Source organism: Bacteroides sp. Phil13, assembly GCF_001940965.1.
GTDB classification, from domain to species: Bacteria; Bacteroidota; Bacteroidia; order Bacteroidales; family Bacteroidaceae; genus Bacteroides; species Bacteroides intestinalis.
The window spans coordinates 57,672-102,462 of sequence record NZ_MSHA01000054.1 but is presented as its reverse complement, the minus strand read 5'-3'; the positions used below and the strand labels follow the sequence as shown (position 1 = coordinate 102,462).

At 44.7% G+C, this 44,791-nt stretch carries 38 protein-coding genes and 1 pseudogene; 18 read left to right on the top strand and 21 right to left on the bottom strand.

Going from position 1 to position 44,791, the window contains the following annotated elements:
• Window positions 1-39 precede the first annotated feature (39 nt).
• The 4 genes from BWI44_RS10730 to BWI44_RS10715 form a co-directional block, all read right to left on the bottom strand.
• Window positions 40-480: an N-acetylmuramoyl-L-alanine amidase gene (locus tag BWI44_RS10730; RefSeq protein ID WP_115502193.1), complete on the bottom strand. Its 441-nt coding sequence runs from the start codon at window positions 478-480 to the stop codon at window positions 40-42.
• Window positions 481-579: 99 nt separating this feature from the next.
• Window positions 580-1,068 (bottom strand): HU family DNA-binding protein, encoded by a 489-nt coding sequence (locus BWI44_RS10725; protein WP_115502194.1) that lies wholly within the window; start codon window positions 1,066-1,068, stop codon window positions 580-582.
• A gap of 173 nt (window positions 1,069-1,241) precedes the next feature.
• Entirely contained in the window at window positions 1,242-2,156 is a 915-nt protein-coding gene (locus tag BWI44_RS10720) for a DUF4373 domain-containing protein (protein WP_195209545.1), read from the bottom strand.
• Between the two features lie 41 nt (window positions 2,157-2,197).
• The gene (locus BWI44_RS10715) at window positions 2,198-2,512 is read right to left on the bottom strand and encodes a hypothetical protein (RefSeq protein WP_138292158.1); all 315 of its coding nucleotides are present in this window, start codon (window positions 2,510-2,512) and stop codon (window positions 2,198-2,200) included.
• A 499-nt stretch (window positions 2,513-3,011) separates the two neighbouring features.
• On the opposite strand from BWI44_RS10715, the gene BWI44_RS10710 reads away from it, so the two are divergent.
• Both BWI44_RS10710 and BWI44_RS10705 read left to right on the top strand, forming a co-directional pair.
• The gene (locus tag BWI44_RS10710; protein WP_115502197.1) at window positions 3,012-3,323 is read left to right on the top strand and encodes a nucleotidyltransferase domain-containing protein; all 312 of its coding nucleotides are present in this window, start codon (window positions 3,012-3,014) and stop codon (window positions 3,321-3,323) included.
• Window positions 3,320-3,742: a HEPN domain-containing protein gene (locus BWI44_RS10705; RefSeq protein ID WP_115502198.1), complete on the top strand. Its 423-nt coding sequence runs from the start codon at window positions 3,320-3,322 to the stop codon at window positions 3,740-3,742. Before BWI44_RS10710 ends, BWI44_RS10705 begins: the two co-directional genes overlap by 4 nt.
• Before the next feature lie 45 nt (window positions 3,743-3,787).
• Here the strand turns inward: BWI44_RS10705 and BWI44_RS10700 are convergent, their stop codons facing one another.
• The 9 genes from BWI44_RS10700 to BWI44_RS10660 form a co-directional block, all read right to left on the bottom strand.
• Window positions 3,788-5,029 carry a histidine-type phosphatase gene (locus BWI44_RS10700; RefSeq protein WP_195209546.1) on the bottom strand — a complete coding sequence of 414 codons (1,242 nt, stop codon included), beginning with the start codon at window positions 5,027-5,029 and terminating at the stop codon, window positions 3,788-3,790.
• A 29-nt stretch (window positions 5,030-5,058) separates the two neighbouring features.
• A complete protein-coding gene (locus BWI44_RS10695) occupies window positions 5,059-6,468 on the bottom strand; it encodes a glycoside hydrolase family 28 protein (protein ID WP_195209547.1) in 1,410 nt (469 codons plus the stop codon).
• 26 nt (window positions 6,469-6,494) lie between these two features.
• Window positions 6,495-8,732, bottom strand: a complete 2,238-nt coding sequence (locus tag BWI44_RS10690; RefSeq protein WP_195209624.1) for a GH92 family glycosyl hydrolase — start codon at window positions 8,730-8,732, stop codon at window positions 6,495-6,497.
• An 88-nt stretch (window positions 8,733-8,820) separates the two neighbouring features.
• Window positions 8,821-9,927 (bottom strand): acyltransferase family protein, encoded by a 1,107-nt coding sequence (locus BWI44_RS10685; RefSeq protein ID WP_394368924.1) that lies wholly within the window; start codon window positions 9,925-9,927, stop codon window positions 8,821-8,823.
• 24 nt (window positions 9,928-9,951) lie between these two features.
• Window positions 9,952-12,114 carry an alpha-N-acetylglucosaminidase gene (locus tag BWI44_RS10680; RefSeq protein ID WP_195209549.1) on the bottom strand — a complete coding sequence of 721 codons (2,163 nt, stop codon included), beginning with the start codon at window positions 12,112-12,114 and terminating at the stop codon, window positions 9,952-9,954.
• A 100-nt stretch (window positions 12,115-12,214) separates the two neighbouring features.
• The gene (locus BWI44_RS10675; RefSeq protein ID WP_286813312.1) at window positions 12,215-16,390 is read right to left on the bottom strand and encodes a two-component regulator propeller domain-containing protein; all 4,176 of its coding nucleotides are present in this window, start codon (window positions 16,388-16,390) and stop codon (window positions 12,215-12,217) included.
• 33 nt (window positions 16,391-16,423) lie between these two features.
• Complete coding sequence (locus BWI44_RS10670; protein ID WP_195209551.1) at window positions 16,424-18,487, bottom strand: acetate--CoA ligase family protein; 2,064 nt, start codon at window positions 18,485-18,487, stop codon at window positions 16,424-16,426.
• 213 nt (window positions 18,488-18,700) lie between these two features.
• Entirely contained in the window at window positions 18,701-19,771 is a 1,071-nt protein-coding gene (locus BWI44_RS10665; protein ID WP_286813310.1) for a TIGR04133 family radical SAM/SPASM protein, read from the bottom strand.
• The gene (locus tag BWI44_RS10660; RefSeq protein WP_229036214.1) at window positions 19,764-20,219 is read right to left on the bottom strand and encodes a radical SAM-associated putative lipoprotein; all 456 of its coding nucleotides are present in this window, start codon (window positions 20,217-20,219) and stop codon (window positions 19,764-19,766) included. Before BWI44_RS10660 ends, BWI44_RS10665 begins: the two co-directional genes overlap by 8 nt.
• Before the next feature lie 181 nt (window positions 20,220-20,400).
• On the opposite strand from BWI44_RS10660, the gene BWI44_RS10655 reads away from it, so the two are divergent.
• Together BWI44_RS10655 and BWI44_RS10650 are read left to right on the top strand one after the other, a co-directional pair.
• Window positions 20,401-22,011, top strand: a complete 1,611-nt coding sequence (locus tag BWI44_RS10655; RefSeq protein ID WP_286813307.1) for an AAA family ATPase — start codon at window positions 20,401-20,403, stop codon at window positions 22,009-22,011.
• On the top strand, window positions 21,983-23,443 hold the full coding sequence (locus tag BWI44_RS10650; RefSeq protein ID WP_286813304.1) for a vWA domain-containing protein: 1,461 nt from the start codon (window positions 21,983-21,985) through the stop codon (window positions 23,441-23,443). The genes BWI44_RS10655 and BWI44_RS10650 overlap by 29 nt, the downstream gene beginning before the upstream one ends.
• 9 nt (window positions 23,444-23,452) lie before the next feature.
• Here BWI44_RS10650 and BWI44_RS10645 read toward each other — a convergent pair whose 3' ends face one another.
• Together BWI44_RS10645 and BWI44_RS10640 are read right to left on the bottom strand one after the other, a co-directional pair.
• Complete coding sequence (locus tag BWI44_RS10645; RefSeq protein ID WP_286813302.1) at window positions 23,453-24,589, bottom strand: AAA family ATPase; 1,137 nt, start codon at window positions 24,587-24,589, stop codon at window positions 23,453-23,455.
• A 99-nt stretch (window positions 24,590-24,688) separates the two neighbouring features.
• Window positions 24,689-25,381, bottom strand: a complete 693-nt coding sequence (locus BWI44_RS10640; RefSeq protein WP_286813300.1) for an HAD family hydrolase — start codon at window positions 25,379-25,381, stop codon at window positions 24,689-24,691.
• 493 nt (window positions 25,382-25,874) lie between these two features.
• On the opposite strand from BWI44_RS10640, the gene BWI44_RS10635 reads away from it, so the two are divergent.
• Together BWI44_RS10635 and BWI44_RS10630 are read left to right on the top strand one after the other, a co-directional pair.
• The gene (locus BWI44_RS10635; protein WP_138292173.1) at window positions 25,875-26,807 is read left to right on the top strand and encodes an acyltransferase family protein; all 933 of its coding nucleotides are present in this window, start codon (window positions 25,875-25,877) and stop codon (window positions 26,805-26,807) included.
• A gap of 104 nt (window positions 26,808-26,911) precedes the next feature.
• Entirely contained in the window at window positions 26,912-27,082 is a 171-nt protein-coding gene (locus BWI44_RS10630; RefSeq protein ID WP_171032153.1) for a hypothetical protein, read from the top strand.
• Between the two features lie 208 nt (window positions 27,083-27,290).
• Here the strand turns inward: BWI44_RS10630 and BWI44_RS10625 are convergent.
• Window positions 27,291-27,536, bottom strand: a pseudogene (locus BWI44_RS10625) (DUF6125 family protein); the annotation flags it as partial.
• Window positions 27,537-27,695: 159 nt separating this feature from the next.
• On the opposite strand from BWI44_RS10625, the gene BWI44_RS10620 reads away from it, so the two are divergent.
• The 5 genes from BWI44_RS10620 (at window position 27,696) to BWI44_RS10600 (ending at window position 34,452) form a co-directional block, all read left to right on the top strand.
• The gene (locus tag BWI44_RS10620; RefSeq protein WP_195209556.1) at window positions 27,696-28,826 is read left to right on the top strand and encodes a DUF4934 domain-containing protein; all 1,131 of its coding nucleotides are present in this window, start codon (window positions 27,696-27,698) and stop codon (window positions 28,824-28,826) included.
• Window positions 28,827-28,945: 119 nt separating this feature from the next.
• On the top strand, window positions 28,946-30,985 hold the full coding sequence (gene metG, locus BWI44_RS10615) for a methionine--tRNA ligase (protein WP_195209557.1): 2,040 nt from the start codon (window positions 28,946-28,948) through the stop codon (window positions 30,983-30,985).
• A gap of 3 nt (window positions 30,986-30,988) precedes the next feature.
• Window positions 30,989-32,434, top strand: coding sequence for an O-glycosylation flippase (gene wzx / locus BWI44_RS10610; RefSeq protein WP_138292179.1), 1,446 nt, complete (start codon window positions 30,989-30,991; stop codon window positions 32,432-32,434).
• Window positions 32,434-33,447 carry a glycosyltransferase family 2 protein gene (locus tag BWI44_RS10605; protein ID WP_195209558.1) on the top strand — a complete coding sequence of 338 codons (1,014 nt, stop codon included), beginning with the start codon at window positions 32,434-32,436 and terminating at the stop codon, window positions 33,445-33,447. Before wzx ends, BWI44_RS10605 begins: the two co-directional genes overlap by 1 nt.
• A gap of 12 nt (window positions 33,448-33,459) precedes the next feature.
• Window positions 33,460-34,452: a glycosyltransferase gene (locus tag BWI44_RS10600; RefSeq protein ID WP_286813291.1), complete on the top strand. Its 993-nt coding sequence runs from the start codon at window positions 33,460-33,462 to the stop codon at window positions 34,450-34,452.
• Here BWI44_RS10600 and BWI44_RS10595 read toward each other — a convergent pair.
• From BWI44_RS10595 to BWI44_RS10580, 4 genes are all read right to left on the bottom strand, one after another.
• A complete protein-coding gene (locus BWI44_RS10595) occupies window positions 34,427-34,930 on the bottom strand; it encodes a 3-deoxy-D-glycero-D-galacto-nonulopyranosonate 9-phosphatase (RefSeq protein WP_138292182.1) in 504 nt (167 codons plus the stop codon). The two genes, BWI44_RS10600 and BWI44_RS10595, sit on opposite strands and share 26 nt — an antisense overlap.
• A 13-nt stretch (window positions 34,931-34,943) precedes the next feature.
• Complete coding sequence (locus BWI44_RS10590) at window positions 34,944-35,981, bottom strand: N-acetylneuraminate synthase family protein (RefSeq protein WP_007661707.1); 1,038 nt, start codon at window positions 35,979-35,981, stop codon at window positions 34,944-34,946.
• 82 nt (window positions 35,982-36,063) lie between these two features.
• Window positions 36,064-36,816, bottom strand: a complete 753-nt coding sequence (locus BWI44_RS10585; protein ID WP_007661705.1) for a cytidylyltransferase domain-containing protein — start codon at window positions 36,814-36,816, stop codon at window positions 36,064-36,066.
• Window positions 36,813-37,664, bottom strand: coding sequence for a hypothetical protein (locus BWI44_RS10580; RefSeq protein ID WP_044532069.1), 852 nt, complete (start codon window positions 37,662-37,664; stop codon window positions 36,813-36,815). Before BWI44_RS10580 ends, BWI44_RS10585 begins: the two co-directional genes overlap by 4 nt.
• A gap of 129 nt (window positions 37,665-37,793) precedes the next feature.
• On the opposite strand from BWI44_RS10580, the gene BWI44_RS10575 reads away from it, so the two are divergent.
• Genes BWI44_RS10575 through BWI44_RS10565 form a run of 3 tightly spaced genes read left to right on the top strand, consistent with a single transcriptional unit; the run spans window position 37,794 to window position 41,069 of the window.
• Complete coding sequence (locus BWI44_RS10575) at window positions 37,794-39,068, top strand: glycosyltransferase (protein ID WP_286813277.1); 1,275 nt, start codon at window positions 37,794-37,796, stop codon at window positions 39,066-39,068.
• Entirely contained in the window at window positions 39,065-40,330 is a 1,266-nt protein-coding gene (locus BWI44_RS10570) for a glycosyltransferase family 4 protein (RefSeq protein ID WP_007661696.1), read from the top strand. The genes BWI44_RS10575 and BWI44_RS10570 overlap by 4 nt, the downstream gene beginning before the upstream one ends.
• Entirely contained in the window at window positions 40,323-41,069 is a 747-nt protein-coding gene (locus BWI44_RS10565; protein ID WP_195209560.1) for a glycosyltransferase family 2 protein, read from the top strand. Before BWI44_RS10570 ends, BWI44_RS10565 begins: the two co-directional genes overlap by 8 nt.
• A 170-nt stretch (window positions 41,070-41,239) precedes the next feature.
• On the opposite strand, the gene BWI44_RS10560 is transcribed toward BWI44_RS10565, so the two are convergent.
• A complete protein-coding gene (locus BWI44_RS10560) occupies window positions 41,240-41,941 on the bottom strand; it encodes an SIR2 family NAD-dependent protein deacylase (RefSeq protein WP_286813268.1) in 702 nt (233 codons plus the stop codon).
• Window positions 41,942-42,133: 192 nt separating this feature from the next.
• On the opposite strand from BWI44_RS10560, the gene bamJ (BWI44_RS10555) reads away from it, so the two are divergent.
• The 4 genes from bamJ (BWI44_RS10555) (at window position 42,134) to BWI44_RS10540 (ending at window position 44,597) form a co-directional block, all read left to right on the top strand.
• The gene (gene bamJ, locus BWI44_RS10555; RefSeq protein ID WP_007661691.1) at window positions 42,134-42,730 is read left to right on the top strand and encodes a BamJ family beta-barrel-assembly machinery protein; all 597 of its coding nucleotides are present in this window, start codon (window positions 42,134-42,136) and stop codon (window positions 42,728-42,730) included.
• Between the two features lie 21 nt (window positions 42,731-42,751).
• Window positions 42,752-43,618 carry a BamJ family beta-barrel-assembly machinery protein gene (gene bamJ, locus BWI44_RS10550; RefSeq protein WP_007661689.1) on the top strand — a complete coding sequence of 289 codons (867 nt, stop codon included), beginning with the start codon at window positions 42,752-42,754 and terminating at the stop codon, window positions 43,616-43,618.
• Window positions 43,619-43,810: 192 nt separating this feature from the next.
• Window positions 43,811-44,275 (top strand): Lrp/AsnC family transcriptional regulator, encoded by a 465-nt coding sequence (locus BWI44_RS10545; protein WP_007211685.1) that lies wholly within the window; start codon window positions 43,811-43,813, stop codon window positions 44,273-44,275.
• A 10-nt stretch (window positions 44,276-44,285) separates the two neighbouring features.
• Complete coding sequence (locus tag BWI44_RS10540) at window positions 44,286-44,597, top strand: DUF4491 family protein (RefSeq protein WP_007661686.1); 312 nt, start codon at window positions 44,286-44,288, stop codon at window positions 44,595-44,597.
• Window positions 44,598-44,791 lie beyond the last annotated feature (194 nt).

Here is a 44,791-nt window from a genome sequence, read left to right as displayed (position 1 = left end):
CGTGTTCTTTTTTGGATGATTTCAGGCTCTGAATAATAATCAGAGTTCCTTTCCTACCTCGAAGCACGGGCATACTTTCACCCACTCTTCCGGTTCTATCACCCCGTTCCCGTTCAGGTCCGGACTAAGGTCGCGGTGCCCACAGACATAGCTGTTCCGGAAGCGCTTCAACAACTGGTGCACCAGCAGGCGGAGCGCACTTTTTTGTTCCGGTGTACGGGTATCTGCAGGATGTCCGTTACAATCCAGTCCACCCTCATAGCAGATACCTATCGAATGGGCGTTGTGCCCTTTGGCATGTGCCCCTATCTGTTCCAGGGGGCGGGTGGGGACGACGGTGCCATCCCTGCGGATGTAGTAGTGATAACCGATGCCATGGAAGCCACGGCGGCGATGTTCTGATTCCAGATTCTCTGTGGTAAGGGCATGATCCGCCCGGGTGGCGCTACAATGCACCACAATTAAGTTGATACTTCTCATGTGTTGAATGAATAGTTTAGTTAATTAAGAATGAATGGTTTTGCCGTTAAAAATGAATAGTTTAGTCAGTTTCCGGTTTAAGTTTTTGGTTGAAACAGTTTAGCCCAACGGATCGTCTTCTATGCCTCCGTCTCCACCGCCGCTGTTGCCACCGCCACTGTTACCGGAATCAGTTGTTTCGGGTTTGTAAAGTACACACTTCACACCGGTCACCAATGAACGGGTAGCCACGGTACGGTCCGAATTGCGGGTAGAAGCCGGACTGAAGTGTACCTGCAGCGAGGCCTGCGCGGCGGATACTTCTTCTTTGGTCTTTGCTCCCTTTCCCCTCGATTTCATGGCAAGCCTGAATGTTCCCAGGCCGTCCAGCATCACCACTTCGGATGATTGCAAGTGTCTGGTCATTACGGTGACAAGGTTGTCGATGGAATTCTTCACATCACCTTTGGAGAGGGAAGAATATTCTGCTATCTCCTGGGCAATTTTCTCTGTATTTACGCTACCTACGTATACGGTGCGCGGATGATAAAGTTTATCACCATCTTTAGTTTTCATGGTAGACTGAATAGTCTTGTAAAGTACTGGCATAATAAATTAGTTTTTAAATGTGAATATTTTATTGTTTTGTGTATTAAGCTTAACCACACTGCAAATATACGGCTCTTTTTGTTGCTAAACGAACGAAAAACAGAAAAGCGTTCAAGAAAAACATTTTATTATTAAAACAAGACTCTAATTTATTGTTTTCGAATTGTTTATTTTCACTTCTGGCAGAGGCTCAACAAATAGCGTCCCGGCAGGCGGATCTTTCCATGGCAGTTGCGCAGCTCATAAAAGCCATTCCATACAGGATGCCCGATGATACCGAAATTACTCTTGCAGACAATGGCATATTGTTCGGCGGGTGGAATGGGATAAAGTCCAAGATTGTATATGAGGCCGTCGAAGTTGCGATTCATCCCGTCCCGGGGTGACTGTAGAAGGGCTATCTCTTCGAGGGTCCATTCTTTTCGTTTGCTGCCGACTTCGGTGGTTTTCGTATCATTGACCGCCACTCCTTTTTTCGGAGAGACTTCCTCCTTCTCTTCCTCCATATTCTGTGCTATGCTATGCTGTGCTATGCTATGTGTACCAAAGTGCATATTTTTGCTATTTTTGGGAGAAAATGTTGCATTTATGGGGATAACTGCAGCATTTTCGTCCTTTGGGCATTCCTTTTCTTCCGCATCTTTAAGAACCGGCGTGCTGTTTTCTTTCTCTTCCGGTGTCGACGGGGTGAGCTCGTTTGATGACAACAAGCAATAGCGCGTATCTATCAGTGAGGTGTTCCGACGCTTGGTTGCAAAGAGGAACTGACGCTGGATATCTGCTGAAGTCAGCAAGCCGTACTCTTGAAAGAGTGCAGAGTCGAAAAGACCATATTCTACAGCAAGGGCAATAACACGCCGCACGTAGTCGGAGTCCTCCTGGTAGAGGTTGTCTGCCAGGTCGTCATAGAAGAGGTCGCCCGCCATTACGTAGTATCCTTCGTTGGAGTAGATACTGCAAAAGGCCTGTACAAGTACGGTTACGGCGGCATCTCCTTCTTTCTTCATAATTCGGCGTACAATGCGGTCGTGTATAAAATCGGTACTTATGGGGAAGTAGTCAAGTCCCCGTTTTTTTATTCTGGACATGTTTTTTAGTGGTTAATGGTTAGTAATAGATTGTTGATAATTCAATCGCTCATCGCCTCCCTGAGCCTTTTTTGTTTGCGTGCTATGCTTTCACTCACTACTTGCTTGGCGTGGCGGATAAGCTTTATCCGTTGTTCGCGGTCTTCGACCCGGGTGAGTACCAGGTAGCATTTAGGCTTGTCCATGATCTGTGGATGATCATGTTTCTTACGTGCCATACGATTGCTTTCTCCGCGGCATTTCTTGCAATAGTAGTCCGGATACCGACTGTTTTTGTTAATATAAAAGGCATTGAGGGGAAGCACTTGGAGACATTTTCTGCAAATGCGGGTTGGTTTTAAAGATAATTGGTTCATGATTCTGACTTTAATGGATTGATATATGATGGATGCTTGTGTCTTATGTATGTATGGCTTGCATTCCATAAATGTAATACTTGTATTCTGCGTGTGAAACACTTGTGTTTCATAGGATTGATATCTGCTGTTGTTCACAACTTTAGTGTATCTTTATAAGGGAGGAGCTCTGTATTCTGAAGTAAGATCTTGTTTTTCCATGATTTTCACACTTTTAATTTCCAAACAGAAAACAATTTATTTATTTTTCCACTCGCAAATATATTATATTTTAATATAGAAAACGAATAGTTTTAGATATTAATTTTCAGAAAATACATAAGTGTATGTCAATGAGGGATTAACACATTCTTATTTATTTACAATAGTAAATCCGGAAAGAAAAAGAAAACTATCTGTTGATCGAAAGCAGTGCTTTCTTCCATCCGGAACATTGCTGTTATAAAAACAATTATTATCTTTGTACTGTTACTAAAAGCAGAAAGGAGTTTAGCAAAAGATGAAACGTCCCGATATCCTCCACCACATCGCAGAAGCCATGCGGAATATTGCCCCTACAGCCCAGACCATTGTCTATGGCTCGGAGGCTCGTGGGGACGCACGTCCCGATTCAGACATTGACCTACTTATTTTACTTGATGATCAGGAAGAACTTACTCCCGAAAGAGAACTTGAACTTCGTCGCCCTCTCTCTGAATTGGAAGCCCAAACCGGGGTAGCTATTAATGCACTTGTCGTTCTTCGTCGTGTATGGGAACAACTTATCAGCCCATTTACCATAAATGTAACTCGGGAAGGTATAGCATTATGAAACAGCAACTTGATCCCGAAACACGTGCCGCAATGGTTGATTACCGTTTGGAACGTGCACACAGCACCCTTGGAGAAGCAGATTTGCTATATAGCGGCGGATATTTCAATGCCGCTGTTAATCGCTTATATTATGCTTGTTACTATGCTACTACCGCACTTCTGTTAAGTTATCAAATAGAAGCTAGTACTCACAATGGCGTGAAAACACAACTTTCTATGCACTTTGTTCGTAACAATCGCCTCAATTTAGAACACAGTACTACTTTCGGTTTACTTTTTGACAAAAGACACAGCAGTGACTACAGCGATTTTGCCTATTGCGATGCCCCATTAGTAGATTTACTACGTCCTCGAGCTGAAGCTTTCATCCTTGCTGTTGAAACTTTGACAAGAGAAAAAAAAGACAAACCCGGCTAATAGATATTTCCTATTTATAAAAAACAATTCCCCCACGGCTCATTTTTAATTTGTTCCGGTCCGTTTTTCCAAGAAGTCTTTCACCACATTCCATGAATAATAAGGACCAAATTCACTCTTTATCGGTAAAGTTACTTCATTCTCATTCAGCAACAGCTTCACCAGTATATCATTCTTCTTATCGCGATAGAAAATAATCTGCAGATTGGCTCCCATAGGAGAGACCCGATAATCTTGCCAGGCAAGATGGAATTTTTCCATATCCGCCTCCTGATTGCTACATCCTTCTATTTGCATCAAAGCAAGCAAACGGATGAGGTGGGTATCATGCCCGAAACGGAGATCTGCCGCAGGAGTACCTTTCTTTATAGCAACATCCGCACTTTCCAGAATATTGCGCAACAAAGGCACAGCACAGCGAGGCATCAGACCGCCATTGAGCGGAGCAGCAGCATTACACACGTACATACGAGCATTCACCGTCTTCCAAATACCCACCAACTCCTCGTATTCAAAGATATCATAGAAAGACAAATCCAACTCTACATTCTGCATATCGGCAGCAATCCAATAGAGGCTGCGCATCATGGCATCCGGATCAGCTATCGCATCAGGTTTCACAAACAGGGAAGCCATCAGGCGTCCGGGACGAACATTCTTCTTTTCAAATTCCCTGAACCCACGTCTCCATGAAGCTTTCTCTGAAGAAAACTTCTCACCTTCGGGAGAGGTGTAAGCTATATAATCCATATACCGATGGTAAGCCCTACGCTCCACATGCAAGGCAGGATTCAGTTCTTTCAAGCGTTCCGTAAAATAGCTCATACTCATAGCACAACGCAGAGAAGTGGACGAACGGGCGTCTACGAAAGCATCTTCCCGGAATACTTGCGGAAAATTGTGATACATGCGTTCAGCTATCTCACGATGTTGACGTTCGCCAAGGGGAGTAATACTTCCACTACATCCGCGGGCATCTTCCCAAACCTTGTGCAGACGCTGACGGACATCCATGCCAAGAGGAGTAAGCCCAGAACATTGATAAAGGGAATCAAAAACACAGATGACTTCCGTATAACGTTCATCCGCTGTCATCCAACGGGAGCCATGACGACCGTAGTGACTGATATAGAAAGGCTCGTATCCTGCCGGAGCAGGGGTATGGACAGATGGAGGGGCAGGATAAGCATAATAAATACTTCCTGCCTGCTCCGGCGTCAATACGGACTGGGAACGGGCGGTGAAAGTACACAGTAAATACAATATAAAAATTATGCATTGTCTCATCTTCGTGACGAATTTAAGTTATCACTCTTTTATTCCTTTATTTTCAGATTACGAACATCCTTCTGTCCAATGCCTTCAGCTGCCTGATCGGGACGTATATCTCCCCAGGTAACAGTACAATCATCTATCAGGATATCAGATGCCGTATCGATATAGAAGCCATACGTCTTATCATGGATGAATCCTTCGCCTACGCACGGACGTTTATCATAAATGCCGCCCTCATAGGCAGTACGTTTCTGCAACAGCAGGTCCACGTCTTCAAAGTAGATATGGTTCACCTTGTCTTGTGTATCCCCGCCTACAAAAATACCGTTCTCGCTGGTACACTTGATATTTGTGAAATAAATACGGCTCACTTCTCCGCAACGTCCTTCGGTAGCTCCCTTCGGAAAGCGCCAACCGGCATCCTTATGATTACCTACGGCACGCGGATAAGAAGTCACGTAAATGGGTTCCGCTTTCCCCCACCAGACATCCGAGTAGAACATGCAATCCACAATCATATTAGAGAAAATTACGTTAGTAACCGTTCCTTCATCCCGGTTCTGAATACCGATGCCGCGATTGCTATTCTTAATGATACAGTTATTGAACAGTACGTTATTAATCTTATCCATATTCTCTGAACCGATCTTGATGGCACAGGAACGGGAGACCATGGTACAATTGGTCACCACAATGTCTTCGCACGAACCGTATTCCTCAAACTCGCGGCGGTTCTTCAGGCAGATACAGTCATCACCTGATTCTATATGGCAATTGGCAATGCGCACATTCTTGGAATGGTCTACATCGATGCCGTCGCCATTGCGTATCTTCAGATTGTTCAGAATAGAGATGCCATCAATGGAGGCATCGTTGCAACCAATGAGATGAACCGTCCAATAGGCACTATTGCGGATGGTTACATCACGAATCACTGTCTTCTCTATATTGATAAGCGTCAGCACATGCGGACGGGGATCAAAGTCGGTCACCGGTTTCAGCTCGTAAGAATCTTCCAGTTCCTTGCCCATAAAGGAGACACCGTTTCCGTCTATAGTTCCTGTTCCGGTGATAGATACCTCTTTCAGATCTTGACCATAAATCCACATCATACCTTCACCACGGTTATCGCGGAAAGCGCTCAATGAATAGGCAGCCTCATCGGGATTGGCAAGCAGACAGGAATTAGGTTCCAAGTGTAGTTCTACAAACGAGGCAAGATGGAAAGGACTGCACATGAAAATACGCCCCGCCGGAACAAGGACCGTTCCACCACCCGACTTGGAACACTGGTCGATAGCGGCTTGTATAGCTGCGGCGTCATCGGTCACGCCGTCACCTTTGGCTCCGTAGTCCATAATATTGTAGACAGTTCCTCCAGTCTTCGGAGTGCCGCACGCCCCTAACAGCAAGATGCTGCATAGGGCAAACAAGAATGCTTTTACTCTCATAATAAGTATATCTTTCTTAAATTAAACTACATAACTTCCGGCGGACAGTCTTCTATTCCCGCTCCCCATTCTTTATTCGGTTCATCCCCCATTATAAACTCCATCACACCGCCGTTCACTATATCCTGATGGGTAATATAATTCCGTGTATAAGGCTTTCCATTTAGTGTTGCCGACTGAATATAAATATTCTTCTGCGACGCATTACGGGCTTTCACGGTGAATGTATTTCCATTCTCAAGATTCAGCGTAAAGCTGGGGAATGAGGGGCTGGCAAGTAGATAATACGGGGTACCGGGACATACCGGATAGAACCCCATAGCGGCAAACATATACCAGGCCGACATCTGTCCGGCATCGTCATTACCGGAAAGTCCACCCGGTTCATTCAGATATTCCGTTTCCATAATATGCCGGACGGCACGTTGAGTTTTCCAAGGCTCGCCTGCATAATTGAACATATAAGCAACCTGATGACAGGGCTCATTTCCATGCCAGTAACGCTGTTCGCTGAACATGGAATCCAGTTTGGCTACATATTTATCCTTGCCTCCCATACAATCCATCAACCCGTACGGATCTTGCGGCACATACCAGGTATAATGACAAGGAGCGCCCTCAGTAATGAAACGGGCGAAATTGAAAGCATTGGCATCATTCAGGAAAGTACCATCGGCATGACGTCCCTGGGCATATCCGGTACGGGAATCAATCACATTGCGATAATTGGCAGCACGCTGTATCAATGCCCGGTAATCATCTGTCTTACCCAGAGCTTTCGCCATCTGTGCAAGGGCAAAGTCATCATAAGCATATTCCAGGGTACGCGATACTTGTTCTTTCGTGTGGAATGCATCGGGTACACCGTCTTCAAGAGGAATATATCCATATTCCAGATAAGAAGTCAGGGCACGGCGGCCCATACCGTTTTTATATTCATCAGGGTCGGAAGGAGTTTCAAAAGCATTCTTACGCATTCCTTCATAAGCCTTGTCCACATCGAAATTACGAATACCCTTACAGTAGGCATCACTGATGGCGGAGATACAATGATCGCCTATCATAGCGGCGGTATAGCTATTCCAGCAAGGAAAGATGGGTAACCACCCGCCTTGCTCATACTTATGCACCAGAGATTGCATCATATCTCCACCCTTGGTCGGGAAAAGCAGATTTATCATTGGATGCAGGGCACGATAGGTATCCCACATGCTGTAATCTTCATAATACGTTTCTCCTTCAGGAAGTTGCCGTATCGGGGTTCCATTTGCAAAAGAGGGATAACGCCCATCCACATCATTGAATGTATGCGGCAGGAAAGAGGCACGATAGAAAGCACCGTAAAACATTTCCTTGTCTGCAAGCTGCCCGGTCTCTACATCAATAGCGGAGAGATGTTTTTCCCAGATCTGTCTCAAATCTTCCCAGGTCTGTCTAAAGTCCCAATGAGGGATTTCAGCCTTCAGGTTTTGCAAAACACCGTCCCGGTCGGTAAAGGAGGAAGCGGCTTTTACCAGCACTTCTTCGCCTTCAGCTACATCAAATTCTATATAAGCACCTATCTGTGCCGCATCACCTATCCGGATGACACCTGGAGACAGGGAATCTCCCCTGAACACACCGTACCCTGTCAGCTTCTTTTGCAGCTGAACGATGAAATGTCCGTTATACCCTGCCGGTTTTCCCCAGCCCTGATAAATGCGGTGAACGGGATTGTATCCGTAGATCTGATTGTTGAGGGTATCGATGCAGATGTATCCCTGACCTTCATCACTGTTGGGATTCACCACCAAATAACCTTTTCCTGCTTTTCCGTAGGTGAAACGAAAGATAGCGGAACGCGAACGGCCCGTCATTTCAGCAAAGATATTCTCATCCGGTAGAGAAACCCTATAATAGGCGGGAGTCGCCATTTCCTCGGCATGCGAGAAACGGGTGGAACGTGCTTCCGGCTGACAACGTAATGTACCGAAGAGGGGCATCAGGGTCATAGAACCGTAATCCTGCGTACATCCGCCCACAATCCAATGGGAGTTACGGAAACCTTGCAGCAGGGAATCTGCATAATAATAGGGAGCTATACATTTTTGTTCCGTATCACGCGTCTGCGCAGTCCAGAAGTTCATTCCGTTGGGTTCAAGTACTGCTGGAAGAGTTTGCCCGTATTCTTCCGTATTTTTGCCGAACAATCCGGCCGTATGAGTAGCACTGGGGGCAGTGCCGACGCGGGTGTCGATATAGGATAACCGCGACTCATCATCCATTCCACAACGTCCGGTGCACGAAGTGGTACCCGGCAGCAAGACAGTTACTAATAATAGGGAGCAGTATGTATAGATCGTCCGTTTCATGTTATATTTTTATATAGATTTTCTTTTTATACAATGGATAGCCGCATGCTCCCATCAGCAACGTGAAAGCAAGAGCGTAAACGGCAGATGCCAGATAAGGATCGGTTATCAATGAATGTATCCCTTCGTAAACAATCGGTTTGCTTCCGGTGGCACCGATAACAATAGCCGCCACCTCACTGAGTACATAGAGAAACAAAGGGTTGACTCCGAATACCTCAAAAAAGCGGCACCAGTTCTTCTTCTCTTTCATATCGATGAAGTAAATAAGTACAGCCTGAAGCATGGCAGCCAGTCCGCAAGTAACCAATACGAAGGTAGGCGACCAGATACGCTTATTCAATGGCAAAGCCTCCGTCAGCACAAAACCGCATGCCATCAGAATAAAGCCTGCCACAAACAGTTTCAGGGTTTTCCGTTCCAAAGCTTCCTTAGCCAGTATGATCCTCCCGCAACAAAAGCCAATCAATGTATGAGCAATAGCTGCAAGGGTGCTGGTAAGTCCTTCCGGATCTATCGGACTTTTATGATAAAGGTGGTCTGCACCCAATACATTCTGGTCTATAATTGCCAGAATATTTGTGCTATCAGGGGTGTATCCGTTGCCAATACCGAGCAAGACGGCATATCCGATGATAAGGAAACCGATTATCCAGCCGATATACTTAGGCTTGACATACAGAGCTACGAAAGAAACGGCACAATAACATAAAGCGATACGTGGCAACACTCCCGTAAGCCGGAGATGGGCAAGGGGGAAGAAATCGCCCTCACAGATAAAGTGAAACCAATGAATGGCCCAGCCGATGCACAGAATGACAAGAGTACGTTTCAGTATCTTACGGATCACCGGGCCTGATGCCTGGAAATGAAACTTGCTCAGAGCAATGTAAGTGGAAATGCCCATGATGAACAAAAAGAACGGAAAGACCAGGTCACAAAGCGTCAGCCCATTCCATGCAGAATGCTGCAGGGAGTCGTAGGATAGCTTTCCACCGGAATTATTGACGAGAATCATTCCGACAACAGTAATTCCACGTAACACGTCGAGAGACAAGAGTCGCTTCTTCTGCGGATAGCCGGAAATTGGGGGTTGAATATTTTCCATCATCTGTAGGGTGTTAATCACTAATCACTCATTCTCAAACACTTTCTCAAATGCTTCCTTTGCCACATCCACACAGTTTCCTTCGGAAGTCGAACCATACGGATTCTTCGCCAATGTCCAGGGTTCTTCCATTGCATAATAATCCAATTTCACTTCGGGTTTACCATCCAGTTGGTCTTGGAGGGTTTGCCAATAAGCCGCCCAACGTTTATAGTAAAAATCGCGCAGAATGCCGTTCCATTCCTTATGGGCATAGTCGCGCAGACCGCCGTCGTCAGCACAAACACGATTGCCCCAAGTAGTTATCTGTACACGGGCATTCCATTCGTACAAGTCTTTTTCTTCGGGAGTAGTGCCCAACTTGCGTGCCTGCTCTATCCAGCGACCTACACGAAACTCACTGCGTGTACCCAACAATTTATCCTGCAACAGCAGTATATCCAGGAATTTCCGGGAGTCACGGGCAAAACTGCGTTTATCAAAGCTCTTGAAGTCGGCAATGGTACGGTTATAAACAATGCGCCCTTTATCCGAAAGGGACTGGCGGACAATATCTACTAAGTCATATTCAAAGTTATTATTACCACGATATTTATCGGCCACCTCCAGCATCAGCCGGGCAGTTTCTTCCGTAACAGTAGGGTCGTAATAGTTCTTCATCTTCGACCAGCTCGATGCCTGGAAGTTGTTCATCGAAGGACGTCCACAGAAGATAGATTCATGAGGGCCTTGCTGATTGTTTCCGAAGGGGCAGTTATAAATAGTATTGGCAAGCAGAGTCCATGCCTGTTCTATCTTCTCGTCGCGCACACCGTAACGGGCAAAGAGATAATCTTTCAGCCATTCCTCTTTCGTGAATTTCTCCGGACGCCAAGGCAGTTCGCACATCAGTTCGAACATCATGGGGTTATTCTCTGAGCCTTCCATGGTGAGACCGATACCTTTCAGATGAGTTGCCAACGGGTTGTTCTTTGTCAGATAGAAGTTGTTGAGCAACTGATCCATGCGACCGTGCAGACCGACATTGCCGCCGAAATTGAGCAACATACAGAAAAGCCAGTCGTGCTGCTCATAACCTTTGTCGCGCTTCCAAATGGAAGGGATTCCCCACATAGGGCGACATTCACTGAACAAGTCCAGTATCAGCAGATCTCCGTTCTGCATATTCTTTATCATTTCAGGGCGAGGATTCTCCGTCCAACCCTGTACTACCCAGGTGGCTTTCGGATTCACTTTCTTCATAGCCGTCATGATGGCCTTTCCGGCTGCATCGAAATCTACCGAAGCGGCATTTTCTGCTTCGTGAAAGGGGTCCATAGAGTAATAATCGGCCTTGCCGAAAAGCTTCTCCTGCTCCCGGTAATACAAATCGGCTATCTCGGCAAAACGAGCATCAGTGGGCTGCAAGAAAGCCGGACGGGTAAAGCCATTCCACAGATCGGACTTGGTCAGGTTCAGTCCCAACTTCTCGTCAGCATCATGCGGAACCATTCCGGAATATCCCGGAAATACAGGTTTAATGCCATACTCACGCATGCGCTTCAATATTTTCTTCTGCAGAGCTTCCTGCTGTGCATACCAAGAGTCCGGATTGGGGCCGCCCCATCCTTCCAGATTATTCATGGCCCACCAAGCCAGGAAGGCGGGGCCGGCTATAAAGCTGTTTATTTCTTCTTTGGAATATCCCAGTTTTTGGAGCATATTGAACCAGATACACTCCTGCCCTACGGCGGCCAAAGGAAGATTGATGCCATGCAGAGCCATCCAGTCTATTTCTTTCTCCCAGCGCTCCCAATCCCAGAAAGCCATCGTATAAGAGTAGGTGCAATAGTTGAAATCATAACGAAGTGAGAGGGATGTTTCGTGACGCTCCTTCTGAGTAACGGGAGGAAGTACCACGGGGAGCGATGCCTGCATGCCGTTCCATGATAGCTGGATACCGGCATAATATTTCAGATACCAATTGATACCTGTCGCTATATTCACGTAGTTGTTACCACGGACAACAACTTTACTACCTTTCTGATCCAGTTCAAAAAAGTCGTCCGCACCTTTATTGAGTTCAATAACAAATTTCTTAGATGCTCCCTTATCAATTCTTTCAAGCAGACCATTAACAGGGTTAGCAGATAAATAAGTAGACAAGCCTACTACTAACAAAATGACTAAATAGAGTTTGGTTTTCATGGTATTCATTACTTCTGGGTGATGTGCAAAAATAGGCGTTTATTTTATTATATAAGGAGAAAATAGAAAAGTTTGGGACGAATATAGTAAACGAGCTACCTTACCCCTTCTTTCCCAGTTTCGAACTCGGTAAATACCCAAAGAACTCTTTGAAGCACTTAGTGAAGTACTTCGGGTCATTAAAACCTACAGCGTATGCTATCTCCGAAACATTGATGTCTCCAGGTCCTTCCTGTATCATCCGTTGCGCCACGTTCAGACGGTAATTCTTCATAAACTGTCCGATAGGTTGCCCTGTGAGGTCCTGCATTTTCTTGTTGACGAGCGTCTTGCTATATCCCATATCACGCACAAAACGTTCCAGGTTATATTCCGCATCGGCATAGTGCTCCTTCATCAGGTTGACGGCATTCGTAATGAATGTCTTGTCCCGCGACTCTTCCTTTACATGCAGCTCTTCCACATTGCTGCTGGATGAGAACATCTTCTTATATTTCCTCCGTAAATTCAGGATATTGCGAATACGAAGCCGGAGCACTTCTTCATCGAAAGGCTTACAGAGATACTCGTCCACGCCTATTTCGAAGCTCCTCTTTTCCTGCACATCCGAGCGAAGTGCCGTAAGCATAAGGAACGGAATATGCGAAGTGGCCAGATTCTCCTTGATGCGGCGGGACAACTCCATACCATCCATCACAGGCATCATCAGGTCGCTAACTATTAAATCTATCGTATGCTTCTGAACTATTTCAAGAGCTTCCTGCCCGTCGCCTGCCTCAAACAAACGGTAATCGCCTACAAGCAACGTACGGATATACGAGCGCATATCCTTATTATCTTCCACAATCAAGATGGTCTCTTTCTTCTGTGTATCTTCCGGCTGTAAGGTATCCGGCAAGTACACAGTACCGGAGTCTTCCACTATTTCTCCTTTTGTTTCCACTTGTTCACCGGGAACCAACGGCATCAACATACGGAACGAAGCCCCTCGCCCGGGATTATTACGGGCAAAAATCTCTCCCCCATGCAGGTATACAATCCGTTTACACAAGAAAAGACCGATACCCGTACCACTCTGCCCGTAAACCGGATATTTCGTACTCTTCTTAGATTGATAGAAACGGTCGAAAATCTTCTCCATGTCTTCTGTCACAATACCGTGTCCCGTATCACATACATTCATATAGAGCAACTTCTCTCCGCCTTCACCCTTAATGGATGCCACAAATATATCAATGCGGCCACCATCGGGCGTAAACTTAATGGCATTCGAAACCAGATTAACCAGCACCTTACGCATATATCCGGGATCAATCATCAGGAAAGGATTCTCCAATCGGAAATAAGTGCATATATCAATCTGCCTCTCCTTTGCAAAAACCCTGAAAGGTATCAGCAACTCAGATAAGAACTCGACAAAATTCGAGGAGCGCTTATCCAACACCACTTTATCGATGTCCAGTTTTCGGAAGTCCATCAGTTCATTGACTAGGGAGAGCAGATACCGTGAATTCCGTTCAGCTATCTGTAACTGTGCCTTCACCGCCTCGTCCTGTGTCTCCTTCAGGGCATGCTCAATGGGACCGTGAATCAATGTAACCGGAGTGCGGAACTCATGCGTGATATTTGTAAAGAAGGCAATCTTCTCTTCCGTAATCTCTTTCACGTGTTGGGCCATGGTCTCCAATTGCTTGTTTTGGACAGCCAGTTCCTGCGTACGCAGTTCCACTTCCTTTTCCAGTCGTGCTTTCTGTTCACGATAGCTCCGGGTCTTGCGCTTATAAAATAAATAGATAGCAAAGCAAATGGCTATGGCAAGAAGCAGGTAGAACCAACCGGACTTATAAAAATAAGGCGTGATTCCGACTTTTATTTCGGTCGTTTCTTCCGACCAACGTCCCAGCTCATCCGTTGCACGAACCTGCAATGTATAGTTTCCCGGCGGAACAGCCGTATACCGGGCCATGCCATCACCCGGCTGAGTTTCGTTCCATTCCTCCTCGTACCCCTGCAGACGATAAGCAAAACGGATACGGCTACTGTTTCCATAATTCTGCGTAGTAAAACCTATGGAGAAACGGTTCTCCCGTTCATGCAGAAAAATACCAGAAGCAAGAGTGATATTTTTTTTCAGATAATCACCACTGGAAGGATAAATCATATTTCCACCAATGGCCAGGGAAGAAAGTTTCACATGCGAATCCGCAGGCTGTGAAGCCTCATCGTCAGGGTGGATAATAACCAGTCCGTCTATGGTTGCCATATAAATAAAATCATGCCTTTCCGAGTAATGGATACCATTCCAATAAAACTGGGTAGCAGGCAATCCATCGGCCTGCGTATAGTTGCTGAATGTCATTGACTGGATATTCAACCGGGATACTCCATCGTTCGTAGTCAGCCACAAGTTTCCCTGTCCGTCTTCCGCCATGCCGATAATGGTATTATTAGGCAGCCCGTGGCGCGTCGTATAGTTTCTGAATACAAAATGATTATTCTTGTCACTCGTCAACTGATACAAGCCGCTTCCGTTACCACCCAGCCAGATGGTACCGTTTTTGTCTTCCAGAATACTGTTGATCTTTTCCAGTTGAGTGGACTGCGGATTATCCAGTTTATACTTGAGATACTTATAATCAAAACGTTTATTCGACTTGGCAAAAGAAGCAAGGTCCACGATAAAGACACCTTGTGTAGTACCTACCCAGAGGCGTTTCTTACTGTCAATCAGTAAAGCATAGATGGCCTCAAACTCATTATCAGACTGATCGAACAGTACACGAACGAAAGTATCCTTCCGCTTGTCGTAGAAGTGTACTCCGCGCGTGGAACCGAACCATATTCCATGGTTAATCACATCTTCACAGGCACTGTTGATAAAATCGCCTTCCAATTCAGGAATATTCTCGCGGGTATAGCGTTTGAAGGTACGGTTATTGGGGATATTCAGGTCGATCCCATTAATCCCCACACCCCAAGTATATGCCCACAGGCGGTTATCGGAGTCTATCAGGATACCCATCAAGGTATTGTTGCTGACAGAGGTTATGTCATTAGGAGAAAAGAGGTGGTGGACGCAAGATTTACTATCTTCATTCCACTTCAACAAACCGCGCTCTACCAGGGCAACCCAAAGATTTCCGTCTTTGTCTTCATCCACCGCATTCACAGGCGTAGGGGCATCGTTTTCGGTATCCGCACTCCCACACGTCCACAGTTTTGTCTGAAGCCGCTTCGGAGAAAGCAGGTTGATGCCACCGGTTTCAGTACCCAGCCAAATGGTCTCACCATCGGTAAACAGACAGTTGATGGCATTGCAGTTGATGGTAACTCCCACTCGTTCACTGGTCTGACGAATGAACGAGAAAGTATCCGTGTCTTTATCATAGACATTCAGTCCGTTAAGGGTGGATACAATCAGGTGTCCCCGTTCCGTCAGTTTGATATCCGTTATATAAGCCTGGCTCAGCATCCCGGGGCGGTGGGTGGAGTAACGATAACGTTTCAGACTTTGCCCGGTATGGTGGTATTTGAATAAGCCACGGTTAGAGCCAATCCACAACAAATCGCCGTCTACCTGCATACAGGAGATCCGCCAATCTTCACTGAAAGAAACCAGGCTGTCAGACAGTTTCTCCACTTTCAGAAGATGTCCTTCATGCTTCGTGATGCGGCACACTTCATTGTCAATACCTGCACAAACTGTCCAACCCAGATCGGTGACAGCATGCACCGGAGAAGCACACTCACTCTCCAAATGATAGTAATTCTTTATAGCTCCTTCAGTATCCAGTTCTATACACCACAAATCCTTGTTAGCAGAAACCCAGACATCACCTTGCTTGTCCTTGTAAACCGTACTTACGTTTTCATTCATCAACCTTCGTAGCGGGCTGTCTGATGGAACAGGTAACTCCACCAAAGCATAAGTATCCAGGCTGAGCATGTCAATGCCACCCTCGGAGGCTATCCAAAGGCGCCGGAAGTTATCTTCGCAGACCTTATGAACAAAGTCGTTCTTGAGACATATCGGTTCCGTTTGAGTGCCATAGTTCAGGAATTGATAACCGTCATAGCGACCTATTCCGTAATGCGTAGCAACCCATACATATCCTTCGGAGTCCTTGAAGATATCACTCACAAAACTATAGGGTAACCCTGCAGTTTCAGTAATAAACTTAAAGTTGTACTGGCTGAAAAAGCGATCCATGCTTTCCGAAAAAAGCGGTGGAAGCTGCATCAGACAAATGAGGAATATCAGGATATGTCGCTTCATGTAAGTTACAAATTACGAATTACAAGTGACAAGCTACTTCTTTTCTATCCGGATACGGGCATCCACTGCAATCACATGTTTCTCCGTAGCCAAAAGCGGATTAATATCCATTTCTTTAATCTCTGTAGCAAAGCGTAGCAAAGTGGAGAGGCGTACGATAATCTCAGCAAACTTATCTTCATTCACCCCTTTCTGTCCGCGCGTTCCCTTGATAATCTTGTAAGCGCGGAGAGAATGAATCATAGAGTAAGCCTCTTCGTACGAAAGTGGTGCCAAACCGGAAGAAACGTCTTTCAGCACTTCCACAAAGATACCACCCAAACCGCAAAGCACCACATGACCGAATTTAGCTTCATACTTGGCACCTACAAAAAGTTCCGTACCTGCCAGCATAGGTTGTACCAGTATCCCCGTCACTTCGGGAATTTGCATCATACGTTCAAATTCAAACGCCAGATGCTGTTCTCCTTTTATATTAAGCACTACGCCACCGACGTCGGATTTATGAACAGGCCCCACAACCTTTGCCACCACGGGGAAACCTGTACGACGGGCAAAGGCCAGTACTTCGTCTTTATTAGAAGACACAAATTCTTCAACGATAGGAATACCGGCAGCATGAAGCAACGCCTGTACATAATGCGGCTGGATATATCCGTCTTCGGGAATAGAATCTATAATACGGCGAATACGCGGCACATCCACACCAAAGAGTTCGATCTCATTGGTAGCAGGGCGGGGAGCATTCATGATACGTGACAAGGCTGTGCCCAGCGTCACTTCATCAGCAAAGTTCACATGACCTTTAGCAAGAAAAGCGGCAACTTCTGCTCCGGCGGTATTGATAGAAGGGAGAATGGGGAAGATAGGTTTACTGCAACTCTGCATTTTCTCATGCAGCACATCGTACATCTCGAACATGGTAACCAGTCCCGGCGTACCGAAAATAGCCAGAACAGCATCTATCGTGTCGAATTTCTCTTCGCAGTATTCCAGACAGAGCCGGAGATGATCGGGAGTTCCCGTAGCCAGGATATCAATCGGATTTCCTACAGCCGCACCGGGAAAGAGTTTTCCTTTCAGTTCATCTACAACCGGGCCTTCCAGTTTAGGGACATTCAGTCCGCCTTTACTCAATGCATCAGTCAGCATAACGCCCGGACCTCCGGCATGAGTAATGATAGCGAAGTTCTTCCCTTTCAATTCCGGAAGGGTAAAGATACATCCTACTGTAGTCAGCTCTTCGCGTGAGTAGCAACGTACAATACCGGCTTTACGGAACAGAGCTTCCACTGCCGAGTCCGAACTGGCAATGGCTCCTGTATGCGAAGATGCCGCACGGCTCCCGCTCTCACTACTGCCAGCCTTAATGGCAGCAATCTTACAACCTTTCTTAATTAAAGAAGAAGCATGGAACAACAGGCGGTCGGGGTCACCGATACTTTCGATATAGAGTAATTTGATTTTAGAATCTTTGTCCGGCTGGAAGTTCTCGTCCATATACTGCAATACGTCTTCCACACCTATCTGCTTCGCATTTCCCACAGACCAGACGGAGTTGAACTGCAAACCTTTCGTTACGGCACTCTCCAGAATGAAAACGGCGGTCGCACCGGAACTGGATATCAAATCGACTCCTTGTGGATGCAGTTGCGGGATGGGTTGGCTGAACACACTATGATGCCAGGTATTCATCAGTCCAATGCAATTCGGCCCTATCAGGGAAGCTCCATACTTATTCACCGTTTCCAGAATACGGTCTTCCAGCAACGCACCCTCATGTGTCTCCTCACCAAACCCGGCGGAAAGGATGACAAACGCACGTACCTGCTTTTCAGCAGCAAGCACCTCCGCAGTATCCGGACACATCTGTGCCGGAATGGCAAGTATAGCCATATCCGTATCGGGAATATCCTTCACATCGGCATAAGCTGTTACACCTTGTACTTCTGTCTCTTTGGGGTTTACGGCACGGAGTTCTCCGGTATAGCCACCGTTAATAAGATTACGCAAGATGGCGCCTCCCGGCTTGTGCACATTATTGGATGCTCCCACCACTACAATACTGGCAGGACGAAGCAATTGGTTTGTTATCATAGTTTATTCACTTTAAGTTCAGGATACGATGTCACAAATATACACCTTTTATGCAATCCTGCAATCGGAAAACAAAAGAAATACGAAGAGGAAGAATAGACTGATTTATTTTTTCCCAATAGGAGAAAAATAATTTAGTAATAGCCGATAATAAAATGGGAGATAAATTATCATTGATGTACCAAACTATTTTTTAAGCGTTACTAAAATAAATCAAGGAACTAATCTCTTTGAATGACAAAACAGGAGATTACCGTTTTCATCACGAAGATGCATCCCGTTACCCTCGCAATAACGGAAGAAGGAACAATCGCCACAAGCATCTTTTTTCATCCAATCGCGGTTACGGAATGGCTGGAAGCGTTCTTCCCATACCTGCATAAAATTGTCCCGATAGATATTCCCTTGATGAAAATCACTCCGGATACTGGGACAAGCAGAGATAGAACCGTCTATCAGGATAGAACCGACAGTAACACCGGCATTACAAGCAAAGAAGCTATCGCGTACTTCTCCTTCGTACTTGCCGAGAAAGCCTTCGCAGCCATAACTCAAATGTATCTTTCCCTCCTTACGGATTTCTTTAATGAAGTTCATAAGTCCGGTAAATTCTTCATCTGTCAGCTGGAACTCAGGATGCGAAGCAGCACGGCCAACCGGAAAGATAGTAAACATCCGCCATTGGCGAACGCCTATTTTATAAAGAGATGTTTTTAATTCGTCCAGATAAGGGTAGTTACGTCGGTTAACGCAGGTCACCACATCCCAGGTCAGCTCCGGTTCATGTACCAGCATCTTTATGGCTTCCAAAGCATTATGATGGCTCTCAGGATGTCCCCGCAACCAATTATGATCTTCGGCAAAACCATCCAGACTGATAGTTATGGAATGCAATCCGGCAGCCATGAGACGTTGCAAGCGTTCCTTTGTCAGATAAAGTCCATTGGAGACCATGCCCCACGGATAACCACGACGGTAGAGGGCCAGCCCGACTTTTTCCAGGTCTTCCCGCATCAGGGGTTCTCCACCAGTGATGATGATACTTACTTTATTGGGATTTACATAAGGAGTAATGGAATCGATAGTACGCAAAAAATCTTCAGCAGGCATATCTTCCACTGCCGCCATTCGTTTACAGTCACTTCCGCAATGCTTGCAGTGGAGATTACAGCGCAAAGTACACTCCCAGAAGAGCTGCTTCAGAGGGTGCAGTTCTTTCAGGTTATTCCAGATTTTCCGGTTTATTTCCAGAGCAAGCTGTTTACGTAATGAAAGATTATTCATTCTTTTTCTTCAGTACAAAATCTACTTCTTTAGTGTCACTGCCTTGATACCAGCCTTTGCCACCTGTCGGTTCCATTTTTATGTCAGTTGAGTCTGCTTTATAAATACCCGGTGAATCTTCACACACTAAGCGGTATTTACCATAGCCACCTGCCTGCTCATTTAAGAATCGAAACTCTCCATTCTCTTGAGTATACAGAGTATCAGTGTAATAAGCTCCCATCGGTTCTCCATCCGACGTAAGTTCCTTTACGATAACCCTTGCATCCTTTACAGGTTCGCGTAGTTCATCGAGTACCTTACCTTTAATCTCAAAACGGCAATAAGGTGTTCCATATTCATCAGCCCCCGTCCCGTCACATGCATTAAAACCGAGTAAGACCAATACTCCGGACAATATCCGGTTATAGAAATGTAACCATCGTTTCTTCTCTTCCTTCATTTTCATAGCATTTCTCATGTTCATTCTTAAATTAGATATCCTTTTTGTAAAATGCTGTTCTTTTGGGAATACTGCACCAAAGATAACTTTTTATCTGCAATAATTCAAAATAATTGTCAGTATTCCGTATAAAGATTTCATATCTTTGAAGCTTCATACCTAAAATGAAGTGTAAACAAGAAGAATTATGGACATCAGAAACAGGATACAACAAATATTAACCGCCATCAACCAAGGGGTTTACGAGAAGGATACTGAACTCAGCTTGTCACTATTGGCAGCATTGGCAGGCGAAAGTGTTCTCTTGCTGGGTCCTCCGGGGGTAGCTAAGTCCATGGTGGCGCGTAGACTAAAATCTGCCTTTAAGGGAGCAAAAGCTTTTGAATATCTGATGTCACGCTTTTCTACTCCCGACGAGATATTCGGTCCTATCAGCATCAACCGACTGAAAGAGTTTGATAAATACGAACGTGCCATTGATGGGTATCTGCCTACGGCAAGCGTAGTGTTTCTGGATGAGATATGGAAAGCGGGACCTGCCATACAAAATTCATTGCTCACCGCCATCAACGAGAAAATCTATCGGAATGGCGATAGCGAAATTAAGTTACCACTAAAACTTCTGATTGCCGCCAGTAACGAGTTACCAGCACACGGCGAAGGACTTGAGGCTCTGTGGGATCGGTTCCTGCTGCGTATCATCTGCACCTGTGTAAAGGACGAACAGACTTTTTACAACATGCTGCTCGATGACAACGATAAAGAAATAAACGTGCCTTCAGAACTGCAAATCAGTGAAGAAGAATATGCAGACTGGCGCGGACAGATCAACCGGATTTCACTATCTGCCGAGATTCTGCACTACATTACGAACGTTCGCCGCCAACTGAAACGGCTTCTACTGGATGATGAAGGCACTGCCCGAAACGTATATATAAGCGATCGCCGCTGGAAAAACATTGTACAATTGCTGAAAGCCTCAGCTTTCATTAACGGACGTACAGAGGTCAACTCATCAGACTTGCTGCCCCTATACCATTGTTTGTGGAATGAGGTAGATGAATGTGAGCCGATTCATCAATTGGTCATCCGGGAGCTATTCACCTCCTGCCTGGAAAAAATGGAAGAAATCACTGAAGCGATTAAAAGCGACATCCGGATCAGCCGTGTACGCCAGGCTTTGGAAGACTTCAAGAACAACTGTTCCCCCAGGAATGAACTGGAAATTACAGACTACTTCTATTACCATGTAGAGGAACACGGAACAGGCCATACATACATCTTTGCCGTAGACTATCTGGCTCTGAAGGAACAGAAGAAAGAAAATGCACCGAAACAAGCTGTTATCTATCCCGACCCATTGAATCCGGGACGTTCCATCATTCGTTGTTACCCGGGCGGAACGCCCTCATCATCTGCCTCCCAGCAACGGGTAAACCTGTACAGGGAAGGAACAGAATACCTGTTGATAGACGGTGTGCGATATCCGATGAGGCAAAGGAAAAAAGGAGAAAAAACACTCCCTACATCCGGCAAATCTTCCCAAAACCTGTTCGACAAATTGCCTCAGATCACTCTCCGCAATTACCGGAACGAGTTGAATCAACTCTTCCAACAACTATCAACCTTTACCAGTTCCTTATGTACGGACAATCTGTTCGTCACACCGGCTGATAAAGAGTTAATCACCCGCTACTCGGACGAAGTATTAAAAAGACTGCGGAATGTAGAGATCGAAGAGGAAAAGTTACAATTCAATTTGCAGCAATATGGCGGGGCTAACCAAAAAGAAGTATGACATCCACTTCTATACAAAGATAGTCGAGAAATTTGTGCAAACAGGAGAATGCGCCAAGACTCTATACGGCGAAACGGAAGATCCCCTGTTGCTCTATCTACTGGCCATCATGAACAATCCTTCCATCAGAGTTCTGGTGTTAGGCGATGAGGTTCGTGCACGCATATTCTATGACATCACCACACAGTTTGTCTGGCAGTTTCTTGAACAGGAAAAGTTCCAGATGCAAAGAGCTCAATCTGAACTTGGAGAGATGGAAAGTGCCTTGAACTGGGTTAAGGAGAAGCGGGACGGTTGGCAAGCATTATTAAGAAAAATCAAAGACGATTATAAAGAAAATGCTTTCGATGAACCGTTCTACGAACACATGTTCGGAGATAAAGATAAGCAGCATGACTCTACTGTCTGGGAGAAAATGCTGAAAGATTGGGAAGATTCTTTTCATCAAAAGCAACAGGAGCAGAAAGAGAAAAACCTGGATATCAAGAAGGACTTTCTGGAAAAGAAACTAAAAACCAGCCTGAATAAGATACCGGAATATCTGGAAGAGCACCAAGTGGATAAAGAAGAGTTCTATCAGGCATGGAGCATGATGAACGGGCTATGGAATACCATAGATTTTGAGAATATCCGGAAGATTGTAAAACTGCAAAAGGAATATCCCGAACTGCTGAAAGTAGCCAACCGCATGGGCCGAATAGCCGACGATGAGGGTAGCAAACAAGTATATGTGACGGAAGGCAGTACCTACAAACTGGCTCACTCTCAAAAGAGTGATATTCTGGGTGTCACCATCGGCAATGACCTGAATGCCCTGCTCCCTTCGGAACTGCTATACTATGCAGACAATGAACTGCAAGATGTCTTTATGCTGAAATACTTCACACAGAAGCTGCAAACCTTCCGTTACAAATCGGAAATCATGCAACCCTCCAGACGTCTGGAAGTAAAACCGGCAGTCCTGAAAGGCCCTATGATTGTATGCCTCGACACCTCGGGCAGCATGACCGGAAAACCGGAGAAGATGGCTAATTCCCTACTGATAAAGCTCATAGAGATCGCAGAACTTCAAAACAGGGAATGTTTTCTGATTTCATTCTCCGTGTCTACCAAAACCATTGATATACGACGCGACCGATTGAAACTAATGGAATTCTTCAGCCATCCTTTTAGTGGAGACACAGATGCCACCCAAATGCTGAAAGACACTTTCAGAATGCTTGATGAAAACCGCTACATGAATGCAGATGTCTTACTTATCAGCGATTATCGCATTCCCGAATGTAAACCGGAATTATTAGAACAAATGAGTGTACACCGTGAAAAGGGTACTCGCTTTTACGGCCTGCAAATCGGCATTGTCCCGAACGAATGGACGGAACATTTCGATCATATCTACCGAGTAGAGTATCACGTAGACCGTAAATATTAGACCGGCTCGTCAGTTCCGCAACAGCCACATCCCCATAAAACGGTCGTAAACCATATATCCGTCAGCAGATTTATAAACAAGCTCTTTCTCCACCAACGATTTCAAAGCTGCATTGACACTGCTCGGAGTCTTCAGCCCATGCCCCAAAATAAACTCACCACTATTGGGTGCCGTTACTTTCCCTTCATGCGCGATAGCTTTCATCAGCGCCAGCTGATTGTCTGTCAACATAATGATCAGATTCTGATAAACAGGCGTATTTTCTTCAAGGAGTCCCATCAACACTTGTTCTGCCTGAGTGGCATCTACAACCGATTCATTTCGCTCATACAACCGATTCAGCATTGCCTGCATATACCAAGTATGTCCCTCAAAGCGGCTATATATCCAATGAAATACAGATTTATCCAACTTTTGCCCCCGCAACTCAAAAAAGTTCCTTGCAAACCGATAATAGGACTTTTCATCAATCTCACGAAGCACCATCAATTGAGTACTCTGATAGAAAGGACGCTTGGCGGAAACAAACATCTCCTGCATCAAATGCTGACTGCTACCTGCAAAGATGAAACGGACATTCGGGATAAACTGGATATAAGAACGAAGCAACGCTTCCGTGCCTTCCTCAGGATAAGAAGTGATTTGCTGAAACTCATCAATAGCCAGATAACAATTCTTACCGGAAGCAGCCATATAATCGAAGATTTCCTTCAATGTCTGTTCAGACTTATCGGCAACAAAGTCTAACGTAACTGTAGGAACTCCCGTCAACTCATCCGCACTGATCACCGGACGACAGGAACGAAAAAAGGAGGTAAGTTTATGCAAAGCACTCTCACTGAGTGTATCAAGTCGCCCTAATACAGTCTTTGCCAACAAACGAACCAAAGAGGATAAATCGCGCGTAGCAAAAATATCCATATAGAAACAGGCAACTTCCGGCTTCTGCTCTTGCAGGGTATAGAAGACATTTTTTATCAATCCCGTCTTACCCATACGGCGAGGTGCTATCAATGTCAGGTTTCGTTCATTCTCCAAAGCCGACAATATCTGTTGTGTCTCAGCTTCACGATCACAGAAATAACGAGGACTCGCATAACCATACACTAAAAAAGGATTCCGGGGTTGTATCTTCTGAGCTTTCATAAGCAGTATTACATATTTTACGTTACACTTTTTACGTAACACAAAATACGGAATAAATATTGGATAAAGCAAATAGGCGCAAACATTTAACCTGTATTATTAAAGCCAGCCCAACAATTCCGTCGGATTTTTCATCTGTTTCAGTCTGGGATGGTTGAATGTATCCACCACCTCATGCTGCCACATCACCTCAAAAGGAATGTATACTCCGTATCCCCCGATAGCCAGTACCGGCTTAATATCGGATTTCAAAGAATTACCGATCATCAGGAATTCTTCCGGAGCGACCTGAAGGACTTGCAGCAGGCGAGTATATTCTTTCTCCGTCTTATCAGACATTATTTCAATGTGATCAAAATAAGGCATCAGTCCGGAACGTTGCAATTTACGCTCCTGATCCAACAAATCACCTTTCGTAGCCACTACCAGGCGATAGTCCCCTTGTTCTTTCAAAGCTTTCAGAGTTTCTTCCACACTGGGTAGCAATTCAATCGGCATCTGGAGCAGAGATTTACCTAAAAGAATTATTTGCTGTATCTTCTCTGCTGAAATCTTCTGTCCACTCACCCGCAAAGCTGTTTCAACCATTGAGATGGTAAATGCTTTGGCACCATAACCCAAACATTCCAAGTTCCCCATTTCTGTCTTAAACAACTCTGCCGAAATTTCTTCTGCACCACCGTAATCACTCAGTAATTCTGTATATTTTCGTTCTACCTCTTGAAAAAAAGGTTCGTTACTCCAAAGGGTGTCATCTGCATCAAAAGCGATGACTTTAACAGTATGTTTCATCTTCTCTATTTTTATAAATAGTATTACGCACTTTACGTTACATATTTTATGCCATACAAAACACGGAATAAATATCGAGCAAAGCAAATAAGGAACTTTTTTTAACGCCTTTCTTTTCAAAAACAAACTCAAAAAGCGACACGGGACATACTTGAGACATACTTGCTCCGTACCAACCCCGTACTTTCTCCACTCAGAGGTACTTCTGGCTGGAGAACGTACGGAGCAAGTACGGTTCTGATATAGCTTAGGTACGGTTCAGATATGATTGGAGGATAGTTCTATATAATACTTGTATATATTTTAAAATATAGTTACATTATCATAAAGAAGTATTATTATCCTGTTTTTTATAAAAAGCTATCTATTTTTGCATAGACGAAAGCCTTAGCAACGAAATTACACACAAATATGAGACTTATTAAACTATCACGAATCATTACCTTTATGAGATCGGGATGCTATTCTTGCAATAACATACAAAACTCAATCTATGGAGCATCGCATTAAAGAATTAGACTATCTGAAAAGCATTCTTATCCTTCTAATGGTTGCTTTCCATCTGGTATATATAGGAGATAAATATCCTTATATCAAACAGATCGTATACACGTTCCACATGCCCGCTTTCCTAATCATCTCCGGTTATTTGACTAATGTACAGAAAGATATCAGAAGCTTTATGAAAAAACTATTATGGATTTTCATTCCCTACCTGTGTATGGAAACAGGTTACGTACTAATGTCGCATATCTTACCCGTGAGAGAAAATGTACCGGAAATCAGTTCAAGCATTTTATTGCATAAGATATTTATAAAGCCATTGGGCCCCTACTGGTATCTCCACACGCTTATTATCTGTAGTCTACTATATTACCTGGCTTTCCGCTATACCCGCATGAAAATAATATCACAGGTAATAATACTTGGTCTTGGTCTATTCGCAGTATCATACTGGGGTGGAATTATGGTGTTTGCCAATGCCATTTACTTCCTTGCAGGGGTAATCATTAAACAAAGCAAATTACCATTTATCCGTATCTTTCAGCCATCGCTTCTTGCCCTTGTCCCCATGATACTACTCTGCTGTTTTCCAGACAATCTGAACAGAGGGATACTGGCAGGTATCACTATTACTTATCTGGCTATCATTATATCACTATATGCACACAGTTATCTATCCAAGGGGATCAGCCAATGCTCTTATTTTATAGGTAGAAATACTCTTGTCATATTTCTCTTCTCCCCTCTTTTCACAATATTATGCAAGATGTTCCTATCATTTTTATTCTTTGAACCCACCGGAATACTTTTTATGATCATATCCGTTGCAATCACCGTGAGTGGATGTATAGTAATAGCATGGAGCATGGATAAACTGCACTTTTCACGCTTTTTCTTTGGACAAGATGCAATATTAAATTAACAGCTACATAAATCTAAGAGCTCTTTGACCTATTGGTTTACACGTAATTGTTTGGGAGATAAGGAGAATATGCCTACCTTTGCCATCAAAAGAAATACAAGATTATGGCAATAACAATCAAAACAATTCCGGTACTCGAAGGGCAGGCAGCCATCGAGTTTGTGGAACAGGCAGAAAAGAATGCCCGGCTTAAAACTCCGAAACTTAGCGAAAAGTCACGTCGCCGCTTGCAAGTCGCATTGGAGAAATCACGCCAATTCAAGTTTAAATCATAAATACGGACAAGCGGGCGTTTTCCCTATACGATGAATGTGTGATGATGCCGCTCAATGCGGACGATACTATATAGACCGTAACGGCTTCAAACCCTTGCATAAGACGGAACAGGACGAGAAAGCCTTTTATGATATTCCCGAAGAAGAGCCCTTGCATACGAGACTGCTTTATCTCGATTTAAAGACATAGGAGTTTTTCTCCACATATTCACCGAAAGCGTGTAAACCAATTATCAAAGGTTTGCACGTTTTTTTTGTGTGCATACCTGCATGACAAATGCCTTTTGGCGGACATCAACAGATATGTAAAAGCAAAATAATTAAAAACTCTCCATGCTTCCCTATCGTGATGCATGGCCTCATCCATTCCATATTTTCGTTCTACCGATTGAAACCATACACCATCCATAGCCAACCAGTTTTTGGAATAGCCTTCGATGAGTTTTATAAGTTCTTCTTTAGTAAAGGAATTTAGATAGTAATGCTTTACTTGAAAGAAAGTATAATATAGCTACTTTTTTAAAGAAATAATTGTATGATTGAGCTAATCACAAAAAAAACTCTATATTTGAAACGAGCAATAAAATACTCTTTCAATCCAAACTTTTAAAATATGAGACAACTTCTATTCCTTCTTTTAAGCACCTTGTTTTTTTCCTGTCAGCCAAGCTCCAGACAGGATCACACAAGTATTATGAGTTTCCAACTGGATACCGTACAAGCATCAGACGTTAACCCGGTATGTGAGGTTAAATATATTCCATTAGAGTTAACAGATAATTCATTAATAGGAAGTATCGATAAAATTTTATACCGGAATAAACATTTCTACATTTTCGATAAAAGTGCCAACATGGGAATTCTTATCTTCAACGAAAACGGTAAGTTTATCAAAGTATTGAACCGGACCGGAGAGGGTCCCGGAGAATACATTGCACCCATTGACTTTGACGTGGATGCTGAAGGGAATATATATATAGCCGACAATGCCCGCCAAAAGATTATCAAATACGATGCAAATGATTTCAGACAATATGAGGAGATTGACCTGAAATGTTATTTCATGGAATTCGCCATTATTGATAAAGAATACATAGTCCTATCAGAGATATATGATCAAGGCAAAATTCGAGATAAATTAGCTATATACTCCAAGAAAGACAAGAAAATACAATCTTTGCTCAAACCTGCATTGACCGAAATGGATGAACTAAGAATACCCAGACATTCTTCCCACTATCTATATCGCTCCGGCGACAAAGTATACTTTTACCAACGTTTCACACCGGAGATTTACAACGTAAATGATAAAAATATCGACCTAACGGCAAATCTTTTTTCGGATAAGTATTTCAAGGAAGAAGAGTTGAAAGCACTGGAAGGAAATTCACGAGCATTTATGCTTGATATGAAACACATCAAAGATATAAATGCCTTCTATGAAACAGCGAACGGATATTTTTGTTCTTCATCCACTTTCCCACTCCCACAATTCTTCTGGATTTCCAAAACAGAAGGTAACATACACAGCCTAAACCTGACAGAAGAAAACAAACTGCTGGGAAATTTGACTATCAGTGGAGTGGCAAACAATTATTTAGTTTGCAGTTCTAACTATAGCGAGGAAACTGTAAATACTGCATTGAAGATAGACGGATTGAGCGAGAACACAAAACAGATGTTCGGCAACTGGAGCGAAGACAGTAATCCGATATTGATATTATTCCAGTTAAGCCACCAATAAATATAGATTTCTGCCACATGTAGTCGGATATTTCATTGTCTTCTCTTTTTCTTTGAGTGGAAAACTGCTATCTTTGCACACCAAAATGCGCTCATAACAAAAGAGATACATATATCACAATGGAAAAGAAATTCAAACGCACTACCGTTACGTCGGCATTGCCCTACGCTAACGGACCGGTTCATATCGGACATCTGGCAGGAGTTTATGTACCCGCTGATATCTACGTTCGCTATCTGAGACTGAAAAAAGAAGATGTAATCTTTATCGGAGGTTCGGACGAGCACGGAGTACCCATCACCATACGCGCCAAGAAAGAAGGCGTGACGCCGCAGGACATAGTAGACCGTTACCATACACTTATCAAAGAATCATTCAAAGAGTTCGGCATTTCATTCGATGTATATAGTCGTACGACTTCAAAAACTCACCACGACACTGCTTCGGAATTCTTCCGCAAGCTGTATGACAAAGGTGACTTCATCGAGAAAACCAGTATGCAGTATTACGACGAGGAAGCCAAAACTTTCCTTGCCGACCGCTATATTACGGGCGAATGCCCCCACTGCCATGCAGAAGGTGCCTATGGCGACCAATGCGAGAAGTGCGGTACAAGCCTCAGCCCCACAGACCTGATTAATCCGAAAAGTGCCATCAGTGGAAGTAAGCCTGTAATGCGTGAAACAAAGCATTGGTACCTGCCGCTTGACCAACACGAAAGTTGGTTGCGCCAATGGATTTTGGAAGACCATAAAGAGTGGCGCCCCAACGTATACGGTCAATGCAAAAGCTGGCTTGACATGGGTTTGCAACCGCGTGCAGTAAGCCGTGACCTCGACTGGGGTATTCCAGTGCCCGTAGAAGGTGCAGAAGGAAAAGTGTTATACGTATGGTTCGATGCCCCTATCGGTTACATCAGCAATACGAAAGAATTGTTGCCCGACACTTGGGAAACCTGGTGGAAAGACCCCGAAACACGTCTGATCCACTTTATCGGTAAAGATAATATCGTATTCCACTGCATCGTATTCCCTGCCATGCTTAAAGCAGAAGGTAGTTTCATCTTACCGGACAATGTACCGAGCAATGAATTCCTGAATCTGGAAGGTGATAAGATTTCTACTTCACGCAACTGGGCTGTATGGTTGCACGAATATCTGGCAGACTTCCCGGGTAAGCAAGATGTGCTTCGCTATGTGCTGACTGCCAATGCACCTGAGACAAAAGACAATGACTTCACTTGGAAAGACTTCCAGGCACGCAATAACAATGAGTTAGTGGCTGTTTATGGTAACTTCGTGAACCGTGCTCTGCAACTCACCAAAAAGTATTTCGATGGTGTAGTGCCTGCTGCCGGTAAACTTACGGATTACGACCGCGAAACATTAAAAGAATTCTCTGACGTAAAAGCAGAAGTAGAAAAGTTACTGGATGTATTCAAGTTCCGCGATGCACAGAAGGAAGCCATGAACCTGGCCCGCATCGGAAACAAATACCTGGCAGATACCGAACCCTGGAAGATTGCCAAAACGGATATGGACCGCGTAGCCACTATCTTGAATATCTCCCTGCAACTGGTTGCCAATCTGGCCATTGCATTCGAACCGTTCCTGCCGTTCAGCAGCGAGAAATTGCGTAACATGCTGAACATGGACAGTTTTGACTGGGCTACTCTGGGCAGCACTGATCTATTGCCGGCCGGCCACCAATTAGCGACACCTGAACTACTGTTCGAAAAGATAGAGGACAGCGTTATCGAAGCACAGGTACAGAAATTGCTCGATACCAAGAAGGCCAATGAGGAAGCCAGCTACAAAGCCAACCCCATCCGCCCGAACATTGAGTTCGATGACTTCATGAAACTGGATATTCGCGTAGGTACCGTATTGGAATGTCAGAAAGTTCCTAAAGCCGATAAATTACTGCAATTCAAGATTGCCGATGGATTGGAGAACCGTACCATTGTCAGCGGTATTGCACAACATTACAATCCGGAAGAGCTGGTAGGCAAGCAAGTATGCTTCATAGCCAACCTTGCACCGCGTAAGTTGAAAGGTATCGTCAGTGAAGGTATGATCCTTTCTGCCGAGAATTTTGACGGTTCACTCTCCGTGGTTACTACCATGAAAGAAGTGAAACCCGGTAGCGAAGTGAAGTAATTAATGGAAGCGTCACTCAAAGAGAAAACAGCAAAAGGATTATTCTGGGGCGGAATAGGCAACGGGGCCATGCAACTGCTAAACCTCGTCTTCGGCATATTCCTTGCCCGGTTGTTATCTACAACAGACTATGGTATGGTGGCCGTATTGACCATCTTCTCTGCCATGGCCGGAATTTTCTCGGAGAGTGGCTTCATCCTGGCACTTGTCAATAAGAAGGAGGTAAAGCATGAAGATTATAATTCCGTATTCTGGTTCAACATCAGTATCGGTGCATCACTTTACCTCATACTTTTTCTTTGTGCCCCCTTTATCGCTGACTTCTACCATACCCCCGAGCTTACCCGGCTGGCCCGTTTCCAATTTCTGAGTTTCTTCATCGGAAGTTTCGGTACTGCCCCCACGGCTTACTTTTTCCGTAATCTCATGGTAAAAGAGCGTAGTCAGATACAGATAGCCGCCATCCTCATTTCGGGTATTACAGGTGTCAGTTGTGCCTACCATGGCTGGGGATACTGGGGAATTGCCGTACAAACCGTTGTGTACGTCAGTACCAACACCATCTTGCTTTGGATATCCTCTCCCTGGCGACCTACTTTTTCGTTCCGCTTTCACCCATTGCGGGAATTATTACCTTTCAGCAGTAAATTACTCTTTACCTCACTCTTCACTCACATCAATAACAATATCTTCTCCGCATTGCTGGGACGTTTCTACACCATCCAGCAAGCCGGTTACTACTCACAGGGAAGCAAGTGGACAACAATGGGATATTCCACCATTTTCGGAATGATAAACAGCGTAGGGCAACCTGTATTCAGAGAAGCCTCGGAAGATACGCAGCGTTTGCAAAACATATTCCGCAAACTGATGCGCTTCACCGCCTTTGTCAGTTTCCCCGCTATGCTGGGGCTCGCCATTGTTTCGCAGGAACTGATTGTAATAAGCATCACAGAGAAATGGCTACCCTGTGTACCCGTCATGCAGATACTGTGCGTATGGGGAGCCTTCATGCCTATTTCAACTCTTTATTCCAACCTGATGAACAGTATCGGCCGACCGAACATATACATGTGGAACACCATCGCACTGGGCATCTTCCAGCTATTATGCGTATGGGGTAGTTACCCGTACGGCCTGAATGTCATGCTGATAGTCTATACAGCAGCCAATATCTTCTGGCTACTTATCTGGCATTATTTTGCTCATAAACATATCGGAATTTCCCTGTTTAATACACTGAAGGATATAGCTCCCTACCTCATTATATCTGTAGCCGTAATGACTTTTACTTACTGGGTGGCAGATTATGTGAAGAATATCTATCTCTCCTTATTAGTGAAAGTCGCTTTAGCCGCCTCACTCTACATATTCCTGATGTGGAGCCTGAAGTCGACCGTATTCAGGGAAAGCCTTCAATATCTGTTTAAAAAGAAAACCATACAATAATGACACTGCAAAATGTAACTGTAATCATCCCTGCGCACAACCGTCCCGAGCGCTTGCGCAGATTGCTCGACTACTATAGCCGCACAGATATCAGGATTCTTGTTCCCGACTCATCCGACCATCCGTTTGCCGATGCGGAGAAGTACCCCGACATCACTTATCTGCACCGCCCTAAACTGCATTTCCTGCTGAAGCTGAAAGAGGTGCTCCCCATGATTAGTACACCCTATGTGCTTTATTGCGCTGATGATGATTTCGCTGTCCCTTCCGGCATTGCACAGATGACTGCCTTTCTGGACGAACACCCTGATTACAGCACTGCACAGGGACATTACCTGACCTTCACTCCCCGTAAAGGGAAAATATCATTCTACCCTCGCTATATCCGCTACTTCGATAAACAAGTAACGGGCGAGACTCCCCGGGAAAGACTTTTGCAAGAGAAAAACATGTATGCCTCATTGCTCTACTCCGTCATCCGGACACGGGCTTTTCAAAGGATGTATGCAGCTTGTTTCAACCCGGATGGAAGCCTGCGTTTCCGTAACCTTTTTCTGGCGGAAGAGTTCTTTAACCACGCTGCGCTCATCTTCGGCAAATATGCCACACTGCCCTACTTCTACAGTGCCCGCGAGCATATTACAGGTTCCGCAGCCGAAACCACCGTACCTGTTTCAGTTATCAAAACTTCTCATAAATATCGGGAGGAATATCAAGGTTTCCTTCTGTCGTTATCAGAATTACTGGCAGCCCGGGAAGGTGACACGCTTGAAAATGCTTTCTCCTTTATTTGCAGTATCAGCGACATGCCTAAAGACACTGCCGAAATCTCCGGCAAAAGGAAGATTATGGAGTTCACTCATAAACATCCCCTGTTACGTTGGGTAAACAGGCTGGCTAACTGGAGATATAATCAGAAAGGATTGAAAGCGGTACGAGGTATGCAAAGCTACCCCTGTACATTCTCCACACCGGAAAAAGAAGAAATTATCAAGGCAATTAAGCATTCTTAAAGACACGCAAAAATGACAAATAAAACTGTTTCCATTGTAATGTGCACTTACAATGGAGAGAGATATTTAAAAGAGCAATTAATGTCTCTCCTAAACCAAACCTACTCTCCCATAGAAATCATTATCCAGGATGACTTATCTACTGATAACACCCTTGAAATCATTCATGATTATCAGGAAAGATACCCTAGCATCATTCATTTGTTCCAGAATTCAAGGCGACTGGGATATAATCAGAATTTCCTGTCAGCCTACCAAAAGGCAAATGGATACTATATAGCCAGTGCCGATCAGGATGATATATGGGAAACGAACAAAATAGAAATCCTGATCAGAGAGATCGGAGATTCCACGCTTATCTTTCACAATTCGGTATTGTTTAATCAAAAGAATCCGAATATGGGACTGCTGCACAAAAAGGATTGGGGAGAACATCCGCATCCCCTTAGTGTACTTGTCAACCCTAAAGCATACGGGCATCAGATTCTTTTTCGTCGGGAAGTGCTTCCGCTTATCCACCAGTTCGAAACATATAATGTATCATACGACAGCCTCGTTTACACACTATGCAGCAGCATGGGAGATGTAAAATACATCAACCAAGTACTTGTACACTGGCGCAGGCACGAAAACGCAAGCACCTTTACGAGCAGACAGGCAAACAAGAATAAGTTGTATGGTTATTATACTGCATTATGTGCTTTGCACGACCACACGAAGCGTCAAATCAGCCGCGAGTATTTTCGTCTGTATCAACGAATTCAATTTAAATTTAAACCGGACCGCCAGGTAATTGCATGCATGAAAACAGGAACCCTGTATGAGATAATCAAGGCCGGATTGATTTGTGTCCATTACAGGAACGAACTGTTCCCTCAGAAAGACAAAGGAGTTCTCTGTATCTTAAAAAGTTTCTTCTTGCCCTTATTCTTTATTCGCGATTACGGATTAGGAATTATTCGTCCTTCCAAAGTACGACTCAACGCTCCAGGCAAGATGCAATAACCGACTGCAGTGCTCCATTATCTTGCAATATCTTTTCTACGAACTCACGGAAAGCGCCATGCCCACCGTGGGCAACCGTTACGTATTTTACTTCCTGCTTCACATAGTCAGGAGTATTGCAAGGAGAGGCACTAAAGCCTACTTTCCGCAGTAAAGGCAAGTCATTCAAATCATCACCGATAAAGGCAACCTCATCCAGTGTGATGCCCAGTTCCCGGCAGACTTCTTCGGCCTGAGCGACTTTATCTTTCACGCCTATATAGCAATGGCTGATCTTCAGCTTATCCGCACGCTTCTGAACGATTTGTGAATTTTCTCCGGTCATAATGGCAACAGGTATGTCCAATTTATGCAGGAATATCACCCCCCAACCATCTTTCACTGAAAAACGTTTCATAACATCTCCCTCAGCAGTATAATACATTCCGCCATCGGTCCACACACCATCAATATCGGTAATCACTAATTTCGGCAACATAATTCAATAACAGTTAAATGATAGAACTCGGATAAATGATCTCATTACGGGGAATTTCTTTCAATACTTTATGCCCTACTACCTTCTCACGTTCGGCCCATTTAAAGCCATCACCGGGACTTAACAAATGGATATCATCTTCAGTAATAATGTCTCCGGGATGCAAGGTTTTATTCGTTGCAATAGAACGTTCCAGTTTCACTTTTGCCGAAGTCACCGAGGAGTCGATATACAATTCTTCTTTTCCCAGCCAGCGTTCGGCAATACGGATATCACGTATCATGCGGTTCACACCATCAGGTCCGAGCGAACCTTGCTGATCGGTTCCTTTCATGCGACGGTCGATAGTGACATGCTTTTCGATGATCTCCGCACCCATACCTACAGCAACGATAGGGGCAGCAATGCCAATGGTATGATCTGAAAAACCAATACAGTATTGACCATAATGCTGTTTCAGATAAGAAATCGTCTTTAAATTCAGATTATCGGGCTGTGTGGGATACTGGGATACACAATGCAAGATAGAAATGTTATCATGATAGCGAGTGATAACTTCCAAAGCATCATCCAGTTCCTTCTTGCCTGCCATACCGGTAGACAGGATAATAGGTATCTTCGTTTCGGCCATTACTTCCAGCAACGGCAAGTTGGTAAGGTCACGGCTTGCCACTTTCAGGCGGTCGGGAGTGAAGAGCTTCAACAAGGAGAGACAGCCTTTGGAACAAAGCGTTTCCACAAAATCGAGGCCTAAAGCCTTGGCATGCTTATAGATTTCCAGATGCTCTTCGTCCGTCAGTTCCAGGAAAGCGCGATGCTCGCCATAGGTGCGTCCGAAAGAATGGGGAGAATCATACGGACGGTTCATCTGCGAGTCCGTCAGTTCCTCATTCAGATCACGCTTGGTCAGTTTCACCGCATCCATCGGACGGAGTTCTATATTGAACACTTCTTCACGAACAGGGCGGGACACCAGGTCTACGATCAACTTGGCTATGTCGACGGAACCGTTATGGTTCTGTCCGATTTCTCCTATTATATAAGTACTCATGAAATTATGAATTATGAATTATGGATTATGGATTGTGAGCGTAGCGGAAGATATTCATCACTCACTATTCATAATTAATTTCCTATTTTTCATTTCTTGCAATATTCTCCAGCATCTTGGCACGATATTCGGGATGCGATTGCACCAGTTGCAACAGGGCATGAACACTACGATCAGTCTTTTCATAGAAAGTAGCATAAAGCTCTTGTAGCAGGGTAAAGTCTTCCATCGTATCGAGGGTGAAACGAAGATCGAAACGGCCCTCCAACTCGGCAGGCAAAGGAAGCAGACGCACCTTGAACTTTTCAGGATGTGTATAAAGATAGATGGTGACATGCTCGATGTGGAGTTTCTCTTGTGTGGAAACTGCCGCACGACGCAGAGCATTGATCGTTGTCAGCTCAGAATATAAACCCAAGTGAGATTTAATAGTAGGACGCCCGTCAGCAAAGCCATAGGCGATATAATCTGCCGGACAAAAAGCATGTTCGGCAAAGAAAGTATTGAAAGTTTCGGGACGCAGAAAAGGATTATCCGAACAAACACGGATAAAACGATCCACGCCGAAGACTTCGGCAGCACGGATAAAGCGATCAAGCACATTGTCCTCATCACCACGAAAACTGAGGATGCCTGCCTGATGGGCTACTTCGGCAAGTACATCATCCTGCGGACGGTTGGTTGTGGCAAGTATGATACACTTATCCGGACAAGCCTGTTTGATATTGGCTATCAGAATGTCGATAATGCGCTGTTCGCCATAGAAAGGGAGCAGTATCTTATTGTGCAACCGGGTGGAACCGGTACGTGCCTGAATAATTATTCCATCTTTCATATTTTCATCCGTTTAAAAGCATCGATATAAGAACCGGGGGTAACGTTGATTACTTCCTTACCCAATTTGCGGGCGTAGGCTTCGAGAATAAAGTAAGACTTAAAGGCTACATGCATGTGATAAAGAATCGTATAAAGTCGTGCGCTATTCAGATTCTCCTGCTTCACGGTGTCGGCCTGCGATTTGTTCTGGTCGTAGAAGTGCTTCTGGTGCATCAATACTACGTTATCATCTGTTACTGTGATTTCCGGCAACCAAGAGTGATCGGCACCTGCCAGATAAATCTTCCGGAATGGCAGACGCAACCCCATGGCAATAGAAGGTATCAGCACATTGTGCGGACGGGGAACACCCCATCCTTTACGGAAAATCCAGTTACAGAAACTCTGGAAGCCTTCAATGGGCGTTGTGTTATAAATATAGAGTTTGATATGAGGATTACCGGCCAATAAGGGTTGCCATTCTTTATCTTTCAGAGCACGGGCAGGAACAAAAAAATTCATGTCCCAGGTAGTTTTCTCGGCCATTGTCTTGAAAAGCTGCACGCGCTTCTCAGGAACAATCCAGAACAACGGATCGGCAATCAGATAAAGCTCAGGGCGGAGACGCTCGAACATAGGTGAGCTTACACAAAAGTTCACAGCCAGTAAAGTTTTTCCTTGTATGAAGTCCGCGGATTCTTCTACGGTACGGTTCAGCGAAGGACCGTTAGCCAATATCAGCAACTCATCCGGATTGCTGAAAGAAGACGGTAAACGTGTACCCCACTTGGACTGCAACAGAATCTTCACTATACTGAGAAAGCACTGCCAGAGCTGTTCCAACCATTTCAAACCCTTTTCTCCCATATTCATTGTCAAATGATAATAAAACTTCCTCTGCAAAGATAGATACTTTCGCCTTTATTGGCTAAAAAAACCGCGAATTTGTGGATATAAAGCGGTAAAAGCTGTACTTTTGCCAAAACATTCCGCAACATGAGAGTACTTATAATCAATACGTCCGAGAAAACAGGCGGAGCCGCCATTGCTGCCAGACGCCTGATGGAGTCGCTCTATACAGCGGGAACAGACGTGAAGATGCTCGTCCTCCATAAGGAAAGCCAATCGGAACAGGTGATCCCTGTAGGCAAAGACTGGCAAAAGAAATGCACTTTCCTTTGGGAAAGACTGGTTATCTGGACAAACAATCTCTTCAGCCGGAAAAACCTCTTTACCATATCCATAGCCAACACCGGCTTCAATGTAACCAAACTACCCGTATTCCGGGAAGCTGATATCATACACCTCCACTGGATAAACCAGGGAATGCTTTCACTGAGAAACATACGGGAAATCATCGAATCGGGTAAGCCCATTGTCTGGACATTGCACGACATGTGGGAATGTACAGCCATCTGCCACCATGCCCATACCTGCAGCCTGTTCAAAAATGAATGCGGAAACTGTCCCTTCCTACGTTTCCCAGGCAAAAACGACCTGGCACACCGGACATTCAAGAAGAAACAGAAACTGTTCAATGCCACCAATCGACTGAATATCGTTGCAGTTAGCAAATGGCTCTCCTCACAAGTACAGCAAAGCACTTTGCTCAAAGAGAAGCCGATATCCGTTATTCCCAACACGCTTTCACTTGCCGACTTCCGGATCATGGACAAGGAACTGTCCCGCAAAGAACTGTCCCTGCCCGACAAATATATCATTCTGTTCGGAGCCGCCCGTATCGACGATCCTATCAAAGGAGTGGAATACCTGATTCAGGCAATCCGGCTATTGATTGAAAAGAAAGAATTCCCGCAAGAGAAACTCCATCTGGCCTTATTCGGCAGAATCAAATACCCGGAGAAACTATTCAGCACCCTCCCCGTCAGCTACACCTACTTTGGACGAATAGGTGATACGGACAAACTCTCACAGCTGTACTCCGCTGCAGACGTCATCGTATCCGCATCTTTTTATGAAACATTCGGTCAGACATTAATCGAGGCACAGGCCTGCGGCTGTGTCCCCGTGTCTTTCGGCAATAGCGGACAGGCCGACATCATTCGTCACAAGGAGAATGGTTTCTTAGCCGATTACCTCTCCGCCGACAGTTTGGCGGAAGGTATCCGATGGGGAATAACCGAAGCCCGAGCCACCCTATCGGAAGAAAATATGCGAAACGAAGTTTCCGAAAAATATTCCGGTGAAGTCGTTGCCAAGCAATATCTCGACCTCTACCAGAACTTAATCAGAAGAAAGGTAACACAATGAGAATACTACTTATTAATACTACAGAGAAGATAGGCGGTCCGGCTGTAGCCGCCAGCCGCCTGATGGAAGCCCTGAAGAATAACGGCATCAAAGCCAAACTACTGGTGCGCGACAAACAAACCGAACAGATCACCGTAGTAGAATTGCCCCACAACCTGCGCATGGTATGGAAATTCGTATGGGAACGAATCGTTATCTGGAAGGCCAATCACTTCAATAAAAGACATCTCTTTGCTGTAGACATAGCCAATACCGGTACGGATATCACCGCTTTGCCGGAATTCCAACAAGCAGACGTCATACATCTTCACTGGATCAACCAGGGAATGCTTTCTTTAAAGAACATCGAAAAGATTCTTGCTTCGGGCAAGCCTGTAGTCTGGACCATGCACGATATGTGGCCATGCACCGGCATCTGCCACTACTCCGGCGGATGCATGCATTACGAAGAAGAGTGCCATCATTGCCCTTTTATCCATAACGGAAGCAGAAAGAAAGACCTCTCCCACCGTATATTTCTTAAAAAGCAGAAACTGTACGAAGGACGCCACATCAATTTCGTTGCCTGTAGTCATTGGCTGGAAGAACGAGCCAAGAAGAGTGCCCTTTTCAGCGGACACGTCATTACGAATATCCCTAATCCCATCAACACCAACCTCTACAAGCCTCATGATAAAAAGGCAGCACGGGAGAAGTGTATGCTTCCGCAAGACAGTAAACTGATTCTGTTCGGTTCGGTGAAGATTATGGATACCCGCAAGGGGGTAGATTACATGATTAAGGCGTGCAAGCTGCTGGCAGAGAAATATCCGGAGTTGAAAGAACAATTGGGTGTTGTGGTCTTCGGTAACCAGTCGCAACAAATACAGAACATGTTGCCTTTCAAGGTTTATCCGCTCGCCTTCGTCAGCAATGAGCATCAGTTGGTAGATATCTACAATTCCGTAGACCTCTTCGTCACCCCATCCCTGGAAGAAAATCTACCGAACATGATTATGGAAGCCATGTCCTGCGGCATACCTTGCGTAGGTTTCAACGTAGGCGGCATACCGGAAATGATAGACCACCTGCACAACGGCTATGTGGCGCAATATAAATCGGTTGAAGACTTCGCCAACGGCATCTACTGGATACTCACTGAACCGGAATACGCCACCCTCGCCGAACAAGCCTGCCGGAAAGCTGTTTCCAATTATTCGGAACGCGCCATTGCCAAGAGATATATTGACGTTTACAACAAAATAACCGGAAGACATGCATAATCGCCTTACGCCCAAGTTCAGCATCATCACCGTGACTTACAATGCCGAGGCCGTATTGGAAGACACGATACTAAGTGTGATCTCCCAAACCTACCACCACATAGAGTACATCATTATAGACGGTGCTTCCAAAGACCGAACCCTCTCCATTGCCGAAAGGTATCGTGACCGCATTACGCAGATCGTCAGCGAACCGGACAAGGGACTGTACGATGCCATGAACAAAGGCATCAACCTGGCAACCGGCGACTATCTCTGTTTCCTCAATGCCGGAGACAGTTTCCACGAAGATGACACTTTGCAGCAAATGGTACATACCCTAGGAATTGGTGAACTGCCGGACGTAATTTATGGTGAAACGGCTCTGGTTAATAAAGAGAGGCACTTCCTCCGTATGCGCCGCCTCTCCGCACCCGAAGTGCTGACATGGAAGAGTTTCAAGCAAGGGATGCTTGTTTGTCATCAGGCTTTCTTCGCTAAACAAAGTCTGGCCATACCCTACGATATGCAATACCGCTTCTCTGCCGACTTTGATTGGTGCATCCGCATCATGAAAAAAGCACGGACGTTGCACAACACGCACCTCACGCTTATCGATTATCTGGAAGAAGGCATGACCACGCAGAATCAGAAAGCCTCCCTACGGGAACGCTTCCGCATCATGGTGAAACATTACGGGCTGGTAAGTACCGTAGCACATCATGCATGGTTTGTATTGCGGATGATATTAAAGAAGTAAAACTCAAAGTAAGCCTCACACTTTCCACCTAATACAGTGCCAGAGTTGTGCCACAGCCTTGGCACAGTTTTGCCATCGCCTTGGCAAGACTATGCCATGTCTATGGCACAACTGTGCCAAAACGATGGCAAGATATGGCAAAAGTTTCAGTCTGTAGACAACACAAGGAGTTAGTGAAGAATCTCTGTCTTCAGTTCTTTCACTCCTTCCGAAGCTCCTTTCTGAATGACATGTATCTGCCTCATCGAGTGCGTATCCACCGGTTTCGGATCAATCAGATACACCTCTGCCGTCCGCGGTACATAATTCAGCAAACCTGCTGCCGGATACACATTCATCGAAGTACCTATGATTACAAAGATATCCGCCTTTTCCACATAGCCGATAGCCGTTTCTATCTCCGGTACAGCTTCACCAAACCAGACTATAAACGGGCGCAACTGAGAACCATCGCCAGCCTTGTCGCCCATCTTCACTTCATACTCTTCCGGTTTCAGCTCTCTTACATAACGGGGATTATAAGGATCACGGCTCGAACAAACCTTTGTCAACTCACCATGCAGATGAATGACGTGCGTACTTCCCGCACGCTCGTGCAGATTGTCCACATTCTGCGTAACTACCGTCACATTAAAGTCTTTCTCCAACTCGGCAAGCCCTGTATGTCCTGCATTCGGTTCCACATCAAGCAATTGTTTACGGCGTTCGTTATAGAAGTTAATCACCAACTCCGGATCACGTACATACCCTTCGGCACTGGCTACCTGTATCACCGGATATTTATCCCACAGTCCGCCTGCATCACGAAACGTACTAATGCCACTCTCGGCACTCATTCCGGCACCGGACAAAATCACTAAATTCTTCTTCATTGCCATATCTCCTTTCTATTTATCGCAGTTTCTTTCCTACAAAAATACAGAAGATTGCCGAAGTTGGCACAGATATAAGAAAATTTAAATCCTAAAAGCATAAATCATTCAAATAAAACCCTTACTTTTGCAACTTGTAATTTTGCAACTGATTGAAAGATACATCACTTTCAGTCGCAACCCAAAAGATATATGGATAAATTCAGTTACGCTATCGGCCTTGGAATAGGTCAAAATTTATTAAGCATGGGTGCAAAAGGCATCGAAGTAGATGACTTTGCACAAGCTATCAAAGACGTATTAGAAGGAAACAAAACCGCTATATCGCATGCAGAAGCCCGCGATATAGTGAACAAATACTTCGCCGAACTGGAAGAGAAAATGAATGCCGCCAGCATAGAACAAGGCAAACAATTCCTGGAAGAAAACAAGCAGCGTCCGGGGGTTGTTACCCTGCCAAGCGGTTTGCAGTACGAAGTCATCAACGAAGGCAACGTAGGCAAATATGCAAAAGCTACCGACCAGGTGAAATGTCACTACGAAGGTACACTGGTTGACGGAACTCTGTTCGACAGTTCTATCAAACGCGGACAACCTGCCGTGTTCGGTGTAAACCAGGTAATCCCCGGTTGGGTAGAAGCTTTGCAACTCATGCCCGAAGGCGCCAAATGGAAACTCTACATTCCTTCCGACCTGGCATACGGTGCACAAGGTGCAGGCGAAATGATACCGCCTCACAGCACACTGATCTTCGAAGTAGAATTACTTGAAATATTATCCCAAAAATAAAAAATAAACAGTAAAAGCAAAATGAAAAAAGTAACATTGATCATGGCTCTTGCAGTAGGCGCAGGTTTAGCTTCCTGTACTGCACAAAGTCCGAAAGCAAATCTGAAAACAGAAGTTGACTCATTGTCTTATGCCATCGGTATGGCTCGTACAGAAGGCTTAACTCAGTATCTGATGCAACAAGGTGTTGATACTACTCAGATGGCTGAATTCATCAAAGGTTTCAACGAAGGCGCTGCTAAGACCAGCGAAAAAGACCTCGCTTATATGACTGGTATGCAAATCGGTCAAATGGTAGGCAAACAATGGGTAGAAGGTTTCAACCAACAAATCTTCGGTAGCGACTCTACTCAGACTATCAGCCGCGAAAACATGCTGGCAGGTTTCATTGCAGGTATCACAGGTAAGACTGGCGTTATGACTAAAGAAGCTGCAACAACTTACATGCGCGAAGGTATGGAAAGCATCAAAGAGAAAGCTTTGGCAGTTAAGTATGCTGATAACAAAGCTGAAGGTGAAAAATTCCTCGCTGACAACAAAGGTAAAGAAGGTGTTGTAACTACTCCGAGCGGTCTGCAATACAAAATCATCACCAAAGGTACAGGTGAGATTCCTGCTGACACCAGCAAAGTGAAAGTAAACTACAAGGGTACTTTAATTGACGGTACTGAGTTCGACAGCTCTTACAAACGCAACGAGCCTGCAACTTTCCGTGCTAATCAAGTTATCAAAGGTTGGACAGAAGCCCTCACTATGATGCCTGTAGGTTCTAAGTGGGAACTTTATATCCCTCAGGACCTGGCTTATGGTGGCAGAGAAACCGGCGGTCAGATCAAACCGTTCTCTACTCTGATATTCGAAGTAGAGCTCGTTGGTATCGAAAAATAAATATCAGCTGAAGATTTCTTCTTCACCTGCATAAACTTAGCGGACAAAACGGATGTAAACAAAAACATCTGCTTCGTCCGCTTCTTTTTTACTCTTTCCCTATTTTTTCCTCCATTTTTATAGAGAAATTAAAATAAAGTCCTATATTTGCTTACTATTTGATAAAAACAAGAACTTACATAAATTGATATTATGGAAAAAATAGACAATCTTGACCGGCAGATTCTGGAAATCATCTCTCAGAATGCCCGCATTCCTTTCAAAGATGTAGCTGCTGAGTGTGGCGTATCACGTGCTGCCATTCATCAACGTGTACAACGTTTGATTGATTTAGGCGTTATTGTCGGCTCCGGTTATCATGTGAATCCTAAATCTCTGGGATACAGAACCTGCACGTATGTAGGTATCAAGCTTGAGAAAGGTTCCATGTATAAATCAGTGGTTGCCGAAATGGAAAAGATACCGGAAATCGTGGAATGCCACTTCACCACAGGCCCTTATACAATGCTGACAAAGGTTTATGCACGCGATAATGAACACCTGATGGACTTGCTGAATAACAAAATGCAGGAAATTCCGGGCGTAACCGCTACTGAAACATTGATTTCACTGGAGCAAAGCATCAAAAAGGAAATTCCCATTTGCCCGGAGAAATAACAGATAGTTTATGGAATTCTTAAACGAATATCATCTTTCGGGACTGTTCATCGGCATTTGTACTTTTCTTATCATCGGGTTGTTTCACCCTGTGGTAGTAAAGGCCGAGTACTATTGGGGTACCAAGTGCTGGTGGATTTTTCTTGTACTGGGCATCGGAGGTGTCGCTGCTTCACTTTGTGTAGAAAATATCCTGATTGCTTCCCTCTTAGGTGTATTTGCTTTTTCCTCGTTCTGGACGATCAAAGAAGTCTTTGAACAGGAAGACCGCGTAAAGAAAGGATGGTTCCCCAAGAACCCCAAACGTACGTATAAGTTCTAAAAACAAAGCAGCAAACAGTATATTTTACCCGAAAGGTTTGCATATTTCAACTGAATATACTATTTTTGTGCCCGCTATCCGATGAGGATAACACCGGACTTGTAGCTCAGTTGGTTAGNNTCAAGCCCAGGCTGGTCCACAAAGAAAATAAGCGTTAATTGCATGAAATCAAGCAGTTAGCGCTTTTCTTTTTG

Bases quoted from the DNA above. Each gene is read 5' to 3' on its own strand.
- BWI44_RS10665 (WP_286813310.1), bottom strand. From the start codon at position 19,771: ATGAATAATCTTTCATTACGTAAACAGCTTGCTCTGGAAATAAACCGG.
- BWI44_RS10695 (WP_195209547.1), bottom strand. From the start codon at position 6,468: ATGAGAGTAAAAGCATTCTTGTTTGCCCTATGCAGCATCTTGCTGTTA.
- wzx (WP_138292179.1), top strand. From the start codon at position 30,989: ATGGAAGCGTCACTCAAAGAGAAAACAGCAAAAGGATTATTCTGGGGC.
- BWI44_RS10645 (WP_286813302.1), bottom strand. From the start codon at position 24,589: ATGAAAGCTCAGAAGATACAACCCCGGAATCCTTTTTTAGTGTATGGT.
- BWI44_RS10545 (WP_007211685.1), top strand. From the start codon at position 43,811: ATGGAAAAAATAGACAATCTTGACCGGCAGATTCTGGAAATCATCTCT.
- BWI44_RS10720 (WP_195209545.1), bottom strand. From the start codon at position 2,156: ATGTCCAGAATAAAAAAACGGGGACTTGACTACTTCCCCATAAGTACC.
- BWI44_RS10560 (WP_286813268.1), bottom strand. From the start codon at position 41,941: ATGAAGAAGAATTTAGTGATTTTGTCCGGTGCCGGAATGAGTGCCGAG.
- BWI44_RS10700 (WP_195209546.1), bottom strand. From the start codon at position 5,029: ATGAGACAATGCATAATTTTTATATTGTATTTACTGTGTACTTTCACC.
- BWI44_RS10620 (WP_195209556.1), top strand. From the start codon at position 27,696: ATGAGACAACTTCTATTCCTTCTTTTAAGCACCTTGTTTTTTTCCTGT.
- BWI44_RS10630 (WP_171032153.1), top strand. From the start codon at position 26,912: ATGGCAATAACAATCAAAACAATTCCGGTACTCGAAGGGCAGGCAGCC.
- BWI44_RS10670 (WP_195209551.1), bottom strand. From the start codon at position 18,487: ATGATAACAAACCAATTGCTTCGTCCTGCCAGTATTGTAGTGGTGGGA.
- BWI44_RS10715 (WP_138292158.1), bottom strand. From the start codon at position 2,512: ATGAACCAATTATCTTTAAAACCAACCCGCATTTGCAGAAAATGTCTC.
- BWI44_RS10650 (WP_286813304.1), top strand. From the start codon at position 21,983: ATGGCGGGGCTAACCAAAAAGAAGTATGACATCCACTTCTATACAAAG.
- BWI44_RS10675 (WP_286813312.1), bottom strand. From the start codon at position 16,390: ATGAAGCGACATATCCTGATATTCCTCATTTGTCTGATGCAGCTTCCA.
- BWI44_RS10600 (WP_286813291.1), top strand. From the start codon at position 33,460: ATGACAAATAAAACTGTTTCCATTGTAATGTGCACTTACAATGGAGAG.
- BWI44_RS10710 (WP_115502197.1), top strand. From the start codon at position 3,012: ATGAAACGTCCCGATATCCTCCACCACATCGCAGAAGCCATGCGGAAT.
- bamJ (WP_007661691.1), top strand. From the start codon at position 42,134: ATGGATAAATTCAGTTACGCTATCGGCCTTGGAATAGGTCAAAATTTA.
- BWI44_RS10595 (WP_138292182.1), bottom strand. From the start codon at position 34,930: ATGTTGCCGAAATTAGTGATTACCGATATTGATGGTGTGTGGACCGAT.
- BWI44_RS10725 (WP_115502194.1), bottom strand. From the start codon at position 1,068: ATGCCAGTACTTTACAAGACTATTCAGTCTACCATGAAAACTAAAGAT.
- BWI44_RS10570 (WP_007661696.1), top strand. From the start codon at position 39,065: ATGAGAATACTACTTATTAATACTACAGAGAAGATAGGCGGTCCGGCT.
- BWI44_RS10705 (WP_115502198.1), top strand. From the start codon at position 3,320: ATGAAACAGCAACTTGATCCCGAAACACGTGCCGCAATGGTTGATTAC.
- BWI44_RS10565 (WP_195209560.1), top strand. From the start codon at position 40,323: ATGCATAATCGCCTTACGCCCAAGTTCAGCATCATCACCGTGACTTAC.
- bamJ (WP_007661689.1), top strand. From the start codon at position 42,752: ATGAAAAAAGTAACATTGATCATGGCTCTTGCAGTAGGCGCAGGTTTA.
- BWI44_RS10685 (WP_394368924.1), bottom strand. From the start codon at position 9,927: ATGGAAAATATTCAACCCCCAATTTCCGGCTATCCGCAGAAGAAGCGA.
- BWI44_RS10640 (WP_286813300.1), bottom strand. From the start codon at position 25,381: ATGAAACATACTGTTAAAGTCATCGCTTTTGATGCAGATGACACCCTT.
- BWI44_RS10580 (WP_044532069.1), bottom strand. From the start codon at position 37,664: ATGGGAGAAAAGGGTTTGAAATGGTTGGAACAGCTCTGGCAGTGCTTT.
- BWI44_RS10635 (WP_138292173.1), top strand. From the start codon at position 25,875: ATGGAGCATCGCATTAAAGAATTAGACTATCTGAAAAGCATTCTTATC.
- BWI44_RS10585 (WP_007661705.1), bottom strand. From the start codon at position 36,816: ATGAAAGATGGAATAATTATTCAGGCACGTACCGGTTCCACCCGGTTG.
- BWI44_RS10660 (WP_229036214.1), bottom strand. From the start codon at position 20,219: ATGAAAATGAAGGAAGAGAAGAAACGATGGTTACATTTCTATAACCGG.
- BWI44_RS10540 (WP_007661686.1), top strand. From the start codon at position 44,286: ATGGAATTCTTAAACGAATATCATCTTTCGGGACTGTTCATCGGCATT.
- BWI44_RS10690 (WP_195209624.1), bottom strand. From the start codon at position 8,732: ATGGATGATGAGTCGCGGTTATCCTATATCGACACCCGCGTCGGCACT.
- BWI44_RS10590 (WP_007661707.1), bottom strand. From the start codon at position 35,981: ATGAGTACTTATATAATAGGAGAAATCGGACAGAACCATAACGGTTCC.
- BWI44_RS10575 (WP_286813277.1), top strand. From the start codon at position 37,794: ATGAGAGTACTTATAATCAATACGTCCGAGAAAACAGGCGGAGCCGCC.
- BWI44_RS10605 (WP_195209558.1), top strand. From the start codon at position 32,434: ATGACACTGCAAAATGTAACTGTAATCATCCCTGCGCACAACCGTCCC.
- BWI44_RS10730 (WP_115502193.1), bottom strand. From the start codon at position 480: ATGAGAAGTATCAACTTAATTGTGGTGCATTGTAGCGCCACCCGGGCG.
- BWI44_RS10655 (WP_286813307.1), top strand. From the start codon at position 20,401: ATGGACATCAGAAACAGGATACAACAAATATTAACCGCCATCAACCAA.
- metG (WP_195209557.1), top strand. From the start codon at position 28,946: ATGGAAAAGAAATTCAAACGCACTACCGTTACGTCGGCATTGCCCTAC.
- BWI44_RS10680 (WP_195209549.1), bottom strand. From the start codon at position 12,114: ATGAAAACCAAACTCTATTTAGTCATTTTGTTAGTAGTAGGCTTGTCT.